The organism is Streptomyces sp. NPDC052496 (assembly GCF_040679095.1).
Taxonomy (GTDB): domain Bacteria; phylum Actinomycetota; class Actinomycetes; order Streptomycetales; family Streptomycetaceae; genus Streptomyces.
This window is the reverse complement of sequence record NZ_JBFAUH010000032.1, coordinates 1-57,671: the sequence shown is the minus strand read 5'-3', so window position 1 is coordinate 57,671 and position 57,671 is coordinate 1. Positions and strand designations below refer to the sequence as shown.

At 74.6% G+C, this 57,671-nt stretch carries 32 protein-coding genes and 2 pseudogenes (1 of these 34 running past the window's edge); 13 read left to right on the top strand and 21 right to left on the bottom strand.

What is annotated here, in order from left to right; genetic code table 11:
• The 3 genes from AB0L45_RS33375 to AB0L45_RS33365 all read left to right on the top strand — a co-directional run.
• Positions 1-535, top strand: the end of a protein-coding gene (locus AB0L45_RS33375; protein ID WP_365846731.1) for an extracellular solute-binding protein. 788 nt of this gene lie to the left of the window's left edge; 535 of the gene's 1,323 nt are visible here — the last part of the coding sequence; the start codon falls outside the window, past its left edge; the stop codon is at positions 533-535.
• A 62-nt stretch (positions 536-597) separates the two neighbouring features.
• Complete coding sequence (locus AB0L45_RS33370; RefSeq protein ID WP_365846729.1) at positions 598-1,608, top strand: sugar ABC transporter permease; 1,011 nt, start codon at positions 598-600, stop codon at positions 1,606-1,608.
• Positions 1,605-2,477, top strand: a complete 873-nt coding sequence (locus AB0L45_RS33365) for a carbohydrate ABC transporter permease (protein ID WP_365846727.1) — start codon at positions 1,605-1,607, stop codon at positions 2,475-2,477. The genes AB0L45_RS33370 and AB0L45_RS33365 overlap by 4 nt, the downstream gene beginning before the upstream one ends.
• 52 nt (positions 2,478-2,529) lie before the next feature.
• Here the strand turns inward: AB0L45_RS33365 and AB0L45_RS33360 are convergent, their stop codons facing one another.
• The 4 genes from AB0L45_RS33360 to AB0L45_RS33345 all read right to left on the bottom strand — a co-directional run bounded on the left by AB0L45_RS33360 (position 2,530) and on the right by AB0L45_RS33345 (position 9,552).
• On the bottom strand, positions 2,530-3,153 hold the full coding sequence (locus AB0L45_RS33360) for a ScbR family autoregulator-binding transcription factor (protein ID WP_365846725.1): 624 nt from the start codon (positions 3,151-3,153) through the stop codon (positions 2,530-2,532).
• A 230-nt stretch (positions 3,154-3,383) separates the two neighbouring features.
• The gene (locus tag AB0L45_RS33355) at positions 3,384-4,664 is read right to left on the bottom strand and encodes a hypothetical protein (protein WP_365846723.1); all 1,281 of its coding nucleotides are present in this window, start codon (positions 4,662-4,664) and stop codon (positions 3,384-3,386) included.
• Complete coding sequence (locus AB0L45_RS33350; protein WP_365846721.1) at positions 4,661-5,731, bottom strand: hypothetical protein; 1,071 nt, start codon at positions 5,729-5,731, stop codon at positions 4,661-4,663. Before AB0L45_RS33350 ends, AB0L45_RS33355 begins: the two co-directional genes overlap by 4 nt.
• A gap of 41 nt (positions 5,732-5,772) precedes the next feature.
• Complete coding sequence (locus AB0L45_RS33345) at positions 5,773-9,552, bottom strand: tetratricopeptide repeat protein (protein WP_365846719.1); 3,780 nt, start codon at positions 9,550-9,552, stop codon at positions 5,773-5,775.
• Positions 9,553-9,719: 167 nt separating this feature from the next.
• Here AB0L45_RS33345 and AB0L45_RS33340 point away from each other — a divergent pair, with 167 nt between their 5' ends.
• Complete coding sequence (locus AB0L45_RS33340) at positions 9,720-10,064, top strand: trypco2 family protein (protein ID WP_365846782.1); 345 nt, start codon at positions 9,720-9,722, stop codon at positions 10,062-10,064.
• A gap of 149 nt (positions 10,065-10,213) precedes the next feature.
• Positions 10,214-10,474 (top strand): hypothetical protein, encoded by a 261-nt coding sequence (locus AB0L45_RS33335; protein WP_365846717.1) that lies wholly within the window; start codon positions 10,214-10,216, stop codon positions 10,472-10,474.
• A gap of 107 nt (positions 10,475-10,581) precedes the next feature.
• Here the strand turns inward: AB0L45_RS33335 and AB0L45_RS33330 are convergent, their stop codons facing one another.
• From AB0L45_RS33330 to AB0L45_RS33310, 5 genes are read right to left on the bottom strand one after another with little or no spacing between them, the layout of a single operon-like run.
• Positions 10,582-12,630 (bottom strand): cytochrome P450, encoded by a 2,049-nt coding sequence (locus AB0L45_RS33330; protein ID WP_365846715.1) that lies wholly within the window; start codon positions 12,628-12,630, stop codon positions 10,582-10,584.
• Positions 12,627-17,258, bottom strand: a complete 4,632-nt coding sequence (locus AB0L45_RS33325) for an SDR family NAD(P)-dependent oxidoreductase (protein ID WP_365846713.1) — start codon at positions 17,256-17,258, stop codon at positions 12,627-12,629. Before AB0L45_RS33325 ends, AB0L45_RS33330 begins: the two co-directional genes overlap by 4 nt.
• Complete coding sequence (locus AB0L45_RS33320) at positions 17,255-19,186, bottom strand: non-ribosomal peptide synthetase (protein ID WP_365846711.1); 1,932 nt, start codon at positions 19,184-19,186, stop codon at positions 17,255-17,257. Before AB0L45_RS33320 ends, AB0L45_RS33325 begins: the two co-directional genes overlap by 4 nt.
• Positions 19,183-20,085 carry an NAD(P)-binding domain-containing protein gene (locus tag AB0L45_RS33315; RefSeq protein WP_365846709.1) on the bottom strand — a complete coding sequence of 301 codons (903 nt, stop codon included), beginning with the start codon at positions 20,083-20,085 and terminating at the stop codon, positions 19,183-19,185. Before AB0L45_RS33315 ends, AB0L45_RS33320 begins: the two co-directional genes overlap by 4 nt.
• 1 nt (position 20,086) lies before the next feature.
• A complete protein-coding gene (locus AB0L45_RS33310) occupies positions 20,087-20,932 on the bottom strand; it encodes a class I SAM-dependent methyltransferase (RefSeq protein ID WP_365846707.1) in 846 nt (281 codons plus the stop codon).
• A gap of 567 nt (positions 20,933-21,499) precedes the next feature.
• Between AB0L45_RS33310 and AB0L45_RS33305 the strand changes: the two genes are divergently transcribed.
• Positions 21,500-22,693, top strand: coding sequence for a cytochrome P450 (locus tag AB0L45_RS33305; protein WP_365846705.1), 1,194 nt, complete (start codon positions 21,500-21,502; stop codon positions 22,691-22,693).
• 180 nt (positions 22,694-22,873) lie between these two features.
• On the opposite strand, the gene AB0L45_RS33300 is transcribed toward AB0L45_RS33305, so the two are convergent.
• The 6 genes from AB0L45_RS33300 to AB0L45_RS33275 all read right to left on the bottom strand — a co-directional run bounded on the left by AB0L45_RS33300 (position 22,874) and on the right by AB0L45_RS33275 (position 37,445).
• Positions 22,874-23,425 carry an EF-hand domain-containing protein gene (locus AB0L45_RS33300; protein ID WP_365846703.1) on the bottom strand — a complete coding sequence of 184 codons (552 nt, stop codon included), beginning with the start codon at positions 23,423-23,425 and terminating at the stop codon, positions 22,874-22,876.
• A gap of 188 nt (positions 23,426-23,613) precedes the next feature.
• Positions 23,614-24,438, bottom strand: a complete 825-nt coding sequence (locus AB0L45_RS33295) for a SigB/SigF/SigG family RNA polymerase sigma factor (RefSeq protein ID WP_365846701.1) — start codon at positions 24,436-24,438, stop codon at positions 23,614-23,616.
• Between the two features lie 296 nt (positions 24,439-24,734).
• A complete protein-coding gene (locus AB0L45_RS33290; protein ID WP_365846699.1) occupies positions 24,735-28,952 on the bottom strand; it encodes a hypothetical protein in 4,218 nt (1,405 codons plus the stop codon).
• Between the two features lie 3 nt (positions 28,953-28,955).
• Positions 28,956-32,591: a hypothetical protein gene (locus AB0L45_RS33285; RefSeq protein WP_365846697.1), complete on the bottom strand. Its 3,636-nt coding sequence runs from the start codon at positions 32,589-32,591 to the stop codon at positions 28,956-28,958.
• A gap of 115 nt (positions 32,592-32,706) precedes the next feature.
• On the bottom strand, positions 32,707-36,540 hold the full coding sequence (locus AB0L45_RS33280) for a hypothetical protein (protein WP_365846695.1): 3,834 nt from the start codon (positions 36,538-36,540) through the stop codon (positions 32,707-32,709).
• Positions 36,541-36,830: 290 nt separating this feature from the next.
• Entirely contained in the window at positions 36,831-37,445 is a 615-nt protein-coding gene (locus tag AB0L45_RS33275; RefSeq protein ID WP_365846693.1) for a hypothetical protein, read from the bottom strand.
• Between the two features lie 228 nt (positions 37,446-37,673).
• Here AB0L45_RS33275 and AB0L45_RS33270 point away from each other — a divergent pair, with 228 nt between their 5' ends.
• Positions 37,674-42,179, top strand: a complete 4,506-nt coding sequence (locus tag AB0L45_RS33270) for a cation-translocating P-type ATPase (RefSeq protein WP_365846691.1) — start codon at positions 37,674-37,676, stop codon at positions 42,177-42,179.
• Here AB0L45_RS33270 and AB0L45_RS33265 read toward each other — a convergent pair.
• The 3 genes and pseudogenes from AB0L45_RS33265 to AB0L45_RS33255 all read right to left on the bottom strand — a co-directional run bounded on the left by AB0L45_RS33265 (position 42,164) and on the right by AB0L45_RS33255 (position 43,809).
• Positions 42,164-42,592 carry a DUF3224 domain-containing protein gene (locus tag AB0L45_RS33265; RefSeq protein WP_365846689.1) on the bottom strand — a complete coding sequence of 143 codons (429 nt, stop codon included), beginning with the start codon at positions 42,590-42,592 and terminating at the stop codon, positions 42,164-42,166. The two genes, AB0L45_RS33270 and AB0L45_RS33265, sit on opposite strands and share 16 nt — an antisense overlap.
• A gap of 122 nt (positions 42,593-42,714) precedes the next feature.
• Positions 42,715-43,168: pseudogene (locus AB0L45_RS33260) on the bottom strand (transposase family protein).
• A 305-nt stretch (positions 43,169-43,473) separates the two neighbouring features.
• Positions 43,474-43,809 carry an ArsR family transcriptional regulator gene (locus AB0L45_RS33255; RefSeq protein WP_365846687.1) on the bottom strand — a complete coding sequence of 112 codons (336 nt, stop codon included), beginning with the start codon at positions 43,807-43,809 and terminating at the stop codon, positions 43,474-43,476.
• 170 nt (positions 43,810-43,979) lie between these two features.
• Here AB0L45_RS33255 and AB0L45_RS33250 point away from each other — a divergent pair, with 170 nt between their 5' ends.
• Positions 43,980-45,122, top strand: a complete 1,143-nt coding sequence (locus tag AB0L45_RS33250) for an FAD-dependent monooxygenase (protein WP_365846685.1) — start codon at positions 43,980-43,982, stop codon at positions 45,120-45,122.
• A 473-nt stretch (positions 45,123-45,595) separates the two neighbouring features.
• Positions 45,596-46,591 carry a YafY family protein gene (locus tag AB0L45_RS33245; protein WP_365846683.1) on the top strand — a complete coding sequence of 332 codons (996 nt, stop codon included), beginning with the start codon at positions 45,596-45,598 and terminating at the stop codon, positions 46,589-46,591.
• A 38-nt stretch (positions 46,592-46,629) separates the two neighbouring features.
• On the opposite strand, the gene AB0L45_RS33240 is transcribed toward AB0L45_RS33245, so the two are convergent.
• Together AB0L45_RS33240 and AB0L45_RS33235 are read right to left on the bottom strand one after the other, a co-directional pair.
• Positions 46,630-50,820 carry an amino acid adenylation domain-containing protein gene (locus AB0L45_RS33240; protein ID WP_365846681.1) on the bottom strand — a complete coding sequence of 1,397 codons (4,191 nt, stop codon included), beginning with the start codon at positions 50,818-50,820 and terminating at the stop codon, positions 46,630-46,632.
• A gap of 327 nt (positions 50,821-51,147) precedes the next feature.
• Entirely contained in the window at positions 51,148-52,104 is a 957-nt protein-coding gene (locus tag AB0L45_RS33235) for a threonine/serine dehydratase (RefSeq protein ID WP_365846679.1), read from the bottom strand.
• 260 nt (positions 52,105-52,364) lie between these two features.
• Here AB0L45_RS33235 and AB0L45_RS33230 point away from each other — a divergent pair, with 260 nt between their 5' ends.
• The 4 genes from AB0L45_RS33230 (at position 52,365) to AB0L45_RS33215 (ending at position 57,506) form a co-directional block, all read left to right on the top strand.
• Complete coding sequence (locus tag AB0L45_RS33230) at positions 52,365-53,345, top strand: hypothetical protein (RefSeq protein ID WP_365846677.1); 981 nt, start codon at positions 52,365-52,367, stop codon at positions 53,343-53,345.
• A 28-nt stretch (positions 53,346-53,373) separates the two neighbouring features.
• Complete coding sequence (locus AB0L45_RS33225) at positions 53,374-54,768, top strand: amidohydrolase (protein WP_365846675.1); 1,395 nt, start codon at positions 53,374-53,376, stop codon at positions 54,766-54,768.
• A gap of 141 nt (positions 54,769-54,909) precedes the next feature.
• On the top strand, positions 54,910-56,712 hold the full coding sequence (locus tag AB0L45_RS33220; RefSeq protein ID WP_365846673.1) for an ABC-ATPase domain-containing protein: 1,803 nt from the start codon (positions 54,910-54,912) through the stop codon (positions 56,710-56,712).
• Between the two features lie 146 nt (positions 56,713-56,858).
• A complete protein-coding gene (locus AB0L45_RS33215; RefSeq protein ID WP_365846671.1) occupies positions 56,859-57,506 on the top strand; it encodes a GNAT family protein in 648 nt (215 codons plus the stop codon).
• A gap of 64 nt (positions 57,507-57,570) precedes the next feature.
• Here AB0L45_RS33215 and AB0L45_RS33210 read toward each other — a convergent pair.
• Positions 57,571-57,671, bottom strand: a pseudogene (locus AB0L45_RS33210) (2-hydroxy-3-oxopropionate reductase); the annotation flags it as partial.

Here is a 57,671-nt window from a genome sequence, read left to right as displayed (position 1 = left end):
GGGCCGGGTGGCGCTGGCGGTCAGCGGTGCCTGGTGGACCGGCAGCCTGCGGCAGACGATGGGCCGGGACTACCGCGATGTCGCGGTGGCGCCGGTGCCGGGGCCCGCGCCCGGCAACCGGGGCACGGTCACCACCGGCTTCCTGCTCGGCGTCAACGCCCAGAGCCGGCATCCGCGCGAGGCGTGGGAGTTCCTGCGCTGGCTGAACGACGAGCTGGTGCCGGCCGGGCCGCGGGCGGGCCGGGGCGCCGCGGTGCGCGCCACCCGGATGAGTGTCCTGCAGATGTCGGTCGGCACCATGACCGGCCGTCCCCGCGACATGCGGGGCCTGCTGGCCGCCGGTGGCGGCGATCCGAACCTGGGCCCGTTCGTCGACGCGCTGGACTACGCCACGCCGGAGCCGAACGGGCCGCGCGCGCAGAAGGCCAAGGCGCTGCTGCGCAAGAACATCGAGGAGCTGTGGACCGGCGGCCGCACACCGGACGACGCGGTACGCAACGCCGTACGCCAGGTCGACCAGGAACTCGCCCGCTGACCGCTCCCCCCGCCCCGCGGCCCCGCATCCGCCGGTCCGCCCGTCCGAAAGGCTGGTGCTGCATGGCGACGACGGTCGGAAGCACGGACGGGGACGGCGGGAGAGGCGGCGCGGACACCGGGAGCCGCGGCTACGAGGACGGCGGGCGGGGCGTACGTACGGCCGGGAGCCGCGCCCGCTCCGCCGTCCACCGGCGCCGCCGCCGGCAGACCGTCGTCGGCTACCTCTTCCTCGCCCCCAGCCTGCTCTTCTTCGCGGTCTTCCTCGTCCTGCCGCTGCTGTTCGCGGTGCTGCTGTCGCTGTCGCACTGGGCGGGCTTCGACCTCGCCGACCTACGGCCGGTGGGCACGGACAACTTCGCCGCCCTCTTCGCCCGCGGCTCGTCCTTCCTGACGCCGGTCCTGAGCAACACGCTGCTGTACGCGCTGGGCACCGTGGTGCTGGCGCTGGGCGGTGCCGTGCTGGTCGCGCACTGCATCACCAACCTGCGCTTCCAGGGGCTGTGGCGGACGCTGTACTTCCTGCCGATCGTCACGACCGTGGTCGCGGTCGGCAATGTGTGGAAGTACATGTACGAGCCGGGCGGCCTGGTCAACGGGGTGCTCAACGCGCTCGGCCTGCGCTCCGTGGCCTTCCTCCAGGACCCGGCGACGGCGCTGCCGTCGATCGTGGTGGTCCAGGCGTGGGCCTCGCTCGGCTCCGCGATCCTCGTCCTGACCGCGGGGCTGAAGGCGATCCCGCACTCCTATTACGAGGCGGCGGAGCTGGACGGGGCCGGGCAGTTCACCGTCTTCACCCGCATCACGTTGCCGCTGCTGCGGCCGTCGCTGCTGTTCGTGTGCGTGACCCAGTTCATCACCGGGCTCCAGTCGTTCGCGCTGATCATCGTGATGACCGGCGACGGCGGTCCGGGCGACGCGACCGCCGTGGCCGCCCTGGAGATGTACCAGCGGGCGTTCACCTACGGGGACTGGGGGGCGGCGAGCGCCGCGGCCCTGGTGCTGTTCGTGCTGATCCTGCTGATCACTCTGGTGCAGCTGTGGCTGTTCCGGCGGAAGGGAGCGGACGGGTGAGACGGCGCAGGCGTTTCCCGTGGCTGTCGTACCTGCTGGTGGGGGTGGGCGCGGTGGTGACGGTCGTACCGTTCCTCGACATGCTGCTGACCTCGTTCAAGGGGCCCGGTGAATACGGCAGGCTGCCGTACCGCTTCCTTCCGGAGGCCTTCGAGCTGTCCAACTACCGGGAGGCGTTCGTCCGGCTGGACCTGCCGCTGCTGTTCCGCAACAGCGTGGTCGCCACCGCCGTGATCACCGGCTCGGTGCTGCTGACGTCCTCACTGGCGGGCTACGCCCTGGCCAAGCTGCGCTTCCCCGGCCGCGACCTGATCTTCCGGCTGGTGCTCGCGACGATGATGTTCCCGCCGTTCGTCTTCTTCATCCCGCACTTCCTGATCCTGGTGCACTGGCCGCTGGCGGGCGGCAACGGCCTGCTCGGCGACGGCGGCGCGGGGCTGACGGTCAGCCTCGCCGCGCTGGTCATGCCATTCCTGGTGTCCGGGTTCGGGATCTTCCTGATGCGGCAGTTCATCGTGTCCGTGCCGGACGAGATGCTGGAGGCGGCCCGGATCGACGGCGCCGGGGAGTTCACGGTGTGGTGGCGCATCGTGGTACCGCAGACCAGGCCGGTGGCCGTGACCCTGGCGCTGCTCACCTTCGTGGGCGCCTGGAACGAGTACATCTGGGCCCTGCTGGTGTCGACCGCGAATCCGCGGCTGATGACGCTGCCGGTGGGCATCCAGACCTTGCAGAGCTACCTGGACCCCAACAGCATGGTGCCCGTGATGATGGCCGGGCTCATGCTGAGCGTGCTGCCGGTGCTGCTGCTGTTCCTGCTGCTCCAGAAGTACTACATCAGGGGCGTGATGCTCAGCGGCCTCACATGAGGGACGGCCGGGACGGGCTCGGCGGTGCGGGGACGGCCGGAGGGGCCCGCGGTCAGGCGACCGGGTCGTCCTGGTACGTGAAGGTGAGCAGCGGCCTGATGCCGGGCGCGGCGATCCCCGGCAGCAGGTACCGCCACAGGGTGATGATCCGCCGGTGCAGGTCGGCCCGGCCGGTCGAGATCTGCGACAGCAGCTGGGTACCGGAGTAGGAGCTGACCAGCATCCAGGCCAGGTCGTCCACGTCCACGTCCGCCAGCAGCTCGCCCCTGTCCCGGGCGGCGCGCAGCTGTCCGGCGAACTCCTGCACCCAGTACTGGTACGGGGCGTCGTCCTGGACGCCGAACTCGCCCTGCTCGATCGCCAGCCGTACTCCGGCCCGCAGCGCCGGGTTGGTCTGGAGCTGCCCGGCGAGGTACAGCGTGATGTCGATCAGCCGCTGGAGGCCGTCCTCACCGGGCGGCATCTCCAGCCCCTCGCCCTGTTCGATCATCACGGCGTGCGCCAGGGCTTCCTTGGACGGGAAGTGGAAGTACATCCCGCCCTGGGTGACCCCCGCCCGCTTCATGATCTTGCTGACACTCGCGCCGCTGAATCCGAACTCGTCGAACACCTCGGAAGCCGCCCGGAGAATAGCTTCCCGGGTCTTGACCGCCCGCTCCTGCACTGACCGCACCATTTCCCTCGGCAAACACGTGAATGGTACGAAGAAAACGCGAGCCCTGCCGCATCGGTACCGGCCCCACCGGTGATGTGGATCACTACGGGGGATCTCGTTCGGCCGTGTCCCCGGCCCGGCGTCCGCTGTGCGCGCCGGCCGGAACCGCCGGTACCGGGGTCCAACTGCGCAGGACGCGCAGACGGGCACCGCGCGGCGCCGCCGGCCGCCGTCAACCGCCGTCCCCGCCGTCAGTCACGGGGATCGCCGCACAGGTGGTCCAGCGCGAAAGCCCCGGCCCGGTCCTGCGTCCGCCGCTCGGCCTCCAGCTGCGTCAGCAGGGTTTCGAGGAGCCGGGCGTCCTGCGGGTTCTGCAAGAACTCCAGTACGGCCCGCTGGAACGCTCCGCGCAGGGTCGACGGCATGGCGTCGGACGCGTCGAAACAGATCTTGTCCGCCGACCGGAAGAGCTTCTGTACCGCGGCGGTGCTCGCCGAGAGCCGGCCCCGGCCCGTACTCCCGCCGGGGAAGAAGGGCCGCGCCCCCGGGGCCGCCTTCGCGGCCCACACGTCGCGGGCCGGGCGCGAGGTCAGTTCGCGCAGCAGGTCCCAGGCGGCGTCGCTCGGGCGGAAGACGGCCGCCATGTCGCCGGAGACCTCGAACGCCTTGAGGTCGGCCGGCAGCCCGGGGACGAACGTGCGGGTGGGCGCCGGCAGCACGTCGTCGCCGTAGTGCCGGCGGATGAAGGAGCCCTGGTGCTCCAGGGTGCACCGGCCGGTGTTCAGCAGGCCGTACCGGCCGCCGCCCAGGCTCTCGAACTGGGTGGATATCGCCTTCTCCGGCGCTTTGGGCCCCTCCTTGGCGAGCACGTCGCGCCACGCCTGCCAGGACCGCCGCACCTCCTCGCTGGTCCACGGCAGGCCGCCGGTGGCCCAGTCCTCGTACACGGCCGGGCCGAACTTCTGCAGCAGCAGGTCCTCGATCCAGTCCGTGCCCGGCCAGCCGGACGTGGGGCCGGACGCCATGCCCAGGCACCAGCGGGGGTGCCCGGCCGCCTTGCGGTCACCGGGGCGGCTCCAGACGATGCTCTTGAGGTCCACCCGGATCGGCACCCAGTACGCATGGCGCCGCAGCTCCCCCGTCGGCTCCTCCAGCGTGATCTGCTGCGACCACGGCCCCAGCGCCGAGCCCGCCACGTCCTCCTTCAGCGCCTTGGCGTCGCCGTCCCGCGCGTACTCGGCCAGCTCGCCCAGACCGTTGAGGACCGCCACGTCGGGTGGTGTCTTGGTGCGCAGCTGGGCCGTCAGGGTCTCCCGCAGGGAGCGGGTGCCCTCGTACTCGTACGACCGCCCCGTCCGTCTGCCGATGTCCTTGAGCATGTCGACGAACGGGGTCTCCTCCCCGTCCGTCCACGGGCCGAGGACCACCACCGTCCGGTCCTCCTGCGCGGAGCAGCCCAGCGGCGCCAGCGCGGTCGTCAGCAGCAGGCAGCAGGCCAGCGCGGGGCGCAGCAGCCGACGGGTGCCTCTCATGCCTTCCCCCAGTCGATCTTCCAGTGTTCCCGGCCGTACCGGCGAAGCGTGAAGCCGCACGCCACGGCGCCCGCCGCGCCGACGGCCAGGGCCAGCACGGAGGCCAGCTCCCAGCCGCCCGGGTGGGTGCCGCGCAGCTTCCCGGCGAGTGCGGCGTCCTCCCGTTCGATCGCGGTGTCGGGGCCGCGCGGTGTGCCGGCCCGCTCCGTGCCGTCGCCGGCCGGGCGGGGCACGGTGATCTGCCCGAGCCGGTACGCGGCGCGCTCCACGTCGCGCTGGGCCCGCTGCTGCGCGCCGGCGCCGGACGACAGCACCGCGAGCACCAGCAGGACGGGCAGTACGTACAGCACCAGCAGCGGGCTGCGGATGCGCAGGCGGGCGCGTACGTAGTCGAGCAGGCCGACGAGGACGAAGGCGAGGAGGAGCGTGGCCGGCAGCGCGGCCGACGCCGAGACGGCGAGCATGGTGCGCCGGTCCGACAGTGCGGTCACGGCGGTGCGCAGGTCCTTCTCCAGGCCGGTGATGCGGTCGAGTACGGAGGTCGGGCCGGTGCGCAGCAGGTCCGTCGCGTAGTCCATGCCCGCCCTGCGCAGCGGCCGGCTGTCGTGGTGGCTGTCGGCCCAGCCGATCCAGCCGTCGTAGGCGGTCACCAGGCCGGACACCACACGGACCACCTGTTCCTGCGCCCGGCTCAGCGCGCGGGTCTGCACGACGTTGTTCAGGCTCTGCGCCGCCTCGGTCACCAGGGCCGGATACCGCTCGCCGAGTCCGACGAGGTCCGCCTGCCGCAGGGGCTCACGGCCGCCGGTGCCGAGCCGCTGCTCGGCCTCCTGCTGCGCGAGGATCAGCGACACCCGGGCGTGGGCGAGTTCGACCAGCGCGGGGGCGTAGCGGTCGCGCAGTTCCTCCGTACGGCCGTGGACGTCGAAGTACGCCGTCCCCGCGAGCGCGAGCACCGTGAACATGACGGCGGGCAGCAGCACCATCCGGCTGAACAGGAATTTCCCGGTGGGCTTCAGCGCGCCTGCCGCGTCGCGGCCGGCCGACCAGCGCCACAGCGCACGCACCGGCCGCCACCGGCCCCGCGGCGCCCCGGGCCGCTCCCGGTTCACCTCTCCCCCTCGGGGGCGATGTCCTCGTACGTCCGGAGGTCCCCGCCGTTCGCCTGGGCCCGCTTGCGGCGGCCCAGCCGGCGGGGGCGCTGGTCGCCGCGCTGGTGCCAGAAACCGAAGGGGCGGGTGTGGTAGGAGTTGTCGAGCAGCGCTTCGGCCAGGGCCCGGTCCCGGATCCGTTCGGCGGGCGGCATCTGGTCCAGGAGCCGCCGGTAGCAGGCGGCGAGCTCTTCGCGCAGGACGCGCTCCGTCGGCGGGGCGGGGATCTTCTCGGCCTGGAGGTCCGGATCCGCGCAGAAGGCGCGCAACGGGTCGGTGCCGGCGCCGGCGGGCGCGGCCGTCACGAGCAGGAGCAGCAGTTCCTGGAGGTCGGCGCGGAGCCGGTCCTGGGCGTGCCGGTCGGTCAGGCCCTCTTTCCGGGTGAGCCGGTGCAGCGCCACCCAGGCCTGCCGGGCCGCGGCCACGGTGGGCGCGCCGCCGCCGGCCGGCGGGGCCGCGAGGATGCGGACCATGGCCGTACGGGCGGCGGTGCGGTGCCGTGAGTCGGCGGGGACGGCTTCGAGGCAGTCGAGGGCGAGCTGGGGCTTGCCGGTGGCGAGGTGGATACGGGCCAGGCCGAAGGCGGCGCTGCCGAGGGCGTGGTTGCGGTGCCACACCGCTCCGTACAGGGCCATGGCCTCCTTCGGATCCCGCTCGGCCTCGTGGCAGTAACCGAGGGCCAGTTTCGGTGCGTACTCCCCCGGGATCGCCTCGTAGACCAGGTCGAAGCAGGCCCGCGCGGCGGCCACCCGGCCGTGCACGAGGTGCAGCAGCCCTTCGTGCCAGTGCAGCCGCCAGTCGACGTCGGCGAGCTCGCCGACGGCCGTACGGGCCCGGGCCAGCTCCGCCGCGGCGGCGGCCCGCTCCGCGACGGCCTCCTCCGGGTGGTCACGGGCGATCTCCAGGTGGAGCCGGCAGTGCAGCAGCGCCTTCTCCGGGGACTCCTTCCACGCGTCGCTGAGCTGGAGCAGGCCGACCGGGTCGTCGTAGGAGGTGCGGTGCAGCTCGGTCCAGTTGCCGTCGGCGACGCTCGGCCTGGGGACCGGCAGGCCGAGGGCGACCTCGGCGGCGGCCGGCGGCTCCGCGGTCAGCTTCCGCTTGACGTTGCCGCCGGTCCGCCACTGGCCGAGCGGCGGCGCCGTGCCCAGTTCGCCGTCGAGGGCCGCGGGCGCCGGGGCGAAGAGCGCCGAGAGTTCGAAGGGCGCCTCCTCGCCGAGCCGCAGCGAGCGCAGCTCCCGCAGGACGCCGCGGAGCTGGACGGACATCTCCCGGGCGGTGGCGAAGCGCTCTTCCGGCAGCTCGGCCGTGGCGCGGCTGAGCACCTTCAGCAGCGACCGGGTGCCGAGCCCGGGGGGCGCCTCGGGCACCCGGGCGACCAGTTCCTCCAGCACGGCGCCGGCCGCGTACAGGTCGGCCGCGACGGTCATGCCGGCGGCGCCGTGCACCTCGGGCGCCGGATACGTCACGGGGCCCGAGGTGCCGATCGGCCGGACGCCGGCCACGTCGACGAGCTTGATGCCGGCGCCGCAGTGGATCACGTTGGTGAGGGAGAGGTCGCCGTAGACCAGTCCGCACTCCTCGTGGAGGTAGGTGAGCGCGTCCAGGACGAGCAGCCCGTAGGCCGCGATGAATTCGTACACCCGGTGGTCGTGGAAGGGCGCGACGCGCTTCTCGATCTGTCCGGCGATCCAGCGCAGCGGCGCTCCGTCGGCGAACTCCATGACGATGAAGCTGAGCTTGTGCTCCGAAGCGCCCTCTTCCCTGGCGTAGTTGAAGACCTTGATGATCGACGGATGGTTGAGGCCGACCAGCCGCAGGCGCTCCTGCACGGCGTTCTGCACCGCCTGCGCGTCGTCGGGGTCGTGCACCCCTTTGAGGGCCACCGGCCGGCCGGCGAGCATCCGGTCGCGGGCGAGGTAGACCTGCCCGTAAGTGCCCTGGCCGAGGCGGCCGACGACCTCGTACTGCTGGTGCAGCAGCTGGCCGCGGACGAGGCCGGGCCGGCGTGCGGGCGGGGGCGGGCCGGGCGGCGGCTCCGGCCCGACCAGGGCCTCCGGGTCGCCGACGGTGACGTGCGGCAGGTCGGTCAGTCCGTCGCCCGGCGGGAGGACGACGTAGCCCCGCGGGGCACGGGGCCGGTCCAGGCGCTGCAGGGCCTCCTCGGCGTCGATGCCGATCCGGAACAGTTCGTACGCGGCGCTCGCGCTGTTGCGCAGGGTGCCGCCCTGGCGCAGCGCCGCCAGCCTGCCGGCCAGCCGGGGCTGGACCGGCTCGTAGCCGTCGCCGGCCGCCGTCCGCCCGGTCCGCGACCGCCGGTGCTGGTCCTCCAGGCCGGCCAGTACGGTCAGGCGCGCGGCGACGGCCTTCTCGCGGCGGTCCGCCCAGCCCTCGTCGAGGAGTTCGCCGACGACGCGGGCCAGCAGGGGCGAGCGCTGGTCACGGAAGACCAGCAGGAGCCGGCTGTGGCCGCGCGCCAGCAGCGCGTGCAGCAGCGACATGACCGGTCCGTCGGCCGACCGGACGCGGTCGAGGCTGAGCAGGGCGGCGGACAGCGGCGGGGCCTGCTCGGCGATCCGCGCGGTCATGGCGGCGACGGTGTCGGCCGGTGCCGTCGCCTCGGGCACGCCGGCCCGGGCCGCGGTACGGCGGACCAGCCGCTCGGCCGTCCAGCCCGTGGCTTCCAGGGCGAGGTCGATCGAGCCCGCCTGCGGTCCGGCCGTACGGCCACGCCGCAGCGACCACGGGCCGCGCTCACGGTCGGCCAGGACGAGCGCGGAATGCAGGACGGAGCGGGCCGCCGCGTCGTCGTCGGCGACGAAGGCCAGCTCGACGGGTTCCGCGACTCCCTCCGGGCGGCCGCGCCCCTGGCCGGGCCCGCCACGGCTGCCGTCCGGGCCCGGCGCCGTCCACCGCGCGCCGGTGTACCGGTCGCTGCCCGCGCCGGTCCGGCCGCCGGTGCCGGTGGCACGCCCCGCGCCGGTCCCCCGGCCCGTGCCCCTGACCGTGACTCTGCCGGTGACCGGGCCCGCGGCCGGGCCCCCGTCGCCGAGCCAGCGGGCGATCCAGCGGCGCAGCCCGAGCGCCCGGTCCGGGTCGGCCGCGCCGGGGACGATCCGGATGGAGCCCGAGACGGCGCGGGCTCCGGTGGCGCGCAGCTTGATCTTCTCGTCGGCCAGGCGCCCCAGGACCGTCTCGGCCGGGATCATGTACGCGTGGCTGGAGGGCACGGGGAACTGCGCCGTGCCGTACTGGTACACCAGGATGCCGATGACGCACCCCGTACGGTCGTGGACCACGCCGCTGCCGCTGAAGCCGTGCCGGACCACATAGGGCGCCGTCTCCGGATCGAGCTGCACCCACTCCGGGAAGCGGCCCGGTCCGCCGCGTCCCATGAGCCGGGCGGTGATGTGCTCGCCGCCCGGCAGGTCCTTCGGATAGCCGACGGTGTGCACCTGCTCACCCCGCGCCGGGATCTGCCGGTGCAGTACGGCGGGCTCCACCGGTGGCTGCTCGGCCAGCCGCAGCAGCGCGATGTCCGCGCTGAACTGGCCGGTGGGCGGCCAGAGATGAGGAGTGAGCACCTCGGCCGCCACCGGGCGCGGCACCGCGGGCAGGGCACCGGGAAACTCCGCGCACACGTCGGTCAGCGGCACCGGCCGGCCGCCGCCCGTGCCGGTCCGGCGGGCGGCCAGGACGACATGCGCGCAGGTGAGCACCAGGCCGTCGGGCAGCAGCACGCCCGCGCCGAGCGGTGGTGCGTCCCGGCGCTCCCCCTGGAACAGCCGAACCCGCCAACATCCGTCGCCTGAGTAGTAGTTGGAAGTTCCCCCGAGCTCCCTCATACTCCTGAACCATAGCCGCGGGCAGTGACAATCGCTCCCCGCTGTGTGACGAAAGGGCCGTGATGGGCACGAACGGCGGGCCGGACGGGCGGGGCGGCGGCGAGGGGGCGGAGACCGCCGGTCTGGCCGAGGTGATCGGCCGTATCCGCGAGGAGCTCGAAACGGCGCAGCGCGAGGGCGAGCGCAGCAGGCTCCGGTTCCTGGTGGACCGCGTCAACGTGGAGTTCGCCGTACAGGTCCGCCGTGAGGGCTCCGGCAGGGGCGGCCTGCGCATCGGTGTGGTCACCGCGGAGGCCGGCGGGGCGCTGTCCCGCGAGAGCACCCACCGCATCGAGATCGAACTGAAGCCGCACGACCGGGACGCCCCTCCCGAAGGACCTGGCATCAGCGTGGGCGGGCCTTCGTAGCCTCTCGGGAGCGCACGCGGCCCTCCGTCCGGGCCGTCACCGTACGCAGCGGTAGCACCGCCCGCGCAACCCGTTCGCCAGCCCCCGCGTGCGGCGCCTCCCGGGGCGGGTGAGAGTCGTCTCAAACATCCCCTCCCCGAGGAGAGAGCATGCGTCGCACCGCGATAACCGCCATCGGCATCATCGCCGCCGGGTTCCTCGCCGCCACCCCCGCGGCAGCCGCCCCCGCCGGCGGCGGCGGCAAGCATCTGCACTACCACTCCGCCAGCCATCACCACGCCGCCTATGCGGAAGGCGTGAACGCCGGCGGACCGGACGGCGTCACCATCGGCGAGACCGGCTACGCCTCGCACTCGAAGGTCACCGATCTGGCGAAGCACAAGCACTTCTACCACCACTGGGTGCGCTGACCGCTCGCCGCCCGGACCCACCACGTTTCCCGGCCGTACCGGCCCCGCAGCCCTCCGTCGCCCGCCTGGCACGGAGGGCTGCGCCGTACGGGCGGGCCGGCCAGCGTTCACCAGTCCACCGGCAGGGACTCCACCCCGTACGCGGCGTTCAGCGGCGTGAAGCGCAGTTCGCCGAGGGGCACGCGCAGGCGGAGGCCCGGCAGCCGCCGCAGGACGCGGGGGAGGCAGACCCGCAGTTCCATACGGGCCAGTTCGGCGCCGAGGCAGTGGTGCGCACCGTGGCCGAGGGCCAGGTGGTGCGGTGGTTCGCGGGTGACGTCGAGCCGGTCCAGGCCGTCGGCCAGGTCCTCGTCGCGGTTGGCGGAGGGCAGGGAGCACAGGACGTACTCGCCGGCGGCGATGTCCTGGCCGGCGATCGTGACGTCCTCCGTCGTCTGGAAGACCTTGCCGAAGGCCACCACCGACAGGTGGCGGATCAGTTCCTCGGCCGCCCCGGCGGGCCGCGCCCGCCCGTCGCGCACCAGCGCCGCCTGCTCGGGGTCGAGGAGGAGCGCGAGCAGGGACAGCCCCAGCGTGCCGCTGATCGTCGCGTAGCCGGCCAGCAGCAACTGACAGGCGATGCCGGCCAGTTCGGAGTCGTCCAGCTCCGTGCCGTGCGCGGTGGCCAGGTGGCCGAGGACGTGGTCGCCGGGCGCCGCGCGGACCTCCTCGACCAGCGCCCGCAGGTAGGTGTCGAGGCGGCGGAACGCGCCTGCCTGCGCTGCGTGGACGGGGTGGAAGTCGTGCAGGAGGGCGAGGTCGTGGTGGAGCCGCCCGGCGTCCCGCACGGGTACGCCCAGCAGTTCCAGGAACAGCAACCGGGGTACCGGCAGGGCGAATCCGGCGATCAGGTCGGCGGGCGGGCCTGCGCGTTCGATGGCGTCGAGGTGCCGGTCGGCCAGTTCCTGCGCGCGCGGTTCCAGGGCGCGGGCGCGCTGGGCGCTGAACTCCGGGGTGAGCATCCTGCGGATGCGCGCGTGCTCCTCAGGCCCGTACGTGTAGAAGACGCCCGGCCGCGGTGGCGGGAACCCTTCGGGCGGTTCCGGGGGCGGCACCGGGCCGTTCACGGCGGCACGGGAGCTGAAGCGCCGCTGGTCGCTGATGACGCGGCGGGCGTCGGCGTAGCGGGTGACCAGCCAGGCGCGGGCTCCGGTCGGCAGCGTCGTACGGACCACCGGCTGTTCCGCGCGCAGCCGCGCGAAGTCCTCCGCCGGGTCGAAGGGGCAGGAGCGGGAGCGGCGGACGAACAGCGGTACGTCCGGCCCGGCGGCTTCCGGGGCCTGCGTACCGCGCCCGTTCCCTTCCGGTGCGCCCTGCTCCGTACCCGTACTTGCACCCTCTGTCCCGCCGCCGCACGCCTCGACGACGTCGGCGACCAGCCCGGCCTCCTCCTCGGTCAGGTAGAAGTGGTCGCCGGGCAGCGTCCGGTAGCGGAAGGCGGAGCGGGTCATCGCCTGCCAGGACCACATGTCGTCCTCGGTGGCGCGGGGGTCGTCCGCGCCCCGGTAGGCGACGACCGGTGCCGCCAGCCGGGGCGTGCGGGCGGGGCGGTAGGCGCGCAGCAGGGCGTGGTCCGCGCGCAGCACCGGCATGACCAGGTCCAGCAGTTCGGGTGAATGGCGCAGGGCCGGGTCGGCGGCCGCCGCGAGGGCGGCGATCTCCCGGTCGTCCGCGGCGGTTTCCGGCGGCGCGCCCGCCGCGCACAGGTACGGGGCGGCGTGCCCGGACACCAGCAGCGCCGCCGGGGTCACGCCGTCGCGTTCGGCCAGCCGGACGGCCACCTCGTAGGCGACGATCGCGCCCATGCTGTGCCCGAAGAGCGCCAGCGGGCGGTCGAGCAGTCCGCGCAGCGCCGCGTGGATCCGGTCGGCGAGTTCGGTCATGGAGGTGAGCGGCGGCTCGGCGATCCGGTTCTGCCGCCCCGGATAGCAGATCGCGCCCACCTCGGTACCGGGCGGCACCCGGTCCTGCCACCCGTGGAAGAAGGTCGCGGCACCGCCGGCGTGCGGGAAGCAGAGCAGCCGCAGCGCGGGGTCCGGCAGCACCCGCCGGCGCAGCAGCCACCGGGAGGCGTCGGTACGGCCCGGAGCGGGTCCGCGGGCGGATACGCCGGTCATACGGGGTCCTTCCGCTCGGGGACGGGGTCGTGCGGCCGCGGAGTACCGGAAGCGGAACCGTCCGGCCCCGGCGGCGCCGTCCCGCCCCGGGCCGCGTCCAGTTCCGCGGCCAGGCGCGCGACGGTCGGCGCGAGGAACACCGTCTTGACGGAGAGGTCCACACCGAACGCGTCCTGACAGCGCTGGACGACCTGGAGGGCGGCCAGGGAGTGCCCGCCCAGGGCGAAGAAGTCGTCGTGCAGGCCGATGCCTTCCTCGTTGCCGAGCACGTCCTGCCAGATGCGCAGGACCTCGCGTTCCAGGGGACTCCACGCGGTGGCGTCGGCGTCGGCGGTGGGCTCCGGGGAGCCGGGCGGCCCGTCGTCCGGCCGGGTTCCGGCGTCGTGCCGCCACTCGGCGCCGTCCGTGCCGGGCGGCGCGCCGGCAGCGTCCGGAGGCGGTGCGGCTGGTACGGCTGGTACGGCTGGTACGGCAACGGTCTCCGGAGGCAACGCGGAGACGACGACCTGGCCGAGGGAGAGCGCACCGAGGCAGCCCTCGAACGCGGCGATCGCGTCGTCCGGTTCCAGTCCGCCCAGCGGCGCGCCGCCGGCGAGCGCGCGCTGCCGCCGGGCGCCCTCCCGCCCCATGCCGACGCCGTTCCAGCGGTCCCAGTTCACGGAGAGGACCGCGGGGCCCGGCGTACGGGCGGCGGCCTGTGCGTAGGTGTCCAGGAAAGCGTTGGCCGCGCCGTAACAGGCCAGTCCGGGCGCCTGCGAGAACGCCGCCAGGGACGAGAAGAGGAGCACGAAGCCGGGTTCGGCGCCGGTGTCCCGGAGGGCGTCGAACAGGCTGACCGTGCCGGCCGTCTTGGCCGCGAGCGCCTCGGACACCGCGTCGGGCGTGAGCAGTTGGGCCAGGCCGCCGGCCGGTACGCCGGCCGCGTGCACGACGCCGTCCAGGCCGCCGAACCGCCGCAGCGCCTCGCGCAGTACCTCCCGGGTCCGTACGGCGTCGGTGATGTCGGCGCCGCGGGCCAGGAGTTCGCCGGGGAGGCCGGACAGTGCGGCCGCGGTGGCGCGGGCCGTGTCCGGGTCGCGTCCGAGCAGGACGACCCGGGCGTGGTACCGGCGCAGCAGGTGGCCGGCCAGCAGCCGCCCGATACCGCCCGTACCACCGGTGATCAGGTACCGCCCGCCGTCCCTGAGCGCCGTCGCGGGGGCGGCGGGCGGTGCGGGCAGCGGCGGGAAGCGGCGCACCCAGCGGCGTCCGGCGCGCAGCCCTACGGGGCCGGTGGCGGCCGGCCGGGCGAACTCCCGCAGGAGGCCGCGGGCGAGGGCGCGGGCGGGCGGCGCGTCGGGGTCACCGGTGCGCTGTCCGTCGGTGTCCACCACCCGTACGGTCACGGCCTCGCCCAGTTCGGCGCGGAGCGCGCCCGCCGCGCCGACCGGGAGCGCCGCCCAGGGGTCCAGGTCCTCGCTGCCGGTGATTTCCAGTGCGCCTCGGGTGACCAGGCACAGTTCGACGGCGCCGGCCGGGGCGGTGAGCGCGCGGGCCAGTCCGGCGAGGTCGCTCAGCGGCGGGCAGGCCGGGTGCGACGGCGCGCCGTTCCAGGTGCTGACGATGCGCAGCGGCAGGCCCGGGTCGCCCTCGGCCGTCTCGATGAGCTTGGCGTACTGGTCGGCGGCGCAGGGGTCGAGGGTGACGGTGCGGCCGCCGGCGTGGTCGTGACCGTGCCGGCTGGGGCCGGCGTCCGGCACCACGGTGGTCAGCGCGGCGCCGCGTTCGGTCAGTTCGCGGCGCAGGGCGTCGGCGGGCGGGGTGCCGTCGTGCAGCAGCACCCAGCGGTGGCCGGTGACGTCCGGGCCGGGAGCGGTGGGTTCCGGTTCCAGGTCGCGCTGCCAGGCGACTCCGTACCACGGGCCGCTCGCGGCCGTCCGGTCCGGCGCGGCGGCGGGTGCCGGACGGTGGCGGGTGGGCGCGAAGGGGTACGGCGCCGCGGGCACCCGGGGCCCGGGCGACGGCCACAGCGCGGCCGGCTCGATGTCGACGCCCGCTTCCCAGGCACGGGCGAGCGCCGTCAGCAGCACCTCGCGGTCGTCACGCTCCTCCAGCGGGTGCCGCATGACGGGGACGGCCCGGTCGAGGCCCTGGGCGCGGGCCAGGGTGGTCAGGGTGGTGCCGGGCCCCGCTTCGAGCAGGAGGCGGGGGGCGTGCTCGCGCAGGCAGGCCAGGCCCAGGTCGAAGCGGACGGTGTTCCTGAGGTGGGCGACCCAGTACTCGGGGTCGGTGAAGTCGGCGTCGGCGGTGCCGGTGACGTTGGAGATCAGCGGCACGCCGGGCGGCCCGAGGGTGATGCCCGCGACCACCTCGCGGAACGCGCCGAGCACCGGCTCGACGAGGGCGGAGTGCGCGGCGGTGGCCAGCGGCAGGAGGTGGCAGGCGGTGCCGTCCGCGGTCAGGCGGCGGCGCGCCGACTCGATGCCGGGCGCGGGTCCGGACAGGACACAGGCGTCGGGGCCGTTGACGACGGCGAGGCAGACGCCGTCCGCGAGGAAGGGGCCGAGGTCGCGGGCGTCGGCCCGGACCACCAGCATGGCGCCGTCGCCGACGCCGGAGAGCAGCCGTCCCCTGCTGCTGACGAGGGTGAGCGCGTCCGGCAGGGACAGGACTCCGGCGAGGTGGGCGGCGGCGTACTCGCCGAGGCTGTGGCCCATCAGGACGGCGGGTGTGACGCCGAAGGAGGCGAGCAGCCGGGCGAGGGCGACTTCGGTGATGAAGACGGCGGGCATCGCGACGCGCGGGTCCGGGTCGGCGTCCGGTGCGCCGTCGCCGGGCGCGGACGGCCACCAGGCGCGCAGGCTCCGGGCCGTCCGCCGGTCGGGCAGCAGACGCAGGCAGGTGTCGACGGCCTCCCGGAAGACGGGTTCGTCGCGGTACAGCTCCCGGCCCATCCCCGGGTACTGCGAGCCGCCGCCCGGGAAGACGAACGCCACCTCGCCCGGGTGCCCTTCGGCGGTCCGGGACGCCGGCTCCGTACGGAAGGCGGACGGTGTGCGGGCGTGGGCGCGGTCGCGCAGGACCACGGCGCGGCGGCGGGCGAACCGGCGCCGTCCGACGGCCAGCGTACGGGCGAAGTCGGCGAACTCCTCGTCGCGCAGGCCGCGCAGCGTACGGGCGTGTGCGGCGGCCATCTCGTCGAGCGCCCGCTCGTCGCGCGCCGACCAGGCCAGCAGCTGCCAGGGCCGGGCCGGTGCGGGCGGCCGGGGCGGCGGCGGTTCCTGGAGGATGACGTGCGCGTTCGTGCCGCCGACGCCGAAGGCGCTGACGGCGGCGCGGCGCGGTACGGAGGTCAGCGGCCAGTCCTCGCCCGCCACGGCGGGCACGAACGGGCTGCCAGCGAAGTCGATGTCGGGGTTGGGGTGGAACGCCCCGTTCGGTGACGGGGGGATGCGCCCGTGGCGGACCATCAGGGCGGCCTTGATGAAGCCGGCCACGCCGGCGGCGGCGTCGGCGTGGCCGATGTTCGCCTTCACCGAGCCCAGCCGGCCGCGGCCGCGGCCGGTGGCGCCCGCCGCGCGGTAGGCGCGGGTCAGGGCGGCGACCTCGATGGCGTCGCCCAGCGCGGTGGCGGTGCCGTGCGTCTCGACGTAGCCGACGCTGTCCGGGTCGACGGCGGCGTCCCGCAGCGCCGCCTCGATGACGGCCTGCTGGCCGGGGATGCCGGGCGCGGCGTAACTGAGCTTGTCGTTGCCGTCGTTGGTGACGGCGCTGCCCTTGACGACGGCGTGGATCCGGTCGCCGTCGGCGAGCGCGTCGGCGAGTCTGCGCAGGGCCACCACGCCCAGGCCGTCGCCGGACACGAAGCCCGAGGCGTCCCGGTCGAAGCAGCGTACGTACCCGTCGGCCGACCAGACGCCGCCCGCGCGGCGCAGGTAGCCCTGCCGGCGCCACGGCGACCAGGACACGCCGCCGGCCAGCGCCAGGTCGCAGTCGCCGGCGGCCAGCGCGCGGCAGGCGACGTGCACGGCGACCAGCGAGGTGGAGCAGGCCGACTGCACGGCGAACGCGGGCCCGGTCAGCCCGAGCTGGTAGGCGGCGCGGGTGGGCAGGAAGTCCTTGTCGTCCGCGGCCATCAGCAGGTCGGCGGAGGTGCCGAGGAAGACCGAGCTGTCGGGGGTGCGGTGGGTGCCCACGGTCTGGCCCGCGTAGACGCCGACGGTCCCGGGGAACCGTTCGGGGTCGTGGCCGGTGTCGTCGAGCGCGTGCCAGGCGGCTTCCAGGAACATCCGCTGCTGGGGGTCCATGACGGCGGTCTCGCGCGCGGAGTAGCCGAAGAAGGCGGCGTCGAACCGGTCGGCGTCCCACAGGATGCCCGCGGCGGGCATCAGCGCGGGGTCGGCCAGGCGCGTGCTGTCGGCGCCCGCCTCGGTGAGCTGTTCAGGTGTCAGTTCCTGGATGCCGCGCCGTCCTTCGGACACCAGGCGCCAGAACTCCTCCGGGCCGGTGGCGCCGGGGAAGCGGCAGGCGATGCCGACGACGGCGAAGCCGGTCTCGGGAGCGGGGTCCGGGCCGGCCTGCGGGTCACGGCCGGGCCCGGTGGCGGGGCCGGCGCCGTCCGCCGTTCCCCCGGTGTGCGCTGCGGTCACTGGAGTCCGCCTTTCACCGTGCGTACGGCGGGCAGGGGGTGCCCGGCGGCCCGTCCGGCGCCGGGCGGTACGGTGCCCGCGGCCCGCGCGCCGTTGCGAGTGCGGTCGAGGAGCGCGGTGAGCAGCCGTACGGTACGGGCGTCCATCAGGTCGGCCGCGCCGAGCCGCGTGCCCCAGCGGGCGGTGACGGCCGCCTGGATGCGGATCATGTCGAGCGAGGTGGCGCCGAGGTCGGCGAAGTCGTCGTGGGGGGCGATGTCGTCCAGGCCCAGGACCGCGGCCACCAGTTCGGCCACCTCGTGCTCCCGGCCGGACGCCACGGCGCTCCGCCCGGCCGCCGGGGCGCACCGGCGCACGGCCGGCGGGGCCAGTGCGCTGCGGTCGATCTTCCCGTGCGCGGTGAGCGGCAGCCGTTCCACGAGGACGAAGGAGGACGGGACGAGGTGGGAAGGCAGCAGCGCGGCCAGGTGCCGGCGCAGTCCGGCGGCGGTGACCGGGGCGCCGGGGACGGCCTGTACGTACGCCGTGAGCCGGTCCGTCCCGCCGTCCGCCGGCGCGCTGCCGGGGAGCGGTGGTACGGAGGTGCCGGGCGCCCCGCGCGTCGCGGTCACGGCCGCCGCGCTGACGTCCGGGTGGCGCAACAGGGCCGCCTCCACCTCGCCGGGCTCGATGCGGTAGCCGCGGACGTTGAGCTGGCCGTCGATCCGCCCGAGGAAGAGGTAGGAACCGTCCGGGAGGCGGCGGGCCAGGTCGCCGGTGCGGTAGAGCAGGCGCCCGGGGAGCGTGCCGAAGCGGTCGGGTACGAAGTGGCGGCGGGTGTCCTCCGGGCGGTCCAGGTAGCCCAGTCCGACGCCGGGGCCGCCGATGTGGACCTCGCCGGGCGCCCCGTCCGGGACGGCCGCTCCCCGCTCGTCCAGGAGGTGCACGGTGACGCCGGGCAGCGGGTGCCCGATGCCGGGGGTGCCCTGCCCGGGGCGGCAGCGGCCCATGGTGGCGCAGACGCCGGCCTCGGTCGGCCCGTACGCGTTGAACAGGCGCACCCGGGTGCCCCAGCGCCGTACGAGGTACTCGGGCAGCGGCTCGCCGCCGGAGGTGAGGGTGGTGACCGGTACCGGTTCGTCCTGCGGCAGGGTGGCCAGCAGGGAGGCGGCGCCGGAGAGGTGGCTGATGTCCAGCTCCCGCAGGGTGCGGCTCAGTTCGGGGCCGTGCAGGGGGACGCCGGCGCGCGGGACGACGAGGGTGCCGCCGCTGAGCAGGCTCATGGCGAGTTCCCAGATCCACACGTCGAAGGTGAACGGCGCGAACTGCAGGACGCGCGCCCCTTCAAGATCGCCGTAGACGTGCTGGAGTCCGTGCGCGAGGCTGACGACCGCGCGGTGCGGTATCCGTACGCCCTTGGGCGCCCCCGACGAGCCGGAGGTGTGCAGGACGTAGGCGAGGTCCTCGGGGCCCGCCGCGTCCTCGGGCGGGCCGGGGCGCGCGGGCGCCGCGGGAGCGCTCAGGGTCGTGCCGGACAGCCGTACGCAGGTGGCCTCGCCGCCCGCGGCCCGGGGCAGCAGGGCGGGGTCCGGCTCCCGGTCGGTGACCACCGTGCGGACGGCGGCCTCGTGCAGCACCGCCCGGTTGCGCGCCGCCGGGTACGAGGCGGGCAGCGGTACGTAGGCGGCGCCCGCCGTCCAGAGGGCGAGGACCGTGACGGGCAGCAGGGGTGAGCGTTCCATCGTCACGCCGACCGTGTCCCCTCGCCGGACCCCGGCGCGGCGGAACTCGGCGGCCAGCTCCCCGGCCCGGCAGGCCAGTTCGGCGTACGTCGACCGGCCGCCGGGGTGGACGAGCGCGTCGCGCCCGGGAACCGCGCGCGCCCACTGCCGGAAGAGCGCCACCGCACCGGTACCGGGCCCCTCCCCCGCGCGGCTCCCGCCCGTCATGCGCCCTCCACCGGCTGCGGGGCGGCGCCGCGGCGGGCGCGGAACTGCTCGGTGAGGATGGCGATGTGCTCCCGCCGGTGGCCCTGCTCCAGCGCGGTGCGCACCCGGTCCCGCAGGGTCCTGAGGTACGAGGCGTCGACGCCGGCGTCCTCGGCCGCGCCGGTCAGGTTCTGCAGGACGTCGATGTGGGTGGTCAGTGGCGCCTGTTCGTACGCGTAGTCACGGCGCTCGATCAGGTCGAGGCCGACCCGTACGGTGTTCTCGAAGCCCGGGTCGTACAGCGGCACCGAGTCGGCGAACGCGCCCAGGGGGACGCCGATGTGCTCGGCGATCGCCGCGCACTCCAGGAAGCCGCTGACGAACGCGTAGTAGAAGGCGCTGGCGACGACGTGGTACGCCTTCGCGTAGCGCGGTTCGTCGTGCAGCCGCACCTGTTGGCCGGCCATCGCCTTGGTCACCGGGCCCAGCTCGGCGAAGTCCTCCGGGGCCCCGCCGTACACCGTGAAGCAGGCGTCGGTGCCGATGGCGTCCGGGTAGTTGAGGATGGCTGCCTCCATGAAGCGGCCCCCGGCGCCGGTGACCCGGTTCTGGAGCGGTCCGACGCTCTCGGGCACCCCGCTGGAGTGCTGCACGACCAGCCGCCCGGCCAGCTCGGCGGCGGCTTCCTCCAGGACGCGGTGGGTGACCGGGTAGTTGAGCAGACACAGCAGGGTGACGGGGGAACTGCGGATCGCCTCGGCCGCGGTGGGGTGGACGCGGATGCGCGGGCTCAGCTCCGCCACCTGCCGGGCGCGCCGCTCGGTGCGGTTCCACACCGCCACCTCCAGGCCGGCCGCGGCACAGGCCCTGACCACTCCCGAACCGATCACACCGGTACCGATCACGGTCACGTCCGCCATGTCAGTGCTCCGTCCTGGTGAAGGTCATGAGGATGGCGCCGACCTCGGGGGCCTCGGCCCAGCCGGCGAAGGCCGCCAGGAGGCGGCCGGCCTGTTCGTCGCCCAGCGTGTCCGCCAGGCGGGCGCCGGCCTTCTCCAGCCGGCCCAGCAGCCTGCTGAAGGAGCCCCGCACGCTCTCGGTGAGGTCCAGGAGTTCGGTGATGTGCAGCCCGGCCTCCCGGGCCGCCGCCAGGTGCACGTGCGGCGGGTCCAGCGACACGGCGTTCAGCAGGCTCAGGTACGGGCCGATGCGGTCCAGCAGCTCCCGGGTCGTCCTGCCGCGTACGTACGGGGTCTCGACGACGAGCCGGCCGCCCGGCCGCAGCACCCGGGCGAGCGCCCCGTACAGCTCCGCGACGTCGAAGTGCGGCGTGCTCTCGAAGGCCAGCGCCGCGTCGAAGGAGGCGTCCTCGAACGGCGGCCGCAGCGCGTCCGCGTGCTGGAAGCGCACCGCGTGGCCCAGCCCCAGCTGCTGGGCGTACCCGGCCGCGGCGCGCAGCGCCCGGTCGTCGATGTCGATGCCGACGACGCTCGCGCCCGAGGTCTGCGCGAGGCGTACCGCGGGCCGCCCGTTGCCGCACCCCACGTCCAGGACGCGGCTGCCCCTGGTGGCCGCGAGCTTGTCCAGCACCAGTGCGGTCAGCCGCTCGGTGGCCTCCTCGACGGAGGCCGGGTCGTCGGCGCCGGTCCACATACCGAAATGCCGGTCGGGCCCGGCGGCGTCCTCTTCGAGGACGGTGAGCATGGCGTAGGTGCTCTCGATCTCCCGGTGGGAAAAGGCTCCGGTCCAACTCGGTTCGGCGGACATGCGAAACACCCTCCGTCGCGGTCTGTACCGAATACGGACCGGCGGGACCGGACCTGCTGCTGTCCCCCTTCTGTATCCCGGTGCCGGCACGTGAAAAGGAAGTACGAGCGGCCGCGAGGGCTTCGCGGTCCCCGCGGTGACAGGAAGTGCGGCGGTACGAAAACACCACGATGCCGCGAGCGCCCCCCGGTGGTCCGGCATCCGGCTGCAAGAGTTGCCGAGGGCCGGGCAGCCGTCAAGCAACGGTTCTGGCCACCCGGCCGGCACCGGCCGGAGGGTTCCGGGCGTGCCACCACGGGCGCGGCCGGCGGAACAATTCGATCAGGCCCCACCGTCCCCTCGCACACCTCGTGATCCGGCCGAATCGGCCATCTTCCGCGTACCGCGCGGGAAATGACTAATAGCGGACGCCCCTCGGCAGCACGGCGCCACTAACGTCTTTCCGGTGAGTCGCCGCGCCGGCCGGGCCGGGCCGCGGCACAGGCACGGAAAGCACCGCACGCCCGGGGCGCCGGCACCGGGAAGAACGGTCGCGGGCAGGGCTCCGACTTCCGTACTGGAGATTCCGTGGACACACACCCCGAACCCATCGACTATCCGTTTTCCGAGCCGTCCGGGCTCACCGTCGATCCGGAATACGAACAGTGCCGCAGTCGCCCCGGCCTGACGTGGATACGTCCGCCGTACGGTGACGACGCCTGGCTGGTGACGCGTTATGCGGACATCCGCTTCGTGCTGCGGGACCGGCGGTTCGTGCGCACGCCCCCGCCGGGCAGCGACGAGGCGCGGCTGACCCCGCTCCCCCTCCAGGACAGCATCCTGAACACCGACCCGCCCCAGCAGCCACGGCTGCGCAAGGCCCTCGCCCAGGGGCTGATGTTCAACGCCGAGCACGTGCGGGACCTGGAGGAGCTGGCCGGCAAGGAGGCGCGGCGGCTCCTGGCGCGCTGTACGGCGGAGCCGCCCCCGGCCGACCTCGCCGCCGTGTACACCAAACCGCTCACGGTGGCCGTCCTCTGCCCGCTGATCGGCATCCCCGAGGAGGACCTGGCGGTCTTCCTCGACTGGTTCGAGGGGTTCGCGGGCACCGGTCTGCCCGCCGACGTGGTGGAGGCGCGGATCGCGGAGATCTCCGGCTACACGGCCCGGCTCATCGCCGACCGCCGGGAGCGGCCGCGGGAGGACCTGGTCAGCCGTCTGGTGGCCCGCCTCGGCCAGGACGACGGGCTGTCCATGGAGGAGCTGGGCGAGCTGGTCAACGACATCCTGCTGGCCGTCGACAACGTCACCACCCAGCTCACCAACGCCTGTTACGTGCTGCTCTCCTCCCCGGAGCACTTCCGGGAGCTGACGGCCGACCCGGGGCTGCTGCCGCGCGCCGCCGACGAGCTGCTGCGTTACGCGCCGTTCCCCTCGCACGTCACCTTCGCCCGGTACGCGACCGAGGACGTCCAGGTCGGCGGCACCCTGGTCCGCGCCGGCGAGCAGGTGCTGCCCGCGCTGCCGGCCGGCAACCACGACCCGCGGATGTTCGCCGATCCGGAGCGGCTGGACTTCCACCGGAGCGGCAACCCGCATCTGTCCTTCGGCCACGGGACGCACCACTGCATGGGGCCGCCGCTGGTGCGGATGCTGGTGAAGGTGGCGGTGGCGGCGCTGCTCGGCCACCCGGGCCTGCGGCCGGCCGCGGCGGAGGAGGAGCTGCCGTGGCGTGCCGACCTGATCATCCGGCGCGTCGAGTCGCTGCCGGTCACCTGGTGAACCGGGAGCCGCCGGCCACCCGGTGAGCGGGGAGGCGGCACCGGGCAGCCGGCCGGGTGCGGGAGCGACGAGAACGACGAGAACGACGAGAACGACGAAAAACGGAGACCGGGCCGGGCCCGGTCTCCGTCACGGCCGTCCGCGTCGGCCGCGCGTTCCGCTTTTCGTCTCCGCGGGTTTTCAGGTGCGGGTCAGCGGCCCGAACACCTGGCTGGTGCGGTCCTCGGCGCTTTCCTTGGAATACAGGTCACGACAGGCCACGAAATACTCCTCGGAGCTGATGCGGCCGTCGTTGTCGGTGTCGATGCTCCGGGCACCGACCCGGGCGTCGCGGATGGACAGCCCGAACGCGCGGAGCAGTTCGGCGTACTCGTCCTGGGACAGGTACCCGTCGTCGTTCGTGTCGGCCACCTGGAACTCGGCGTCCGTGATCGGACGCAGCAGACCATCGGCCGTCGACGGCTTCGCGTGGCGGTCCATGTATGCCTGGAACTCGGCCCGCGAAATGCGGTTGTCCTTGTCCGTGTCCGTCAATTCGTACATGATCTGCCAGGCCTTGGCGTACGCCTCGTGCAAACGCGCCCACTTGGCGCTCTCCTTGCTGTAGCCGAAGTGCGTCAGTGTGCGTTCGGCCAGCCGCTGGAGGTCGACTTCCTCGATGTAGCCGTTACCGTCGACATCCGCCAGGTTGAACCACTGATCCGATTTCTGCGCTATGACACCGGCGACCATTCCGCTCTCCGTTCGTGTAGACGGCTAGCTGTGATTCGCGCATGGAGCACTCTACAGAAACGGGTGTATCGGTCCACCTCGAAAACGCGACATTCGGCTGCTCGCGCGGGAGTTTCCCACGGGATGACCGGTGCCGGTGTGGGCGGGTGCCCGCAGCGGTGCCGGCGGGAAGGAATTCCCGCGTGTGGTCACGCGGCCGCCTGGTACTCCTCGTCCGTCCTGCGCTCGACCTCGGCCCGCACCCGGCTCAGCGCCCGGCTGATCAGCCGCGAGACGTGCATCTGGGACAGGCCCAGTTCGGCGGCGATGGCGCTCTGCGTCATGTCCTTGAAGAACCGCAGGTACAGAATGCGGCGTTCGCGTTCGGGCAGCCGGGCCAGGGCGGGCTTGACCGCCTCGCGGTCCTCGATGAGCCCGAAACGGCCGTCCGCCGCGCCGAGGGTGTCCATGAGCGTGTAATCGTCGTTGTCGCCGCTGCGGTCCAGGGCCACGTCCAGCGACAGGGACCGGTAGGTCTCCAGCGCCTCCAGCCCGAGCACCACGTCGTCCTCCGCGAGCCGGGCGTGTTCGGCGATCTGCGTGACGGTCGGCGACCGGCCGTCCAGGGTGGTGCTCAGTTCCCGTACGGCCTTGCGGACCTTGTTGCGCAGCTCCTGGGTGCGCCGGGGCACGTGCACGTCCCAGGTGTGGTCACGGAAGTGGCGCTTGAGCTCACCCGTGATGGTGGGTATGGCGAACTGCTCGAAGGCGTCCGCCCGTTCGGGGTCGAAGCGGTCGACCGCCTTGACCAGGCCGAGGGCGGCGACCTGCTTGAGGTCGTCGAGCTGTTCCCCGCGCTCGCGCAGCCGTACGGCCTGGCGGTGGGCCAGCGGCAGCCAGGCGGTGATCACGCGCTGGCGCAGCCGCTCCTTCTTGGGGCCGTCCGGCAGGGTGACGAGCAGCCGCATCTCCTCGGTGGTGTCGGGGTCGTCGTGGCGGCGCCCGTGGCGGCGCGCGATCATGGTGGTGGCCATCGCCGGCTCTCCTTAGACGCTGGTGGGCGGTTCGCAGGCAGTGAGTGGCCACTCACCGGAAGACGGCAGACTGGCCCCTCTGGGACGGGGTGCCTGCGGTTCCGAAGCACTGACGCTCTTGTGTCCCGGCATCCACGGCTCACACTCCGGGGACCGAGATTTTTCCGCCCGGTCCTTGCCCCTGGGGCAAGGGCAGAGCTGAGGCCCGGACATGGCGCAGCGACCGGGTGAGAAGTGGACCCCCGCACCCGGCTCGGCGGCCGGGGCGGGGGTCCGGGGGCGGACGGTCCGGGCCCTCACTCCTCCAGGACCACGCGCCCGAACACCGTCGTCGTCAGCCCGAAGAAGTCCGCGTGGACGAGCCGCCGGGCCACCGGGCGGGTGGTGCCGTGGGCGGTGAGGGTGCCGGTGGCCGTGGTGCGGTCGGTGAAGTAGGTCTCGGACTCCTCGACGAGGAGGCGGTACACGCTGGGCGACGGAAACCGGCCGGGCGGCGGGGTCAGTTCGCCGGACCAGACGAAGCCGGCGCCCCTGGGGGTGCAGGTCAGTTCGGCGGTGGTGCCGTCCGCGGCCCAGTCCAGCTCGTTCCCGGAGCGGGCGCGCTGCTGCACGGTGGCGGTGACGCGGCGGCTCGCCGCCATGCCCGCACCTCCCGGGCCCGCGAACTCACCCGTGTCGTTGGCGGCGGCCGGGCCGCTCAGCTCGACGCGGATCCGGCCGTCGGCCGTCATCGCGGCGGTCACCGTGCGCTCGGGCAGCAGCTGGACGAACTCGCCGGTGACCACCTTGGACAGGTGCAGGGGGTCGACGGCGTACGGCTGGTAGCGGGCGAACGCCGGCCGCAGGTAGGGGAAGTAGGCGGGGCTGTCGGCCAGGTCACCGAGGTCGACGTCGATGTCGCAGGTCCACAGGCCCAGCTGCTCGTCGTAGACCGGCGCGTACGCGGCCACCGCCACCCGCGCGGGCGTGCCGCCGACGGTCTCGGTCAGCAGCCGGTCCGTGGCCGTCACCGCGGCGTTCGGGAAGTTGGCGGGGCGCAGGCGCGGCAGGACGGAGTCGTCCGCCCAGACGGGATCGGTGCCGCAGCGGGTGACGAGGCCGGCCGGGAGCCTGCTGCCGGGGTCCAGGACGACGGCGAGGAGTTCGTCGTCGCCGGAGGAGAACCAGGGGCGGCGGAGGTGGACGCGTACGCCCGCGCTCCGGCGGGTCCTGGTCACCCGGTGCGCGTCGGTGTCCACCGTGTGTTCCCAGGTGACGGTGGGGACGGTGTGGCTCACGTCGGGCGGCTCGGGGCGGCGGGTGGCCGGCACCGGCCAGCCACGGCCGGTGGGCCCCGGGGCGGCGGGGCCCCGGCTGGTGATCAGTTCGGGCCGGTCGGTGATCGCCGGGTGGAAGTACTCGCGGAAGCGGGTGGTCGCGGTCGGTGTGTAGGTGACGTTGCGGTGCCGGGTGTCGCGGAACTCGTGCCGTACGCCGCTGAAGGGGAGGGTGTTCCGGTCGCGGCCCGTGGTGAGGTCGCCCACGTGGTCGTAGCCGGTCACGCGGCGCGGCGCGGCCTCCTTCGCGTCGTCGAGCCACTCCTCCCAGGTCGCGTCGAGGTCGATGCGTCCGGTGCTCTTCGCGTGCAGGGACAGCGTGCCGGAGACGAGCGCGGCGGTCTCGCCCGCCGTACGGCGGAACCGCAGGCCGGCCAGGGACGGCGGCGCCAGGGGCTTCTCGACGGCGTGGACGAGGGTGAGTTCCGTCCACGGGGTGATCATCCAGTTCTCGCCGGCCGCGGACGCCACCGTGAGTTCGCGGCGCTGTTCCGGGGTCAGGCGCAGTGGGTCGTTCCACAGGGGCGAGGCGGTCAGCAGCTGCCAGACACGGAAGAGCGGCAGGTCCTCCTCCGCGATGCGGCAGCTCATGCGGACGGTCACGACCTCCGCCTTCGGCACGTACACGGTCAGGACGCCGCCGGCCGGCGGGTCGGGCGGGCGGTCCCCCTCCTCGATCCGCAGCCGCAGCGGCCGGGCCTGGGGCCAGGTGCCGGTGAAGTCGTAGGTACGGTGCGGTGCGCTGCCCGTACCCGGCAGTCCGTGCAGCGCGAGACCGCGTGCGGGGACGTCGGGCAGGTACGGCAGCAGGAGCCGGTCGGCGTCGTGGACGACGTACTCGCCGGTGTGCAGGCCGTCGCCGCGCTGCACCGGCAGTTCGGTCAGGGGTGAGGTGTCGTGCGGGCTGTGCTTGGCGACGTGGATCTCCCCGGCGGCCTTCAGGTCGCGGGTGACGCGCGGGTCCTCGGGAAGGCTGACCACCGTGTCGAGATAGCTGCCCGCCTCGCGGGACGCCGCGGCGAAGTACTGGCGGCGCAGCGCTTCCGGCCGGTCCGGCCCGAAGACGGCGTCGTACACGCCGTGCTGCTCGGCCATCTGGAGCGCGGTCTTGGGCGGGCTGAGGTGCCGTTCGTCGAAGGCGCGGTAGCGGCGGTCGAGGCCGTCGGCGGGCGAGTTCTTCTCGTGGTCGGTGACCTGCGGGTTGCGCAGGCCGGCCCACTCGGCGGGCGTCAGCGGCCGGCCGGACGCGTCGACGGTGCTGCGGATGACCAGGTGCGGTTCGGACTCGCCTTCCAGGAACGGCCACCTCGGCACGATCACGGGCGGCGGTACGGGTTCCCAGCGGGTGTAGGTGACGGGTGCGGTGGCGGTGCCCTCCACGGCGGGTGCCGCGGGGCCGAGGCTGTTGCCCGCGAGGTCGACCAGGCGGGCGCGCAGCCGGTACGTACGGCCGTAGCGCAGGGCGGGCAGCGTGCCGGGGGTGGGGCGGAACGTGGCGGCCAGCGGGAAGCGGTCGGAGATCTCGGGGTCGGGCACCTGCGGCCGGTTGCCGGCGCCGAGGGTCCGGCCCGGCGGCGGGGCGGCCAGGCTCCAGCCGTGCCAGCCGAACAGCGCCTGGTGGACGTAGAGCTGGTGGCCGGCGGCGCGGTCGCGGGTGACGGCCGACGCCTTGACGTGTCCCTCGTCGGGTGCGGCGGCGATCGGTACGGCCGGGGCGCCGGGCCGCCTGATCGCGTACTCCCCCGTCCGTGCGCACAGGGAGTGCCAGGCGGCGACGCGCCCGGTCCGCTCGTCCGCCACGCCGACGTCCACGCGCAGGCCGCGTACGAGGTGCGCGGCGTCCAGGACCGCGGTGGCGACGGGCCGGCCGTCGGGGCCGACGCCGGCCGTGTGCCGGGCGTCGGCCTCCATCTGGTCGGCCAGGGCCCGGTCGCGGTCGTCGTGGAGGACGGTCAGGCCCGCGCCGTGCAGGGCCGGTACGGCGGTCGGGTCGGCGGCGACGGCCTCGCCCGGCTGCTGGGTGCCGCTCAGGTACTGGTCGATGACGCGGGAGAATTCGACGAACTTCAGGGCGGCGCCGTCGAGGTCCAGGTCGGTGGTGTGCACCTCGTCGGCGCCCAGCCGGAGCATCCGGTGGCCGTGGAAGCCGTCGTCGGCGGCGTACGGTTCGAAGCGGCGGCCCGGGACGTGGCGCAGCGCCGTCCAGGGGCGCAGGGCCGGGTCGGTGTTCAGGTGGGCCTGGGCGTCGGTGAAGGTGACGCGGGCCTGCCAGCGGTCGGCGAGACCGGCCGGGGGTGTGACGAGCAGGTCGAGGGCGAGGCCGAAGCGGCGCAGGAGTTCGGGGTGGTCGGCGAGGAGGGCGCACGCGGTGTGGAAGTCGAGATCGGGCTGTTCCAGGGGCGGCTCGGCCACGGGCGCGGCCGCGGCGGCCGCCGGGCGTGGGGCCCGGTCGTAGAAGCGGTACGTCTCGGCGAGGCCGAGCAGTGCGCTGTCCTGCGTGTAGTCGCGCGCGGCACGGTCCATGTGCCGGGGGCGGTACGGGTTCGGGTCGGCGGTGGCGCCTTGCCGCCCGGCGGGCGGGGTGCCGAGGAGGGTGTCGAGCCGTGGGTAGCTGCTGCCGACCTGGCCGGAGAAGGCCCGGATCGTGCGGGTCAGTACGTCGGTGAGGTCGCTGCTCTCGGGGTGGTTCCAGTCGGCGGCCGGGCCCGGCGTCTCCAGGGAGCGCGCCGCCGCGAGGTTCAGCTCGCCGCCGTCGGCCTGCGGGTTGGCCCGGCGGTCCGCGGTCGCGCTCACCGCCGCTTCGTACAGCGCCGTGACCTGGGCGTGCACCGCCCCGGCGGGGAACGACCGCAGGACCGGGAGCGGTTCCGCCGTGGCGGTGAGGGCGCCGGTGGGCGCGTGGACCACCGTGTCGGGCGTGAACAGTTCGGTCCACAGGGCGCTGTCCGCGGGCGGGAAGCGCCCGGTCCGCGCCGTGGCGGGGACGAGGACGCCCGGCTCCGTGGCTCCGGGCGCCCGGAACTCGACCTGGAGCGCGGGCGCGTACGTCCGCAGGGTCTGCGGCCAGTCCCGGAAGCGGCGGAAGTCGTCGAGCCGGGTGCCGCCGGTGAGGCGGGGGCTGACCAGCACGGTCAGCCGGAGCGTGCCGTCGGGGGCCGGGCCGTCGGGCAGTACGGTCCACCGGATCGTCTCGGGCATGGCTCAGCTCACTTCCGCGAAGGCGGTGCAGTACTCGGTGACGGGGTCGCGCCGGGCGCCGGTGGCCGGGTCGGTGTAGGGCGCCATCATCTCGGCGAAGGTGGGCGGCCGGGGCGGCTCCTCGGCCGCCGGACCGAGCGGGGCGGGAGCGGGCCCGCTGCCCGCGAACCGTTTCTCGCACTCGATCGTGACCGACTGCGACCAGAAGCCGATGTGCACGCTGACGGAGATCCTGGCCCGTCCGTAGACGGTGCCGGTCGCGGTGTCGAAGGTGAGGGCGAGGTGGATCTCGATGGAGGCGGAGACGATGCCGAGCACGTCGACCTCGCCGCGGGCCCGGAAGTAGCCGGTCAGCCGGGACTCGCCGGTGGCCGTTTCGAGGCGGAAGTAGATGCCCGCCATGACGGACAGGCTGCCGCTGGCCACCCCGAAGTCGAGCGAGACGGCCGCGCCGAATTCGAGGGCCGCCTCCAGGACGGCCACCCGCTGGGGCGTCAGCACGATGCCGAAGAAGCCGCCGCCCCCGAGCAGCGAGACGGTGAGCCGGAAGGGGGCCTGCCGGCGGCAGAAGGAGAAGCCGATCTCCAGTGACCTGCCGATGAAGGGCAGGTCGAGGTAGGCGTCCAGGCGCAGGTTCTCCAGGCTGAACACGCCGATGGCCAGGTTGGGCAGCGGGAGTCCGTACCGGGCGACGATGCCGGAGGGCGTGACCTGGATGCCGGGCGGGTCGCTGAAGCCGTCCACCGGGATCAGCTTGCGCAGCGTCTGGACGAACGACAGCGGGCCGATGAAGTCGACGCTCTTGAGGACGACGTCGATGTCCGGCTTGCGCCCCGCACGCGCGACGAAGCGGACGTGCGCGAAGCTCAGCCGCAGCGCGTTGAACTTCGGCACCAGGATGAGGGAGAAGTTCTCCAGGCTGCAGCTGACGTCGGCGCCGGCGCTCAGGTCCCCGCGCAGCGAGCCGCGCAGGTCCACCACGAGGGACAGCCGCCCGTCGGCGTCCGGCAGGAAGACCGGCGAGCCGCCGAGGAGGACGGGCTGGAGGTCCGGGTTCCACTCCAGGCGTGCGTTGACGGTCTCGGGCAGGCGGAAGCCGTCGGCGGCCTGCCGCACGGCGTCGCGCAGCGCGACGACCCGGCCGGCGGCCCTGGTCCAGGTGGCGACCTGCTGCTGGACGCGGGCCAGCAGCGTCCGTACGCCCGGGTCGGCGCCGGCGGGCAGGGTGTTCAGCAGGTCGGTCAGCGCGGCGGCGAAGGCGGCGAAGGCGGTGTCGACGTCCCGCATCGTGAGCGGGCCGGTGCGGCCGGCGAGCCCTTGGGCCACGAAGTCCCCGACGACGGTGACGAACGTCTCCGCCGTGCCGGCGACCTGGCGGGCGGCCGGCGGGTAGCGGTCGAGTTCATGGGTGAGCAGCTGCCGGGCGCGGCCGAGGTCGGAGAGGAAGCCGGTGACCGCGCTGACGGTCTCGGTGAAGAAGTGGGGCACCTTCAGGGCCTTGCCCAGCCCGTCCACGCCCTTGATCACCTCGGCCAGCGGGACCACGCCCAGCAGGCTCGGGCCGACCGCGTCGAGGACGTCCAGCGGGCGGAAGAACTCCTCGGGCCGGAAGGTGCCGTTCGCGATGAGGTCGAGCGGGTCCTGCCCGCCGACCGGCGGGACGCCGGAGACCGGGCCGGTCAGCCGGGAGAGTCCGGACACGATCATGCTGGGCGCGGTGAGGCCGCCGGACCGGTCGCGCTGCCCGCCGAAGTCCATCCGCAGCGGCTGGTCGGCGGGGGTGAGCAGGCTGAGGAAGACCTGCCCCGCGTTGGCCTTGCGCACCGGGCCGCCGACGGTGTCGAAGCCGGACAGGGCGTACCGCTTCGCGTAGGCGACGGGCACGGTGGCGTCCGTGCCGCTGAGCCGGCCGACGGCGGGCACGGCGGCCTGTGCCCAGCGCAGCTGCGGCAGGAACTGGGCGTTCTTCGAGACGGCCGGGTCGCCCGGCGCGGGGTCGGCCAGCGCGGGCGGTGCGGCCATGCCCCACACCATGCGGGTCACGTCGAGCCGGGTGTCGTCGGGCCGCAGGGCGGGGGCGAGCGCCACCGACTGGCCGAGGAGGTCGGCGCTGGCCTCGGGCGGGTGCTCCACCGCGACGGCCCTGGCGGACGCCGTGGGGTTCGGCGGGTTGCGGTCCAGGGCGTTGTACTCGGCGACGGCCGCGGCGAGTCCGGCGCCCGAGGCGAGCGTCTCGTCGAGGAAGAGCAGCGGCGTGCGGAACTCCACCGTGTTCCCGCCGTGGTCGACCGCGGTGACCTTGAAGTGGAACGGCTGCTCCGCGGGGGTCGCGGGGAAGAACTTCCGCCGGTCCGCGGGCGGTACGAGGTCCGGCGTCTGCACGGTGTCGAGCCGCACGCCGGTGAACGGGAACAGCACGTTGGCCAGGTCGCTTTCCGGGTCCGGCCCGGCGGGCAGCGCGGTCTTCGGGTCGTACGTCCGCAGCGGCTGCCGTACCAGGACGAACTCGCGCTGGATCAGGTACGCGGCCCGGGAGTCGTCGAACGTGCGCTCGGTGACGCGGACGTACACCGCCTTGTGTCCGAAGGGACACAGGAAGCCCTCGCGCATCACCCGGACGTAGTGGTCGCGGCCCATGGCGGCGCGGTGGCGCCATTCGGAGAGCGAGACGCCGCGCGGCCGCTCCGGCCAGGTGCCGAGGCTGTCCAGCCAGCCGCCGGCCGTCGAGAGCATCAGCAGCCGTACGGCGAGGGGCTGCGGGACGTACGGTGTGCCGTCGGGCTTCGTGAGCCCCGCGCCGGTGGTGAGGTCGACGATGTCCCGCCGGTCCTCGGGCTCCAGCGCCTGCCGGAACGCGTACGGCGCGCCGGGATCGCCGGCGCGCTCGCGGTTCCAGACCGCGCGGACCGTCCCGGCGCCGAGCCGGGTGTGCCAGAGCGGGACGCGGTCGCCGGGCTCGGGCGGCGGGATGCTGCCCCGGTGGATCCACCTGCCCTTCTGGGAGGGGGACAGGTAGAGCCGGTAGGGCAGTTCGATGCCGGTGCGGGGGCGGGCGGGGTCGGCGAGCGGGTCCTGCGGCCCGGCCGCCGCGGCCGGCACCCCGGCGGTCCCCTGCGCCACCGTGCCCGTCGCCTCCGCGAGGGCACGTGCGGTCTCCGGGCCGAAGCGGGCGGTCAGCTCGGCCGACGTGCGCAGCAGCCGGACCAGTGCCATGGCACGGGCCGCGGCGTCCCGACCGCCCGGGGGTGGCGGGCCGAGTGCCGGGGCCGCGGGCGGGGCGTCCGGTTCGCGGGCCGCGTCCACGACGCGGAGCGGGAGTCTGCGCATGGCGTCGAGCAGCCCGTCCTCGGTGAACGGCACCACGTCCCGCGGGCCCACCTCGAAGACGAGGACGCTGCGGCCGCTGATCAGGGAGCCCACGGGCAGGTCGCGGGGCTCCCCGGGCACGTGGTCGCTGAACGCCTGCTCCACCGTGTGCTGCGGCCCGAAGGTGACCGCGATCCAGCCGTCCGCCGGTGCGTCCGCGCGTACCAGCCGACGGTCCCCGCCGGTCCCTTCGACCCGCAGCCCGGCGAAGCCGAACGACAGGTCCAGCAGGTCGGTGCCGCGCAGCAGGCGCAGTGCTGCCGGAATGCTCATGACGCCCCCCTTGTCCCGCGCACCGGCCGGGCCTCCCGTCCTCGTGCGCAGTCCCGCTTACCTCCTATCTCCGGCGGCGCGCCCGCACCAGACGGAGGGCAGCACTCCCACAGGGCTAACTTTGTTCGGTCTTACCCCCGGAGGCTTCCCCAGGGGCTCCCCCGGAGGCTCCCCCGGGCGTCTTCCCGGAGGCCGCGCACGCCGTGCGGGGCGCCTCGTCCGGCAGGTACGTGGCGTGTTCCGCCGGCGTCAGTTCGCGGTTGACGGCGCGGCAGATCTTCCTGATGGACTCGGCGGGTCCGGGCAGGTCCACTTCCCGCAGGCGTACCATCCCGTCGCTGCTGCCACTGGCCAGTGCGCGGCCGTCGGGGCTGAACGTCACCGAGCGGACGAGGCCGGTCTGGCCCGCGTAGGTGGCGCGGGACTGGCCGGTGGCCACGTCCCACAGCCGTACGGTGCCGGTGTCGCGCCCGCTGGCGGCCAGGGTCCGGCCGTCGGGTGTGAAGGCCACGGCGCCCAGCGTGCCGATGGTGTGCCCGGTGATGGTGGTACGGACCTTGCCGGTGGCCGTGTCCCACAGCCGTACCGAGCCGTCGTCACCGCCCCCGGCCAGGGTGCGGCCGTCCGGACTGAACGCGACCGCCCCGGCGTCGCCCCGGGGGCCGGTCAGGACGGTCCGGATCCGGCCGGCGGCCACGTCCCACAGCCGTACCGGCCCGTGCAGGCTGCCGCCGGCCAGGGTCCGGCCGTCCCGGCTGAAGGCGACCGAGGTGGCCGGGCCGCTGCCGGAGGCGGCGAGGGTACGGGTCCGGTGGGTGACGGTGTCCCACAGCAGCAGCGCTCCGGAGCCGCTGGTGCCGGCCAGGGTGCGGCCGTCCGGACTGAAGGCGACCGCTTCGCCCGTCAGCTGCCGCAGGGTGGCCCGGAGTCTGCCGGTGGCCACGTCCCAGACGCGCAGGCCGACGTGTCTGCTGCTGGTGGCGAGGAGGCGGCCGTCGGGGCTGAAGGCCACCGCGCGGACGCGGTCGCGCCGGCCGCCGCCGGCGGACCGGGTCAGGACCCGGCTGCCGCGCGTGGCCAGGTCCCAGACGCGTACGGAACCGTCGTCGCTGCCGCTGGCCAGCGTGCGGCCGCCCCGCCCGTACGCGACCGCGCCCACCGGCCCGGAGTGGCCGTCCAGGGTGGTGAGCACGTCGCCGAGGGCGGTGTTCCACAGCCGGACCGTGCCGTCGTCGCTGCCGCTGGCCATCGTGTGCCCGTCCGGGCTGAAGGCCACCGAGCTGACACGGCGCGCGTGTCCGGGCAGGGTGCCGAGGATCGCGCCGGTGGCCACGTCCCACAGCCGTACGGTGCCGTCGTCGCTGCCGCCGCCCAGGATGCGGCCGGACGGGGCGAACGCCATCGCGATCACGTACCCGGCGGGCCCGGCGAGGGTGGTACGGGCCTTGCCCGCGCGCACGTCCCACAGGCGGATCGAGGCGTCGTTGCTGCCGTAGACGGCCAGGGTGCGGCCGTCCGGTCCGAACGCCACCGCCCGGCTGCTGCCCGCCGGCCAGATGAGCCGGGCCTCGGCCTTGCCGCTGGCCACGTCCCACAGGCGCACCGTCCCGTCCTGGCTGCCGGTGGCCACCGAACGTCCGTCGGAGGCGAACGCCACCGAGACGACCTTCCCGGTGTGGCCGCGCAGGGTCGCGGAGAGCGCGCCGGTGGCCGCGTTCCACAGGCGTACCGTGCCGTCGGTGCCGCCGGTGGCCAGGGTGCGGCCGTCCCGGCTGAAGGCTGTGGCCGTCACCGGTCCGCCGTGCCCGTCGTGCCCGTCGTGCCCGTCGAAGGTGGCCCGGGTGCGGCCGGTGGCCGCGTCCCACAGCCGCCAGCTTCCCGTGCGGGTGCTGCCGGCCAGTGTGCGCCCGTCGGCGCTGAAGGACAGGGCGGCGAGGGGACCTCCGGGCGCGGCGAGGGTGGCGCGGGCCGTGCCGGCGGACACGTTCCACAGGCGTACGGAGTGGTGGCGTCCACCGCTGGTGGCGAGGGTGCGCCCGTCGGGGCTGAACGCGACCGCGCGCACCCCGCCGGTGTGCGCGGTGAGCCGCCGCCGCAGCGGAATGTCCACGGCGTTGAACAGCCCGGCGACGGCTTCCCTGGTGGGCGCGGTCCGGTAGGCGTGCACGGCCAGGAGGGAGGCCAGGTCCGGCCGGTCCTCCAGGAGGGCGGACGACTGGGCGGCGAGCTGCCGCGAGAGGGAGAGCCGCTGGGCGGCGAGTGCCGCGTCGCGCTGCTGTTCGCTGGTGCGGAACTGGTCCCAGGCGGTCAGCCCGGCGGCCAGGGCGAGGGCCAGGAGGACGGACAGGGTGGCGGTGAGCTGGCGCAGGCGGCGGGTGGTACGGGCGGCCGCGCGCCGTTCCTGGTCGCGCGCGGCGACGCTGGCGGTGAGGAACGCGCGCTCCAGCGGGGTGAGTTCGTCGGGGGTGCCGGCGGGCGCCGGGGCCGGGCCGGCCTCCTCCTCCGGAAGGAACACCTCCGCTGCGGCGTCCAGGCGGGTGCCGCGGTACAGCGCCCCCGGGTCGCGGTCGAGTTCGTCCCACAGCCGGGCCGCCTCCGTCAGCCGGCGGTGCACGATCAGGCGCCCGCGGTCCTCCTCGATCCAGCCGCGCAGCCGGGGCCAGGACGTGATCAGCGCTTCGTGGGCCAGGTCCACGGTGTCCTGGTCCACCGTGATCAGCCGGGCCCTGGCCAGCTGCTCGACGACCTGGGCGGCGGCCGGATCCCCGGCGTCCAGCTCCGCCCTGGCCGCGGGCCGGCGGGTGTCCGGCGTCCCCTCGCCCGGGGTGATCAGGCGCAGCAGCATCCGGCGGGCCGTCCGGGCCTGCCGCGGCGAGAGCCGGGCGTAGAGGTGCTCGGCGGTCTGCGCGACCGCGCCGTGGACGCCGCCCGCCGCCTCGTACGCCTGGAGCGTCAGGGTGCGGCCGCGGCGCCGCCGCCAGGTCTCCAGCAGGACGTGCGAGAGCAGCGGCAGGCTGCCGGGCTCCTCGGCCATCTCCTCGACGAGACGGGCGGTCAGGGAGCGCTCCACGATCAGCCCTTCGGCGGCCGCGGGTTTGACGATCGCCTCCCGCAGTTCCTGCGGTGTCATCGGGCCGATGGGCAGCCCGGCCTCGCGGATCACGTCGGCGAGTTCCCGGTGGGCCAGGCACCTGCCGTAGAAGTCCGCCCGTACGCCCAGCACCACCCGCAGCCGGCTCGCGGGGTCGTGGGCCGCCAGGACGCGGCGGATGAACGCGTTCCGTTCGTCGGCGTCCGCGCAGAGGGTGAAGACCTCCTCGAACTGGTCCACCACCAGCCACGTCTCCCCCGGCGGCGCGGCCGGGGAGAACAACGGCCCGGCGTCGCGCTCGGGGTGGGCGCCGGGCGTGAGGACGCGGATCGCGGCGGGCGGGGGGAGGCGGAGCGGCGGGTCGGCGGCGGGCTGCCGCAGGCGGGCGATGAGTCCGGCCCGCAGCAGGGAGGACTTGCCGCTGCCGGACGGGCCGAACACCGCGACGACCCGGCGTTCGCGCACCCGCCGCAGCAGTTCCTCGGTGAGCCGGCGGCGGCCGAAGTAGCGGGTGTGGTCGTCCGGTTCGAAGCGGGCCAGGCCGCGGTAGGGTGCGGCGGCTCCGTCCTCTTCTGTTTCGAGGATCCGCGCCGCGTCCTCCCGTACGGCCTCGTGCCAGCGCCGCTGCCAGTGCCCCGCGTTCCCGCCGCACGCCGCCACGTACGCCAGGGCCACCGGGAGGGAGGGCAGCTTCTCCCCCGCCGCTGCCTGGGACAGTACGGCGGCCGAGTAGTCCACCCGTTCCGCCATCGCCCGGTAGGTCGGACTGCCCGCTTCCAGGCGCAGCTTGCGCAGTTCGTATGCGAACCGCTGTACCGGGCCCGCGCCGGGATCCACGGGTTTTTCACGACGCCCCATGCGGCCCCCCGCCGTACTGACCGGGCAAACGGCCACGGTACGAAGCGCGGCGGGGCGCCACAAGGACGGTTCCGGCCGTGCGCGCCATTGTTTACGCGCACGGAAACGGGCTGCCAATCAATGGACGGTGCGGTGAAGTGGGCGTAGCTGCGCCGTTCCGTGGTGCTCGCAGCGTGGACACCGACGGGGGCCGGGGCGGCGCACGATCGCACCGTGGTGCGGCCGGCGGGTGGACGGGCATCCTCACGGGGGTGGGATGCCCGGCACCTCCGGCGTCCCACCGGCCGCGGTCACGTCAGCCGCATCCCGTTGGCCGTCACGACCGCGTCGTAGGTGCCCTTCAGGCCGCCCTCACCCACGTAGCACCGGAATCCGCTGGGCTTGTCGATCGGCACCAGCTGTACCGCGGGCGCCTTGTCGCAGCGCAGCGACCTGGCCGCCTTGCCCCCGTACATCCCGTACTGCTTCCACGCCCTGGCCCGCATCCCCTCGGCGGTCAGCACGCCGCCCTTGGTCGGGGTGGCCGTGTACTGCATCAGGATGTAGCCGCCCTTGGTCTCGACGCGGAAGGGCACGTCGACCCCCATGTACTTCACGGTGCAGGTGAAGGTCTGGGGCTTGTCGCCGACCTCCTTGGTGTCGCAGGTGCTGCTGGTCGGCTTGGGGACCGCGCCGCCCATGGAGAGCACCCGGTTCTCCAGGTCGTACTTGATCTGCTCCAGCACCGGCGCCTCCTTGCCGGGCGCGGGGTGCTGGGGCGTGACCTTCTCGGGCGGCGGTGCCGTCGGGCTCGGGACCGGCGTGCCCGCGGTGAGCGCCGGGTCCTCGGACGCCCCGCAGGCGCTGGCCGCCGAGACCACCAGGGCCACCGTCGCCGCCGTACGTATCCACTTCTGGTACTGCATCACGTGCTTCCCCGTCTCCCCGTTGCGCGCGGGCGGGCTGGGCCGGCCTGCGCGTTGTTGCTGGACCGCCCGATCCTAGGCCGCCCGCGGCGAAGCGGAGGCAGCGGGTACGGATGCGGGCGGGCTGCGGACGGGGCGAACGGCAGGTGTAGCCCGGCGGCGGGCGGGTTACTCCTTCGGGGATCCCTGCGCGGTGCGCCGGGGGACACGTGTGAGGTGAGGCCTCCGATGTCGCTGTTGTCAGGGGTACCCGGGCTGTCGGGGCTGCGCGTGCCGAGGCCGCCGGTGCCCGGCCCGGTCGTGGCGGGAGTGCGGGCGGGTGCCCGAGGGGCCCTGGAGCTGGCCTGGCAGCTGGCGGGGGTGCCGAAGCGGGCGGTGTGGTCCCGGCCGGGGCGCTGCTACATCGCGGTCCACGGGGTGCAGACGCCGGACGGTGAACGGGTCGCGCGGCGGGTGGAGCGGTTGCTGGAGCGGCAGCCCGGGGTGGAATGGGCGCGGGTGAACGGGCCGTCCGGGCACGTGGCGGTCGCGCTGGGGCCCGGCGCGCCGCGGCAGGCGGAACTGGTCGCCCTGGTGGCGGAGGCCGAGACGGGCCGTACGGATACGGACGCCGGCGCGACCTGCGATCAGCACGGCGAGTGGTGCCAGGAGCCGCACCACCCGTGTGAAGGCCCGCGGACCCGGCAGTCCATGACGGGCCTGGCCGCCGACGCGGTCGGACTGGGCATCGCCACCCTGACGCGCCTGGCCCCCTGGGCCCCCTTGCCCGCCGAGGTCGGGTCGCTGGCGGGGCTCTTCCAGCACCACCCCCGGCTGCGTGCGTGGGCGGCACAGAGCCTGGCCGGTCCGGAGCGGGCCGAGTCGCTGCTGCCGGCGGTCAGCGCGCTGGCGCAGGGGGTGGCCACACGGGGCGGCGGGCTGGTGCTGGACGTGGTGCAGCGGGTCGCGCAGTGGCGGGAGGCCGACGCGTACCGGAAGGCGTGGGAGGCGCTGGAGCCGCGGTTGGTGCGCGGTCCGCAGGACGCCGCGGCCGAACCGGTCGTGGTCGAGCGGCCGGTGTCGGCGCCGAAGGACTCGGTGGACCGGTACACGGAGCGGTCGTCGCTGGTGGGGCTGGCGGCCGGGGCGGCGGCCGTGCCGTTCGCCGGGCCGCGCCGCGGGCTCGCCGTCGCGCTGGCCGGGGTGCCGAAGGCGCCGGCGGCGGGGCGGGAGGGGTTCGCGACGAACGTGGGCCGGTTCCTGGCGCTGCGCGGCGTGGTGGCCATGGACCGGGGCGTGCTGCGCCGGCTGGGGCAGGTGGACTGCGTGGTGCTGGACGAGGCGGCGCTGCGCGGCGACCGGTACGACCTGGCCGACCTGGAGCTGTTGGACGACGCTGACGCGGACACGGCCACCGGCCGCCTGTTCGAACTGTTCGACGCCGGCGCTCCGCTGGAGACACGGCGGACCGCGGACGGCTGGGTGCTCGGCCCGCTCGCGGACCTGCCGGACACGGCGGACGCGGCGGACGGCGGTGCGGATGCCGTACGGCGCTTGCGGCAGAAGAAGTACGACCACCTGCTGGGCCTGGCCCGGCACGGCCGGCTGCGGGCCGTCGCGGGGCTGGCGGCGCAGACGGCACCGGGCGCCCAGGCCGTGGCGGCGGCCGCGCGCCGGGCCGGCACCCGGATCGTGCTCGCCTCCGACCGGCCGGACCCGGAATGCGGCTACGCGGACGCCGTGCTGCCCGGCGGCAGGCGCCTCGTCGCGTCCGTACGGGAACTCCAGGGCAACGGCGCGGTGGTACTGCTCGTCTCGGGCAACCGCCGGGCGCTGGGCGCCGCCGACTGCGGCATCGGGGTGCACCGCACGGGCGAGGCGCCCCCCTGGGGCGCGCACCTGCTGGTCGGCGGCGACCTGAGCGTGGCCGGGCTGATCGTGGACGCGGTGGCCGTGGCGGCGCAGGTGGACCGGGAGGCCGCGATGCTGGCGGCGGGCGGCAGCGGGGTCGGTGCGGTGGCCGCCGTACAGGCCCGCCCGTCCCGCGCCACCCGGCGCGCCTCGGCGGCCGGGAACACCGCCGGGTCCGCCGCCTTCTGCCTCGGCGCCTGGCGCGCCCGGCAGTTGCTGAACCGCCCGCCGGAACCGCCCACGCAGCGCACGCCCTGGCACCTGATGCCCGCTGACCGGGTGCTGGAGCGCCTGACGGCGACGCCGGACGGGCTGACGTCGCGCGAGGCGCGGACCCGGTCCGCGTCCGCCGGCCGTACCGACGGCCCGCGGCGCACCGGCCTCGGCGCCGCGTTCGTCGAGGAGCTGGCCAACCCGCTCACGCCCGTGCTGGCGGCGGGCGCCGCGCTGTCCGCCGCCGTCGGCTCGCGTACCGACGCCGCGCTGGTGGCCGCCATCACCGGCACGTCCGCGCTGGTCGGCGGCGTCCAGCGGGTGCGTACGGAGCAGGCGCTGGCCGAGCTGTTCCGGCGCTCGGCGATCAGCGCCCGGGTACGGCGGGACGGCGACGAGCGGCAGGTGACCGCCGGTGAACTCGTCGCCGGGGACATCGTCGTGCTGGGCACCGAGGACGTGGTGCCGGCCGACTGCCGCCTCCTGGAGGCCGAGGGCCTGGAGCTGGACGAGTCGTCGCTGACCGGCGAGTCCCTGCCGGTGGCCAAGGACCCCGCGCCGGTGGTGGCGGCGCAGCTCGCGGAGCGGCGTTCGATGCTGTACGAGGGGACGACGGTGGCCGCGGGCCGCGGCACGGCCGTGGTCGTCGCCACCGGCGCGGCCACCGAGGTCGGGCGCAGCCTGGCCACCGCGCGGCAGGCGGCGCCCACGGCGGGCGTGGAACGGCGCCTGGCCTCCCTGACCAAGGCCAGCCTGCCGATCGCGATCGGTTCGGCCGCCGCCGTGGCCGGGGCCGGCGTGCTGCACGGCCGGCGTCTGCACCACACCCTGGCCTCGGCGGTGAACCTGGCGGTCGCCTCGGTCCCCGAGGGCCTGCCGTTCCTGGTCAGCGCGGCCCAACTGGCCGCAGCGCGCCGCCTCGCCGAACACGGGGCGCTGGTCCGCAACCCCCGTACGATCGAGGCGCTGGGCCGCGCCGACGTGCTGTGCTTCGACAAGACCGGCACCCTCACCGAAGGCACGCTGGAGCTCGCGGAGGTCAGTGACGGCGAACGGGCGCTGCCCCTCGGCCGGCTGGACGACGTGCGCCGCACGGTCCTCGCCGCGGCCCTGCGCGCCACCCCGTCGGCGCACTCCCCCGAGCCGATGTCCCACCACACCGACCGGGCGGTGGTGGCCGGGGCCCGCCGGCAGCACGTCACGGTACGCGTCGGCGCCCCGCGCTGGCGGCGCGCCGACGACCTGCCGTTCGAGCCGTCCCGCGCCTACCACGCCACCGCCGGGCACGCCTCGCGCGGCGCGCTGCTCAGCGTGAAGGGCGCCCCCGAGAACGTACTGGCCCGCTGCGCCCGGCGCCGTACCGGCGGTACGGACACCCGCCCGCTCGACGACGCGGAACGCACCCGCCTGACCACGGCCGCCGAAGAGCTGGCCGGCGCCGGCCGCCGGGTGCTGGCGGTGGCCGAACGGCCGCTGGAACACGGTGAGCAGCTCACCGACGAGGCCGTGGACGGGCTGGTCCTCCTCGGCTTCCTCACCCTGTCCGACCCGGTACGCGCCGGAGCGCTGCCCGCCACCGAGCAGCTGCGCGCGGCCGGGGTGCAGGTGGTCATGCTGACCGGTGACCACCCCGCCACCGCCGACGCGATCGCCTCCACCCTCAACCAGGGCGCCTCCCAGCACGTGTGCAACGCGGCGGACCTGGACGAGCTGGACGACGCCGCGCTGGACGAACTGCTGCCCCGGGTCGACGTGATCGCCCGGTGCAGCCCGCACCACAAGGTCCGTATCGTGCAGGCGTACCAGCGCATCGGCCGGGTCGTGGCGATGACCGGTGACGGTGCCAACGACGCCCCGGCCATCCGGCTCGCCGACATCGGCATCGCGCTGGGCCGCCGGGGCACCCCGGCGGCCACCGCCGCCGCCGATCTCGTCGTCGGCGACGACCGGCTGGAGACGATCATCGCCGCGCTGCTGGAGGGCCGGGCGATGTGGACCTCGGTCCGCGCCGCGCTGGCCATCCTCATCGGCGGCAACCTCGGCGAGATCGGCTTCAGCGTGCTGGCCGCCGCGCTGACCGGCCGCTCCCCGCTGACCGCCCGGCAGATCATGCTGGTCAACCTGCTCACCGACCTGGCACCGGCGCTGGCCATCGCGGTCCGCGAGCCGCCCGGCGACGGCGGCGCGCAGCTGCTGCGGGAGGGCCCGGACCGCTCCCTGGGCACCGCGCTCAGCCACGAACTGCTGCTGCGCGGCTTCACCACGACCCTCGGTGCGACGCTGGCCTGGGGCGCGGCCCGGCTCACCGGCCGGCGCCGCCGCGCGGGCACCGTCGCGCTGGCCGCGGTGGTCGGCACCCAGCTCGCCCAGACCGTGCTCACCGGCGGGCCGGACCGCAGGGTGCTGCTCGCGGGCCTGGGGTCCGCCGCGGTGCTCGCGGCGGTCATCCAGACGCCGGGCGTCAGCCGGTTCTTCGGCTGTACGCCGATGGGTCCGGTGGCCTGGGGGATCACGCTGGGGGCGATCGCCACGGCCACGCTGGCGGGGGCGGCGCTGGGTCCGGTCGTACGGCGGCTTCCGGTCCCGCGGCCGACGGAACCGGCTCCGGCACCGGCTCAGCCGAAGTCGTAAACGAAGGTGTACGGCACGGACGGGCTGCCGGGCTCGGCCGTGAACTCACCGGTGCCGCGCAGCCCGGCCAGCTCCCCGGTGGCCGAGCCCGGTACGACCTCGAACGTGCAGTGCACGCTCCCCCGCTCGCCGAAGGAGCCGCGCTCCTCGACGGCGAACGCGCCCCGGCGCCCGTCGACGCTGCCCTCCAGCAGCTCCATCCCCGTGAACGTGCCGGTCTGCTCCGTGACATGGACGATGGTGTACTCGCAGGTCGTGTCCGCCGCCTCGATGCCCCCGGAGAAGGCGTTGGTGACGGCGGCGTGCGCGAGGCGCGGGAAGGTGCCCTCCCCGCCCAGGACGCGTTCCTCCCAGTCGGCGTAGGTGAAGTTCCCGGTGGTGCGGGTCCGTTCGGCACTGGTCCGTGCGGGCATGGTGATCCTTTCGTCCGGCCGCGCGATACGGTCCGCGCGGTGTGATCACAGCCTGACCGCCGTACCTGACACCTCCTGTCAGGTACGGCCGGCTCCGGTACGACAATGAGCCTTTTCCAACCTCAGTCGGAGCATGTCAGGCGCAGGGTGAGAACGGCCTGGACGGGGCTGGTGATACGGCTGGTGGAGCATCGCAGTTTGCGCGTGAGCCGCCAGGTTTTGAGGGTGGCCATGCGGCGGCGATCCGGTCGATCGGCAGCAGCGTGCCGTCCAGGATCACGAACGCCTTGCCGGAGGCTGTCCTCACCGCCTCGGCGAGGGGTGGCGCCAGAGCGGCCAGGATGTCGACGGCCTCAGCGATGTACCGGTAGGCGGTGGTGGTGCCCACGCCGAACCCGGCGGCGAGCTGAGCGTAGGTATGGCCGCATCGCAGATGAGCCAGCACGAGCAGTGCCTGTCGTCCGGCGGCCGGCCGGCGCCATCGCATCCCTTGCGCACATGACGTGCAGTCAACTCACGGGCGAAGAAGCGCAGAGCGGAGGTGGACAGATCAGCCCCAGCTGGGTAGACGAGCATGCGGAAGCTTCTGGCAGGACGGCTTGGGCTCGACACGCACCCCTCCAGCAGGAGCTTCTCTACGCCCGGACCCCGTCCCCACCTCAGTGGCCCGGTTCCGCACGCAGGTCGAGGAAACCTCAGTGGGTGCTGGCGTGAGGGAGCGCGCGGAAGGGCTCGGCGCCGATCACGAGCGCGGGACGGTGGTCGAAGCGACACCGATCCCCTTCGTGCCCGCGTCGTGCTCGGCTGCCTGCGAGCCGGGCGCGAGCTGGATTCGGCAGAGCTCGCGGCCCAGGGCCGACTCGGACTCCCCTCCGGTGTGCTCAGAGAGGAGCGGTGTCGGCCGGGGGCTCTGCTCCTAGGAGCGCGAGCAGCCCGGGGAATCTCTTCTCGATGTCCGCGCGTCGTAGGCGGATGCCCTTGCGGTTGCCGTAGTCGATCTCGTCAATGAGACCTGCCTCGCGCAGGACCCGGAAGTGGTGGGTCTGGGTCTGCTTCGAGATCGGAAGATCGAACGAGTTGCAGCCCCGCTCGCTGTCGCTGCGGTCGGCGGCCAACTCCGTCATCACCGTACGACGGTGCTCGTCGGCGAGGGCGCGGAACACCGCACCCAGATCGAGCGCATCGGCCTCCGGGCCGACCAGGTTCCTCCCGGCCACGCCGCACCTCCTTCAAGTACGACTTGCATCGTACCTGAAGGGCGTGCTGCACTGAGGTACGAAATTTTTCGTACCTTGCTCCGGTTGCGCTGCCCCGTGCCGCCGCTCCCTCAGACCAGGCCCGGCACTCGCCGGAGACCTGGTCATCGACACTCCGAGAGGTCATCGTCATGAAGAAGCCCGAGGTGCTGATAGTCGGTGCCGGAATCGCAGGGCCCGCACTCGCCTACTGGCTCTCCCGGAATGGATACCGGCCAACCGTCGTCGAACACGCCCGGCAGCTGCGCTCCGGTGGCAGCGCGATCGTCGTGAAGGGGCCCGCGATCCCGGTCGCCGAGCGCATGGGCATCCTCCCGCAGCTCCGCGAGCTCGCCACCCGCAATCGGTCGCTGACCCTGCTCGACCCCAGCGGCAGGCGAATCCTGCAACTCCCGCTCACCTCGGACCAGGCGCCGACGGTCGAGGTGACCCGAGCCGACCTGTCCGAGGTGCTCCACCGGTCGGCGCAGACCGAGGCCGAGTTCGTGTTCGACGACACGGTCACCGCTCTCGACCAGGACGAAGGCGGGGTGGACGTCACCTTCCGGCGGTCCGCGCCACGGCGCTTCGACTTGGTCGTCGGTGCCGACGGGATGCACTCCACCGTACGGCGCCTGGTCTTCGGCCCCGAGCGGCAGTTCGCGAGCGACCTGGGCCTGTACGGCGCGACCGTCCCGCTGGAACCCGACGCCATCGAGGACCCGACCGAGATGACGATGCTGACCGTGCCGAACCGGATGCTGGTCCTCCACCCCTCACGGACCACTCCGCTCGCGATCTTCACCTTCCGGGCCGCACAGCCGGCGCCCCACGACCGCAAGAACATCGCCCTCCACAAGCAGACCGTGGCCGACGCCTACGCCGACGTGCGGTGGCGGGCACCGGAACTCGTGGCGGCGTTCCTCGACCACCCGGCTCCGTTCTTCGACCCCCTGACCACCGTCCGGGTGCCCTCGTGGTCCCGCGGACGGGTCGTACTGCTCGGGGACGCGGCGGTGGCGACGGCCCTGCTGGGCGACGGGTCCAGCATGGCGATGGCGGGCGCGTACGCCCTCGCAGAAGAGCTCGCCGCCCATCCCGGTGACCACGCCCGCGCCTTCGCCGCCTACGAGTCCCGGCTCCGCCGTGAGGTAGGCCCGCGGCAGCGACGCGTCGGCCCGCTCTCCAGGCTCATGGTGCCCCGCACCCGGCCGGGCCTCGCGGTGCGCAACGCCGTGGGCCGCGCGGTCGGCCGCACGCACCGGATCGCCTCTCGCGAAGCCGCGAACCGGTAGACCGAGCCCGCACCGACCGGTCACCGGTCGGTGCGCAGCTCCCCTGCAGCTCCCCACCAGGTCGGCGCCTCCACGTCCGACGAGCCCGGCTCGGCGTGGCAGGTCATCGCCGATGCGGCAGATCGACTGCTGTCGGCCCCACCCACCGTTCCCGGCGCTCGCCACGACACGGGTGCTGCCGGTGCCACGTCCCGCGACGCGGAGGCGAAGTGCTGGACGGACACGGTGTATCAAGGCGCCTACGGCATCATCCGGGCGCCCTTCCGCGGCCTGCGTCTCAAGCTGCGCAACGTCGGCACAACAACACCCACGCCAGGATCCGTTGCCTCGACGAACAAGCCATGACCGCCCTGAAGGGCCGGCGCCTCCCGCGGAAACCCCGCTGGAGCACCACACGAGTCACCGCCATCATGAAGACCGTCCCCACCCTTCGTCACGCCTCAACCTGAGGTTGGGAAAGGCCCCATGACCGCATGCGCGCCGACCGCCTGCTCTCCCTCCTCCTGCTGCTCCAGAACCGCGGCCGGATGACCGCCACCGAACTGGCCGCCGAACTGGAGGTGTCCCCGCGCACGGTCTACCGGGACGTCGAGGCGCTGGGCGCCGCGGGCGTCCCGGTCCGCTCCGAACGCGGCCCGGACGGCGGCTACTCGCTGATGGACGGCTACCGCACCCGGCTGACCGGACTGAACGACGCCGAGGCGGAGTCACTGTTCCTGGCCGGCGTACCGGGGGCCGCGCGAGAACTGGGGCTGGGCGCCGTGCTGGCGACGGCCCAGCTCAAACTCCAGGCCGCGCTGCCGCCCGGCCTGGCGGACCGGGCCCGGCGCCTCCAGGACCGCTTCCACCTGGACGCCGCCGCCTGGTTCCGGCATGCCGACCCGGTCCCCCACCTGGCGTCCGTGGCACGGGCCGTCTGGGAGCAGCGGACGCTGCGCGTCCACTACCGGGCGTGGAGCGGCAGTACGGCACACCGGGAACTGCGCCCGCTCGGCCTCGTCCTCAAGGGCGGCATCTGGTACGTGGTGGCCTGCACGGACCACGCCCCGCCGGGCGACGGGCCCGTACCGACCAGGACCTACCGGATCTCGCGCCTGGTGAGCGCCGAGGTGACGGACACGCCCTTCGAGCGGCCGGCCGGTTTCGACCTGGCCGCCTGCTGGGCGGAGTCCTCCCGGCGCCTGGAGGCCGCGCTGCACCACACGACAGCACGGTTGCGGATATCGCCACGCGGGCAGCGGCTGCTGCCCATGCAGTTCGGTACGGCCGGCAGCCAGGCCCTGGAAGGCGCCGGGCCACCGGACCAGGACGGCTGGGTGCTGGTGGACCTGCCGGTCGAGACGCCGGCCGTGGCGGTCGGCGACCTCCTCCGGCTGGGCACGGAGGCCGAGGTGCTGGGCCCGCCCGAACTCCGCGCCGCGGTCGCCCGCACGGCAGCGGAGCTGGCGCAGCGGTACGCGGCGGCCTGACCCCGCCCGGCGCGGCCCGCCGTCCGCGAAGCCGCGCCTCACCCCCGCGGCCCCGGACCCGGCACCGCCACCGTGGCATCCAGGTGTGCCGCCACCTCCCGGCCGATCCGGGTCAGTGGTCCCGGCTGGGTCATGGCGTGGTGGGTGCAGGCGATGTCGTGGTTCTCGATGTGGCCGGTGACCAGGTGGCGCCACGCCTCGGCGGTCGGTGCGTGGGCGGGCTTGTCCTGGGTGGCGTGGAAGTACAGCAGGTCGCCGTCGAAGATGCCTTCGGAGAAGGTCGGCAGCAGCTTGACCGAGTTGGTGAACACCTCGGTGACGGCGGTGAGCCGGTCCTCGCCGAGCGCGGGATGCTGCTTCAGCGAGTCGAGCAGCGCGTCACCGCCGCCCTGCCCCCGGAGCACCGCCGCCACACCCGGGACGGTCAGCGGCCGTGCGAAGGAGTCCGGATCGTGGCCCGCCGCCTCCAGGAGCAGGGCCAGGATGTCGTGTTCGGTCACGGCGGGATCCGCCGTCCCGTGCGGGTCGATGGGGCGTGCGTCGAGCATGGCCAGCAGCGCCACCCGTTCCCCCCTGGCCTGGAGCCGGACCGCGATGGCGTGGGCGAGCGCGCCGCCGAGCGACCAGCCCAGGAGGTGGTACGGCCCGGCGGGCTGGACGGCGCGGATCTGCCCGACGTAAGCGGCGACCATCTCCTCGAAGGTGGCGGGCAGCGCCGCGCGCCGCTCCAGGCCGCCGGCCTGGAGTCCGTACACCGGGACGTCCGGGTCCAGGTGGCGCAGCAGACCGGCGTAGCACCAGCTCAGGCCGCCGGAGGGGTGGACGCAGAACAGCGGGGGCCGGCTTCCCCTGGCACGCAGCGGCAGCAGCGCCTCGAAGCCGTCCGAACCGCCGCCGGTCCGCAGCACCTTGACGAGTTCGGCGACGGTGGGCGCGTCGAACAGCGCGCGGATGGACAGTTCGGTGCCCAGGGCGGAACGGATCCGGCTGATGACCTTGGCCGCCAGCAGGGAGTGCCCGCCGAGTGCGAAGAAGTCGTCGTCGACGTCGACCTGCCGTACGCCGAGCACCTCGGCGAACAGCGCGCACAGCATCTTCTCCTGGGGGCTGCGCGGCTGCCGCCCGGTGCAGGCGGCGGGTGCCTCCGGGGCGGGCAGGGCGGCGCGGTCCAGCTTGCCGCTGGAGGTCAGCGGCAGGTGGTCCAGGAGCACGAAGGCGCTGGGCACCATGTATTCGGGCAGGCGCGCGGCGGCCCAGGCGCGCAGGGCGTCCGCGTCGACCGGTGCGGGCGCGGTGGTGCCGCCGGAGCCGGAGCGGCGGGCGGCGGGCACCCGGCCGGCCGCTCCGCCGCTCGCGACGGGCACGACGTACGCGGCCAGCCGCCGGTCGCCGGGCGTGTCCTCCCGTACGGTGACCACCGCGTGCGCGACCCCCGGGTGCCGGGCCAGGGCCGTCTCGACCTCGCCGGGTTCGATGCGGAAGCCGCGTACCTTGACCTGGCCGTCGGTGCGGCCGAGGTATTCGAGGATGCCGTCGGGTGTCCAGCGGGCCCGGTCGCCGGTGCGGTACATGCGGGAGCCGGGCGCACCGCACGTGCAGGGCACTCCGGGGTCGCCGCAGGTGCCGGCGGCCGACCCGCTGCCCGCGTGGGCGAACGGGTTGGCGACGAAGCGCTCCGCGGTCAGCGCGGGCCGGCGCAGGTAGCCGCGGGCGATCTGGTCGCCGGCCAGGTACAGCTCCCCCGGCACGCCGGCCGGTACGGGGTTGAGCGCGGCGTCCAGCACGTACGCCTGCACGTTGCGGCCGGGGCGGCCGATGACGGGCTGTTCGCCCTGGTCGGCGATGCGGCAGTACACGGCGTCGACGGTGCACTCGGTCGGCCCGTAATAGTTGTACGCGGTGGTGCCGGGCAGCGCGCGCAGCGTCTCCCACAAGGTGGCGTCGACGGCCTCGCCGCCCACCATCAGGACGCGGGGCCGGTGCCGTTCGCCGGTGAACAGCCCGGCGGCGATCAGCTGGTGCAGGTAGGTGGGGGTGAGGTCGAGGAAGTCGATGCGCCGGTCGGCGATGTAGTCGACCAGGGCGGGCGGGTCGAGCCGTACGGCGTCCTCCACGAGGTGCAGTTCGTGGCCGGCGGCCAGGAACAGCGGGCCCTCCCAGGCGGTGTCGAAGGAGAACGCGGCGGTCAGCGCGGTGCGCAGGCGGCGCCGGGCCGCGGCCGTCTCCGGGTCGATCAGCTCGGCCCGGTGGTCGAAGAACAGGTTCGTCAGCTGGCGGTGTTCGACCACGACGCCCTTGGGCTGCCCGGTGGAGCCGGAGGTGTAGCTCACGTACGCCGGGTGGCCGGGCGCCAGCGGGGCCCGCCGGTCGGCGTCCGTGGGGTCGGTGTCCGGGCACAGCTCCAGCTCCCGTGCGGCGGCCGGGCCGTCGAGGCACAGCGTGCCGGCGGTGCCGGGCAGCCGCCCGGCGACCGCTGCCGTGGTCAGGACGGAGACGGGGCCGGTGTCGGCGAGCAGGAAGCGGATCCGCTCGGCGGGCAGGTCCGGGTCGACCGGTACGTACGCGGCGCCCGTCTTGAGGACCGCCAGCAGGCCCGCGAGGTGGTCGGCGGTGCGCGGCAGGGCCAGCGCCACGTACGCCTCGGGCCCGGCGCCGCGGGCGATCAGCGCGTGCGCGAGCCGGTTGGCGCGGGAGTTGAGCGCGGCGTAGGACAGGGTGGTGGCGCCGCAGACGAGGGCGGTGGCGGCGGGCGTGCGGCGGGCCTGTTCCTCGAAGAGCGCGGGCAGCGTGGTGACGGGTACGGACCGGGCGGTGTCGTTCCATCCGGTCGTCACCCGGCGGCGTTCCGCGGCGGGCAGCAGGTCGATGCCGCCGACGGGCTGTTCGGGGTCGATGCCGGCCAGGGTGTCCAGCAGGGCCAGGAATCGGCGCTGGTGGGCGGCGGTGGTCGCGGCGTCGTACAGGTCCGGGTCGGCCTGGAAGTCGATGCGCAGACAGCCGTCGTCGGTGCGCTCGTAGACGTTGACGCCGAGGCCGGTGACCGGGCCGTTGGACAGGTTGTGCAAGGTGGCCGGGTGCCGCCCGAAGCTCAGCTCCGCGTCGTAGCTCATGATGTTGATGCCCCAGTCGCCGAGGTGGCCGCCGGTGTGTGCGGCGCCCAGCTCCTGGACGAGGTACGGCGACGGGTAGCGCTGGTGGCGCAGCAGCCCGCGGGCCTGCTCGGAGGTGTGCCGCACCAGTTCGCGCACGGTCGTGTACGGGCCCAGGGCGACCTGGAGCGGCAGCACGTTGGCGACCATGGAGGGCGCGTTGCGCGGTACGGCGCCGACGCGGCCGGTCACGGTCAGGTCCAGTGTCACGTCGGTGGACCCGCTCATCCGGTGCACGTACAGCGCGAGCGCGGCCATCGCCACCACGGGCAGCCCGGACCGGGTCTGCCGGGCCAGCGAGCGCAGCCCGTCGGCGGCGGGCGCGGGCAGGTGGCCGGTCTCGCGGACGAAGCGGTGCGGGACGGTGGCCAGCCGGCCGGCGAGGCCGCTGTCGCTGGTCCGGCCGGCGAACCGCTCGGCCCAGAACGCGCGGTCGCGGGCGAACCGTTCGGAGGCGTGGTACGCGGCCTCGTCGGCCAGCAGTTCCTCCAGGGTGCTCAGCCGGCTGGGCGGGCACTCCTCGCCCGCCTCCAGGGCGGTGTAGATCTCGGCGACGCGCTGGATGAGGAGCGAGAAGCCGTAACCGTCCAGGACGATGTGGTGCAGCGCCATGTACAGCACGCAGTGGTCGTCCGGCAGCAGCAGCACGGCGAAGCTGAACAGCGGGGAGCGGCGCAGGTCGACGGGCCGGCGCAGGTCGGCCCACATCCACTCCTCCGCACGGGCCCACGGGCCCGGCGCCGGGGCCACCAGGGCCGGTCCGGGCGGCGGGCCGGCGGCGTGGGCCGCCGTGTCCCGCAGGTCGACGACGGGCAGCGGCCAGTCGTCGGCGAGGTCGGGCACCTGCCAGACGCCGCCCTCCTCGTCGGTCTCGAACCGGACCTGCACGGCCTCGATGCCGGCCACGGCGCGGCGTACCGCGGTGTCCAGCACGGCCAGGTCGACCGGGCCGTGGATGTCCACGTACTCCGCGGCACGGTAGATCGGGTTCTCCGCGTCCAGCTGCTGGGAGAACCACATCCCCGTCTGCGCGACGGTCAGCGGCAATCGGCGACCGCGGTGGCCTGGCTTCCTGTTCATGCTTGCCGTCTCCTGACGAAGGTGCTGGTGTACAACGGCGACCGGGCCGTGGCGAGGCCGTGCGACCGGTCGCGACTGACGCGCCGTAAAGGGCCAACGAGCACCACGCGACGGGTGTATCGGTTCGTCGGCAAATCTCTTTGGACACGTGTACGGAGACGGGGGCGGCGGGCCGGCCGCCGACCGCCCCGCGAGCCGCTGACGCGCAGCTCACGGGCGGGACGGCGGGTGCGGCGCCGGACGGTTCCGGGGCCGGGGCGGCTCGCCGGTGACCGGCCCGGCGGTCATGCGTACGTCGAAAACGTGCGCCAGAACAGGGCGCGGGCGTCACTCACCGGGGCGTACGAGGTCCGCGGGGTCGGTGTTCGCGCCGCACACCACGACGCACACCCGCTCCCCCGGCGCGGGCCGGTACGCCCCGGTCCGCAGCGCGGCGAAGGCGGCCGCCGGGCCGTGCTCGACCGCCAGCCTGCGGTCGTCCCACAGGCTCTGCCGCGCGGCCAGGATCGCCTCGTCCGGGACCAGGACCGAGACCGCGCCGGGCTGCCGCGCCCAGTACAGCGCCATGTCACTGGCGCGGCGCGCGCCCAGCGAGTCGGCGGCGACGGAGTCCACCGTGACGTCGACGGCCCGGCCCGCCTCGACCGCCGCGTTCAGCGCCCGGCAGTGCTCCGGTTCGACGGCCACGACCCGTACGCCGTGGTGGTGCGCGGCCGCGGCGACGCCGCTGAACAGGCCACCGCCGCCGACCGCGACCACGACCGTGTCCAGGCCGGGCAGCGCCGCCCGGATCTCCTCCAGCAGGGTGCCGGCGCCGGCCGCGATCAGCGGGTGGTCGTACGCGTGCGACGCCAACGCGCCGGTCCGCTCGGCGTGTTCCCCGGCCGCCTCCAGCGCGGCGGCGTACTCGGTGCCCACCTGGCGCACGTCGGCGCCGAGCCGGCGCAGCCGGGCGACCTTGACCGGCGGCGCGGTCTCGGGCAGGAACACCGTCGCCCGGATGCCGTGCCGGCCCGCGGCCCAGGCGCAGGCCAGTCCGGCGTTGCCCCCGGAGGCGATGACCACGCCGGCTTCGGGCAGGGTGCCCGCCGCGCGGTGCGCGGCGATGAAGTTCGCCGCGCCGCGGGCCTTGAAGGAGCCGGTGTGCTGGGTGAACTCGTAGGCGAACCAGCCCTCGCCGGCGCCGAAGGTGCCCGGGTCGGCCGGTGCGACGGTGACCGGTCGCACGTGCCCGGCGATCCGGCCGGCCGCCGCCTGCACGTCCTCGTAGCTGATGCTGCTCATCGCGGGCCACTCTCCCGGGGTCTGGACGTCGTGTCACGGTGCCGCCCGGCACGCGGGCGGGGCCGCCTCCCGGCCGGGCGGCACCAGTTGATCACGGACGGCCCGCCCGGCGCCCGCCTGCCCCCGGCAAGGGCGAAAGTCCCGTCCCACCAGGACTTTCCGCCCTTGGCGCACCGGGCCACACACCGAGATGATCTTGGTACGCCGAGCCGGCGGCGCGTCCGAGCCGCCGGCCGACCGAAGGAAAGTACCCGCACGTCATGACCTTACGTACGCCCGCCGTGATCGCCTCCTGCGCCGCGGTGACCCTCTGCCTGAGCCTGTTCCAGGCGCCCGCCGCCCAGGCCGCCGCCCGGCCGCAGCCGTCCGCCACCCGGGCACCGGACGACATGCTGTGCATCTACAGCACCGAGATCACCGACCGCACCACCGGCGGCTACGTCTGGGACATCGGCAAGCGGGCCCACGCGCTGTGGCGGAGCGACGGCTTCCAGGACACGTACGGCAAGCTGTCCTACGCCGAGCAGACGAACAAGCTGCTCTATGAACTGAACGTGAGTCAGCACGTGTTCGGCCACAGCTGGCTCGTGCACTTCAACGCCGGCGGAAAACTGCACCGCAAGCTCGACAACGGCGCGGAGGCCCGCTACGACACGTACTCCTTCCAGCCGGACGACCCGGACGGCACCAACGGCGACGGCTCGCCGGTCGACGGCATGTCCGTCAACTACACGGGACGCGACATCAACGTCCCCGGCAAGCCGCTGGTCGAGTGGGACCGGCCGAGCCGCAAGCAGGACCAGGGCCAGGCGTACTCCCCGCGTGCAGCGCGCTGCACGTCCATGACCGGCACCCGGCGGACCAACTTCGAGCAGGAGATCCGGCGCCGCGCCGAACTGAACGAGAAGTACACGCTCCTGCCCAGCTGGAACTACCTCCTGACCGGCGGCTGGGCGGGCACGTCCGCCAGGAACTGCACCACGTTCGCCCTCCAGGTCTGGGACGCGACGATGAAGGACACCCCCTCCGAACGCATCGACGCGCCCGGCGGCTACCCCGCGGCGGACATCGACAAGCTGGGCGGCAAGGTCCCCGCCGATCTGACGCGGAGCGAGTTCTCCGCGTGGATCCCCGCCCTCGCCGGCAAGTGGATCCGCGAGAAGAACGGCGGCCGCAACGAGAACACCGAGGTGCCGCGCTTCGCCGACGACGCGATCGCACCGGCCGCCGGCGCACGGTAGCGCGGTAGCCTGCCCGGCAGGAGGCCCCATGCCCGTCCCCGCACCGCATGCCGGCGCGGCCGACACCGCGGCCGTTCCGCCCCACCCCGCCGACCTGGTGATCGAAGGCTGCACCGTCCTCGTCCACGACAGCCACGATGACATCGACTTCACCGAGAACGCCGCCGTCGTCGTCCGCGACGGCCGTATCGACGCGGTCGTCCCGGCCCCTGCGGTGGCGGATCTGCCCGCAGCCGAACGCATCGACGCGCGCGGCCAGGCCGCCCTGCCGGGCCTGATCAACTGCCACACCCACGCGGCCATGGTGGTCTTCCGGGGCAGCGCCGAGGACCTGCCCGTCGAGGAGTGGTTCAACGACCGGATCTGGCCGGCCGAGACCAACCTGACCGACTCCGACGTCCGGCTCGGCGCGCGGCTCGCCTGTGCCGAGATGATCCGCGGCGGGGTCACCACGTTCGCCGACCACTATTTCGCGATGGACGAGGTGGCCGACGCCGTCGCGGAGAGCGGGCTGCGCGCGGACCTGGGGTGGGCGTACTTCTCCTCCCAGGGCCCGGCGGGCCGCGAACGCTCCCTGGATTTCGCGCTGCGCCGCCGCGGCACGGCCGGCGGCCGGATCACCACCTCGCTCGCGCCGCACGCGACGTACACCGTCTGCGACGCCGACCTGCGCACGACCGCCGAACTCGCCCGCGACCACGGCCTGCCGGTGCACCTGCACGCCGCCGAGAACCGCGCCCAGACCGACCAGAGCCTGGCCCGGCACGGCCGCACCCCGGTCGAGACCCTGCACCGCGCCGGCCTCCTGGACACCGGCGTCCTCATCGCCCACGGCACCGGCATCCTCGAACGCGACCTGCCCGTCCTGGCCCGCGGCACCGGACGCATCGGTGTCGCCTCCGCCCCCAGGGGCTACCTGAAGTTCGCCTGGGACACGACGCCGCTGCGGCTGCTGCGCTCGGCCGGCATCCCGGTCGGCCTGGCCACGGACGGGGCCGCGTCGAACAACAACCTGGACGTCTGGGAGAGCATGACGCTCACGGCCCTGGTGCAGAAGGCGGCCGAAGGCGACCCGCGGTGGCTGACCGCCCGCCAGGCGCTCGGCCACGCGACGACGCAGAGCGCCCGCGCGCTCGGCCTGGACGGCCGGGTGGGACGGCTCGCCCCCGGCCACCGGGCGGACATCATCCTGGTCGACCTCACCGGCCCGCACGTCCAGCCGGTGCACGACACCGCCACGGCCCTGGTGCACAGTGCCCGCTCCAGTGACGTCCGCACCACCGTCGTCGACGGCCGTGTCCTCATGCGCGACCGCCGCCTGCTCACCCTCGACGTACCGGAAATCACCGCCGAGCTGCGCAGCCGCCTCCCGGCCCTGCTCGACCGCGGCCACGGCCGACGGATCCAGCACTACGACGGCTGAGAGCCTGCGTCATGACCGGGATCCGACCACGGCCGGTCACCCGGCCAGGTGCGACGGCACGGGGCCGGTCTGGGTATCGTCGGCCGTCGGACCGGTGGACCACCGGTCGCAGCACGATGTGACGTGAGAGGTGCAGGCGCTGTGCGACGCCCCCAAGGCCGCGACCACGACCGCGGCCGTGACCACGGCCGGGACCGCGGGCAGGCCCGTGGCCACGGCCGCCCCCAGGACCGGCAGCGGGCCGACCGCCCGCAGGGCATCCGTGACGGTCTGGCCGGAGAGCTGCGCCGGATGGACGGCGCCTCGTACGGCAGGTACAAGTCGCTCCTCGGCTCCTGGTCGATGCCCGGCTTCACCCTGGAGGTGATCCGCGGGCAGTCCGACCCGTACGCGCCGCCCGCGCGGGTCGCCCTGCGGGTACCTGCCGAGGAGGCCGGGTTCCCCGCCGACCTGTGGGAGTCGCCCGTACGGCGGCGGGCGCTGGCGAGTTACCTGGCGCGGCGGGCCGCCGAAGCGGCGGACCACCGGGCGCTGCGGGTGGACGCCGGCGGCCAGGAGGTGCTGGAGCGCAGTTCCTGCCTGGTCGACGCGCGGGACGGCTCGGTGACGCTGCGGCTGGGGGTGGACCTGCCGGGGCACGGCCGCCGTATCGACGGGCACGCGGCGGAGCACGTGTTGTGCGGTCTGCTGCCGAGGGTCGCCGAGCGCGCGCTGCGGTACGCGGCGCTGGACGCCGACGACGTACGGGCCTTCGCGGACACCGTCGAGGACTCGGCGGCGCTGCGTGCCGCGCTGCCCGGCCTCGGCCTGGTCGCGTTCGTGGCCGACGGCGCGGTGCTGCCGCGGCGCAGTGGCGTGGACGACCGCCCGGCGGCCGGCGACGGAGTCGTCCCGTTCGCCTCCCCCGAGGAGCTGCGGGTCTCGGTCGACCTGCCGCACGCGGGGACGGTCACCGGCATGGGCGTGCGCGAGGGCGTCACCCTGATCGTCGGCGGCGGCTTCCACGGCAAGTCGACGCTGCTGCGGGCGCTGGAGACGGGGGTGTGGGACCACGTCCCGGGGGACGGCCGCGAGCGGGTGGTGGCCCGGCCCGACACCGTCAAGATCCGTTCCGAGGACGGCCGCCGGGTCGAGCGGGTGGACGTGCACGCCTTCGTGGACCACCTGCCGAGCGGCGCGGACACCACCGACTTCCGTACCGACAACGCCTCCGGCTCCACCTCGCAGGCCGCCTCCCTGTGCGAGGCCGTCGAGGCGGGCGCGCGGGCGCTGCTCATCGACGAGGACACCGCGGCCACCAACCTGATGATCCGCGACGCGCGGATGCAGGCACTGGTCGCCAAGGAACGGGAGCCGCTGACGCCGTTCGTGGACCTCGTCCGCTCCCTGCACCGGGACCACGGGGTCTCGACCGTGCTGGTGATGGGCGGGTCCGGGGACTACATGGAGGTCGCGGACCAGGTGATCATGATGGACGCGTACCTGCCGTCCGACGTCACCGAGCGGGCCCGCGGCCTGGCGGCGGTACCGACCGGCCGGACCGCCGAGGCGGACTCCTTCCCCGGCGTCGCCCACCGCCGCCCCGACCCCGGCTCCCTCGACACGTCCGTACGCGGCCAGTCCCGCATCCGCGCCCGCGGCGACGACGGGCTGACCTTCGGCGAGCACGACATCGACCTGCGGGCCGTCGAACAGATCACGGACGCACGCCAGGTGGTGGGCATCGGCCTGGCCCTCGAACTGATGGTGCGCCGCGGCTACGTCGACGGCACGCGCACCCTCGCCGAAGCGCTCGACCTCCTCGACGGCGACCTGGAAAACGGCGCCCACCAGCTCCTCGCCGTCCGCGACGAGGACTTCGCCCTCCCCCGCCGCCACGAAGTCGCCGCGGCTCTGAACCGGCTGCGCGGGCTGCGGGTGTCGGGGAGGCCGGCGGGGAGCTGAGGGGCGGGCTCGTGCCCGTACGTGGTCCGTACGGGCACGGGCCCCGGCATGCGCTTGGTACCCGGGACGCCGCACGCGGGCGTGAGGGAGCCACGCGGGCGCGTCTCGTCGCATGCGGCGTGCACACCCTTGGGCATGATCCACCCATGGCCTCACCCAACACCTCACCCACGCCGCCTCCCGCACTCGCCCCCGCGCTGCCCCCGATACCTCCCGCCGTACCCGCCGGCCGCATGCGGGACAGCGAACAGCCCACTCTGCCGCTGACCCCGGACGCCGAGTTACGCCCCTGGCGGCCCGCCGACGCGCACGTTCTGGTCGCCGCCTGCCAGGACCCGGACATCCAGCAGTGGAACCGGCCCGCGCAGGTTTCGCTGGAGGGCGCACCGGCCAAGATCGCGACCTGGCGCCGGCGGTGGCACGACGAGCAGGCCGCCCTCTGGGCGATCGCCGGCCCGGCGGACGGCGCGGTGGTGGGACTGGCCGGCCTCGGGGACATGGATCTCAAGGGCGGCAGCGCGGAGTTCCTCTACTGGCTGCTGCCGGCCGGGCGCGGGCGCGGGCTCGCGGTGTCGGCGACCCTACGGATCAGCAGGTGGGCCGTCGAAGACCTCGGCCTGCACCGGCTGCGCCTGTGCCACTCCGTCGCCAACCCGGCGTCCTGCCGGGTGGCGGTCAAGGCGGGCTTCCAGTTGGAGGGCACCCTGCGCAGCGCCCTGCTGCACGCGGACGGCTGGCACGACGAGCACCTGCACGCGCGTATCGCGGGTGACGACTGGCCCCCGTACGTCTGAGCCACCGCCCGGGCTGCCGGTCGCGGCGGTGGCTCGGTCAGACGCCGTACGGGTGCGGGCCTTCTCAGGTGGTGGTGTGGCCGGAGAGGCGTTCGACGCCGCGCAGGAGGGCGGAGTGGTCCAGGCCGCCGTCGCCCTGGGCGCGCAGGGCGGCGACCAGGGAGG

What these genes read in the sequence shown, in the direction of transcription:
- AB0L45_RS33370 (WP_365846729.1), top strand. Translation starts at nt 598, where the DNA reads ATGGCGACGACGGTCGGAAGCACGGACGGGGACGGCGGGAGAGGCGGC.
- AB0L45_RS33360 (WP_365846725.1), bottom strand. Translation starts at nt 3,153, where the DNA reads ATGGTGCGGTCAGTGCAGGAGCGGGCGGTCAAGACCCGGGAAGCTATT.
- AB0L45_RS33355 (WP_365846723.1), bottom strand. Translation starts at nt 4,664, where the DNA reads ATGAGAGGCACCCGTCGGCTGCTGCGCCCCGCGCTGGCCTGCTGCCTG.
- AB0L45_RS33340 (WP_365846782.1), top strand. Translation starts at nt 9,720, where the DNA reads ATGGGCACGAACGGCGGGCCGGACGGGCGGGGCGGCGGCGAGGGGGCG.
- AB0L45_RS33335 (WP_365846717.1), top strand. Translation starts at nt 10,214, where the DNA reads ATGCGTCGCACCGCGATAACCGCCATCGGCATCATCGCCGCCGGGTTC.
- AB0L45_RS33330 (WP_365846715.1), bottom strand. Translation starts at nt 12,630, where the DNA reads ATGACCGGCGTATCCGCCCGCGGACCCGCTCCGGGCCGTACCGACGCC.
- AB0L45_RS33320 (WP_365846711.1), bottom strand. Translation starts at nt 19,186, where the DNA reads ATGACGGGCGGGAGCCGCGCGGGGGAGGGGCCCGGTACCGGTGCGGTG.
- AB0L45_RS33315 (WP_365846709.1), bottom strand. Translation starts at nt 20,085, where the DNA reads ATGGCGGACGTGACCGTGATCGGTACCGGTGTGATCGGTTCGGGAGTG.
- AB0L45_RS33310 (WP_365846707.1), bottom strand. Translation starts at nt 20,932, where the DNA reads ATGTCCGCCGAACCGAGTTGGACCGGAGCCTTTTCCCACCGGGAGATC.
- AB0L45_RS33300 (WP_365846703.1), bottom strand. Translation starts at nt 23,425, where the DNA reads ATGGTCGCCGGTGTCATAGCGCAGAAATCGGATCAGTGGTTCAACCTG.
- AB0L45_RS33295 (WP_365846701.1), bottom strand. Translation starts at nt 24,438, where the DNA reads ATGGCCACCACCATGATCGCGCGCCGCCACGGGCGCCGCCACGACGAC.
- AB0L45_RS33290 (WP_365846699.1), bottom strand. Translation starts at nt 28,952, where the DNA reads ATGCCCGAGACGATCCGGTGGACCGTACTGCCCGACGGCCCGGCCCCC.
- AB0L45_RS33285 (WP_365846697.1), bottom strand. Translation starts at nt 32,591, where the DNA reads ATGAGCATTCCGGCAGCACTGCGCCTGCTGCGCGGCACCGACCTGCTG.
- AB0L45_RS33280 (WP_365846695.1), bottom strand. Translation starts at nt 36,540, where the DNA reads ATGGGGCGTCGTGAAAAACCCGTGGATCCCGGCGCGGGCCCGGTACAG.
- AB0L45_RS33275 (WP_365846693.1), bottom strand. Translation starts at nt 37,445, where the DNA reads ATGCAGTACCAGAAGTGGATACGTACGGCGGCGACGGTGGCCCTGGTG.
- AB0L45_RS33270 (WP_365846691.1), top strand. Translation starts at nt 37,674, where the DNA reads ATGTCGCTGTTGTCAGGGGTACCCGGGCTGTCGGGGCTGCGCGTGCCG.
- AB0L45_RS33265 (WP_365846689.1), bottom strand. Translation starts at nt 42,592, where the DNA reads ATGCCCGCACGGACCAGTGCCGAACGGACCCGCACCACCGGGAACTTC.
- AB0L45_RS33250 (WP_365846685.1), top strand. Translation starts at nt 43,980, where the DNA reads ATGAAGAAGCCCGAGGTGCTGATAGTCGGTGCCGGAATCGCAGGGCCC.
- AB0L45_RS33245 (WP_365846683.1), top strand. Translation starts at nt 45,596, where the DNA reads ATGCGCGCCGACCGCCTGCTCTCCCTCCTCCTGCTGCTCCAGAACCGC.
- AB0L45_RS33240 (WP_365846681.1), bottom strand. Translation starts at nt 50,820, where the DNA reads ATGAACAGGAAGCCAGGCCACCGCGGTCGCCGATTGCCGCTGACCGTC.
- AB0L45_RS33235 (WP_365846679.1), bottom strand. Translation starts at nt 52,104, where the DNA reads ATGAGCAGCATCAGCTACGAGGACGTGCAGGCGGCGGCCGGCCGGATC.
- AB0L45_RS33230 (WP_365846677.1), top strand. Translation starts at nt 52,365, where the DNA reads ATGACCTTACGTACGCCCGCCGTGATCGCCTCCTGCGCCGCGGTGACC.
- AB0L45_RS33225 (WP_365846675.1), top strand. Translation starts at nt 53,374, where the DNA reads ATGCCCGTCCCCGCACCGCATGCCGGCGCGGCCGACACCGCGGCCGTT.
- AB0L45_RS33215 (WP_365846671.1), top strand. Translation starts at nt 56,859, where the DNA reads ATGGCCTCACCCAACACCTCACCCACGCCGCCTCCCGCACTCGCCCCC.